The 57671-nt window shown below is 42.9% G+C and carries 56 protein-coding genes and 4 tRNA genes (1 of these 60 running past the window's edge); 52 read left to right on the top strand and 8 right to left on the bottom strand.

From position 1 onward, the window contains the following. From ileS to GQS54_RS16720, 9 genes are all read left to right on the top strand, one after another. Positions 1-541: the 3' portion of an isoleucine--tRNA ligase gene (gene ileS / locus GQS54_RS16760; protein ID WP_166425095.1), read on the top strand. It extends 2288 nt beyond the left edge of the window; 541 of the gene's 2829 nt are visible here — the last part of the coding sequence; its start codon lies off the left edge, out of view; the stop codon is at positions 539-541. Continuing rightward, on the top strand, positions 534-1028 hold the full coding sequence (lspA, locus tag GQS54_RS16755) for a signal peptidase II (protein ID WP_166425094.1): 495 nt from the start codon (positions 534-536) through the stop codon (positions 1026-1028). The genes ileS and lspA overlap by 8 nt, the downstream gene beginning before the upstream one ends. Beyond that, positions 1021-1464, top strand: coding sequence for an FKBP-type peptidyl-prolyl cis-trans isomerase (gene fkpB / locus GQS54_RS16750; protein ID WP_166425093.1), 444 nt, complete (start codon positions 1021-1023; stop codon positions 1462-1464). The genes lspA and fkpB overlap by 8 nt, the downstream gene beginning before the upstream one ends. A 49-nt stretch (positions 1465-1513) precedes the next feature. After that, positions 1514-2458, top strand: a complete 945-nt coding sequence (gene ispH / locus GQS54_RS16745; RefSeq protein ID WP_166425092.1) for a 4-hydroxy-3-methylbut-2-enyl diphosphate reductase — start codon at positions 1514-1516, stop codon at positions 2456-2458. Positions 2459-2723: 265 nt separating this feature from the next. Further along, positions 2724-3305, top strand: coding sequence for a pilus assembly protein PilV (locus GQS54_RS16740; RefSeq protein ID WP_166425091.1), 582 nt, complete (start codon positions 2724-2726; stop codon positions 3303-3305). Then, positions 3302-4189, top strand: a complete 888-nt coding sequence (locus GQS54_RS16735) for a PilW family protein (RefSeq protein WP_346766586.1) — start codon at positions 3302-3304, stop codon at positions 4187-4189. Before GQS54_RS16740 ends, GQS54_RS16735 begins: the two co-directional genes overlap by 4 nt. 56 nt (positions 4190-4245) lie before the next feature. Next, the gene (locus GQS54_RS16730; protein WP_166425122.1) at positions 4246-4788 is read left to right on the top strand and encodes a PilX N-terminal domain-containing pilus assembly protein; all 543 of its coding nucleotides are present in this window, start codon (positions 4246-4248) and stop codon (positions 4786-4788) included. A 13-nt stretch (positions 4789-4801) separates the two neighbouring features. Beyond that, positions 4802-8878 carry a PilC/PilY family type IV pilus protein gene (locus GQS54_RS16725; protein ID WP_166425090.1) on the top strand — a complete coding sequence of 1359 codons (4077 nt, stop codon included), beginning with the start codon at positions 4802-4804 and terminating at the stop codon, positions 8876-8878. Beyond that, positions 8871-9353 carry a type IV pilin protein gene (locus GQS54_RS16720; RefSeq protein WP_166425089.1) on the top strand — a complete coding sequence of 161 codons (483 nt, stop codon included), beginning with the start codon at positions 8871-8873 and terminating at the stop codon, positions 9351-9353. The genes GQS54_RS16725 and GQS54_RS16720 overlap by 8 nt, the downstream gene beginning before the upstream one ends. A gap of 48 nt (positions 9354-9401) precedes the next feature. Here GQS54_RS16720 and GQS54_RS16715 read toward each other — a convergent pair whose 3' ends face one another. Both GQS54_RS16715 and GQS54_RS16710 read right to left on the bottom strand, forming a co-directional pair. Continuing rightward, complete coding sequence (locus tag GQS54_RS16715; protein WP_240919982.1) at positions 9402-9950, bottom strand: GspH/FimT family pseudopilin; 549 nt, start codon at positions 9948-9950, stop codon at positions 9402-9404. Between the two features lie 157 nt (positions 9951-10107). Continuing rightward, positions 10108-10500: a type IV pilin protein gene (locus tag GQS54_RS16710; protein ID WP_166425087.1), complete on the bottom strand. Its 393-nt coding sequence runs from the start codon at positions 10498-10500 to the stop codon at positions 10108-10110. Between the two features lie 226 nt (positions 10501-10726). Here GQS54_RS16710 and GQS54_RS16705 point away from each other — a divergent pair, with 226 nt between their 5' ends. From GQS54_RS16705 to glnB, 6 genes are all read left to right on the top strand, one after another. Further along, positions 10727-11245: a GspH/FimT family pseudopilin gene (locus tag GQS54_RS16705; protein WP_166425086.1), complete on the top strand. Its 519-nt coding sequence runs from the start codon at positions 10727-10729 to the stop codon at positions 11243-11245. After that, positions 11203-11871, top strand: a complete 669-nt coding sequence (locus GQS54_RS16700) for a prepilin cleavage protein (RefSeq protein ID WP_240919981.1) — start codon at positions 11203-11205, stop codon at positions 11869-11871. The genes GQS54_RS16705 and GQS54_RS16700 overlap by 43 nt, the downstream gene beginning before the upstream one ends. Further along, positions 11861-12976 carry a hypothetical protein gene (locus GQS54_RS16695; protein ID WP_240919980.1) on the top strand — a complete coding sequence of 372 codons (1116 nt, stop codon included), beginning with the start codon at positions 11861-11863 and terminating at the stop codon, positions 12974-12976. The genes GQS54_RS16700 and GQS54_RS16695 overlap by 11 nt, the downstream gene beginning before the upstream one ends. After that, the gene (locus GQS54_RS16690) at positions 12976-14640 is read left to right on the top strand and encodes a prepilin-type N-terminal cleavage/methylation domain-containing protein (protein ID WP_166425085.1); all 1665 of its coding nucleotides are present in this window, start codon (positions 12976-12978) and stop codon (positions 14638-14640) included. The genes GQS54_RS16695 and GQS54_RS16690 overlap by 1 nt, the downstream gene beginning before the upstream one ends. A gap of 77 nt (positions 14641-14717) precedes the next feature. Then, the gene (gene nadE / locus GQS54_RS16685) at positions 14718-15548 is read left to right on the top strand and encodes an ammonia-dependent NAD(+) synthetase (protein ID WP_166425084.1); all 831 of its coding nucleotides are present in this window, start codon (positions 14718-14720) and stop codon (positions 15546-15548) included. Positions 15549-15572: 24 nt separating this feature from the next. Further along, positions 15573-15911 (top strand): nitrogen regulatory protein P-II, encoded by a 339-nt coding sequence (gene glnB, locus GQS54_RS16680; protein WP_166425083.1) that lies wholly within the window; start codon positions 15573-15575, stop codon positions 15909-15911. 102 nt (positions 15912-16013) lie between these two features. On the opposite strand, the gene GQS54_RS16675 is transcribed toward glnB, so the two are convergent. Further along, on the bottom strand, positions 16014-16499 hold the full coding sequence (locus GQS54_RS16675) for a peptidylprolyl isomerase (protein ID WP_166425082.1): 486 nt from the start codon (positions 16497-16499) through the stop codon (positions 16014-16016). 67 nt (positions 16500-16566) lie between these two features. Continuing rightward, positions 16567-17526: a tRNA-modifying protein YgfZ gene (ygfZ, locus tag GQS54_RS16670; protein ID WP_166425081.1), complete on the bottom strand. Its 960-nt coding sequence runs from the start codon at positions 17524-17526 to the stop codon at positions 16567-16569. A gap of 168 nt (positions 17527-17694) precedes the next feature. Between ygfZ and GQS54_RS16665 the strand changes: the two genes are divergently transcribed. The 3 genes from GQS54_RS16665 (at position 17695) to GQS54_RS16655 (ending at position 19434) form a co-directional block, all read left to right on the top strand. Continuing rightward, the gene (locus tag GQS54_RS16665; RefSeq protein ID WP_166425080.1) at positions 17695-17946 is read left to right on the top strand and encodes a succinate dehydrogenase assembly factor 2; all 252 of its coding nucleotides are present in this window, start codon (positions 17695-17697) and stop codon (positions 17944-17946) included. Then, the gene (locus tag GQS54_RS16660) at positions 17933-18388 is read left to right on the top strand and encodes a protein YgfX (protein WP_346766585.1); all 456 of its coding nucleotides are present in this window, start codon (positions 17933-17935) and stop codon (positions 18386-18388) included. The genes GQS54_RS16665 and GQS54_RS16660 overlap by 14 nt, the downstream gene beginning before the upstream one ends. 80 nt (positions 18389-18468) lie before the next feature. Then, on the top strand, positions 18469-19434 hold the full coding sequence (locus tag GQS54_RS16655) for a MaoC/PaaZ C-terminal domain-containing protein (protein ID WP_166425079.1): 966 nt from the start codon (positions 18469-18471) through the stop codon (positions 19432-19434). Here the strand turns inward: GQS54_RS16655 and nadB are convergent. Then, entirely contained in the window at positions 19427-21031 is a 1605-nt protein-coding gene (nadB, locus tag GQS54_RS16650; RefSeq protein ID WP_166425078.1) for an L-aspartate oxidase, read from the bottom strand. The genes GQS54_RS16655 and nadB overlap by 8 nt on opposite strands. A 226-nt stretch (positions 21032-21257) precedes the next feature. Here nadB and rpoE point away from each other — a divergent pair, with 226 nt between their 5' ends. From rpoE to GQS54_RS16600, 10 genes are all read left to right on the top strand, one after another. Further along, positions 21258-21836: an RNA polymerase sigma factor RpoE gene (rpoE, locus tag GQS54_RS16645; protein WP_158770846.1), complete on the top strand. Its 579-nt coding sequence runs from the start codon at positions 21258-21260 to the stop codon at positions 21834-21836. A gap of 126 nt (positions 21837-21962) precedes the next feature. Then, complete coding sequence (locus GQS54_RS16640) at positions 21963-22559, top strand: RseA family anti-sigma factor (protein WP_166425077.1); 597 nt, start codon at positions 21963-21965, stop codon at positions 22557-22559. Continuing rightward, positions 22513-23640: a MucB/RseB C-terminal domain-containing protein gene (locus GQS54_RS16635; RefSeq protein WP_205967804.1), complete on the top strand. Its 1128-nt coding sequence runs from the start codon at positions 22513-22515 to the stop codon at positions 23638-23640. The genes GQS54_RS16640 and GQS54_RS16635 overlap by 47 nt, the downstream gene beginning before the upstream one ends. 1 nt (position 23641) lies before the next feature. Then, complete coding sequence (locus tag GQS54_RS16630) at positions 23642-24139, top strand: SoxR reducing system RseC family protein (protein WP_166425076.1); 498 nt, start codon at positions 23642-23644, stop codon at positions 24137-24139. 189 nt (positions 24140-24328) lie between these two features. After that, positions 24329-26125 carry a translation elongation factor 4 gene (gene lepA, locus GQS54_RS16625; RefSeq protein WP_166425075.1) on the top strand — a complete coding sequence of 599 codons (1797 nt, stop codon included), beginning with the start codon at positions 24329-24331 and terminating at the stop codon, positions 26123-26125. Continuing rightward, positions 26126-27031 carry a signal peptidase I gene (gene lepB, locus GQS54_RS16620; protein WP_166425074.1) on the top strand — a complete coding sequence of 302 codons (906 nt, stop codon included), beginning with the start codon at positions 26126-26128 and terminating at the stop codon, positions 27029-27031. Continuing rightward, positions 27032-27715, top strand: coding sequence for a ribonuclease III (gene rnc, locus GQS54_RS16615; RefSeq protein WP_166425073.1), 684 nt, complete (start codon positions 27032-27034; stop codon positions 27713-27715). It begins immediately after the preceding gene. Beyond that, positions 27708-28610: a GTPase Era gene (era, locus tag GQS54_RS16610; protein WP_166425072.1), complete on the top strand. Its 903-nt coding sequence runs from the start codon at positions 27708-27710 to the stop codon at positions 28608-28610. The genes rnc and era overlap by 8 nt, the downstream gene beginning before the upstream one ends. Before the next feature lie 65 nt (positions 28611-28675). Beyond that, positions 28676-29317, top strand: coding sequence for a pyridoxamine 5'-phosphate oxidase (gene pdxH, locus GQS54_RS16605; protein WP_166425071.1), 642 nt, complete (start codon positions 28676-28678; stop codon positions 29315-29317). A gap of 12 nt (positions 29318-29329) precedes the next feature. Further along, positions 29330-30112, top strand: a complete 783-nt coding sequence (locus tag GQS54_RS16600; protein ID WP_166425070.1) for a TatD family hydrolase — start codon at positions 29330-29332, stop codon at positions 30110-30112. Here the strand turns inward: GQS54_RS16600 and GQS54_RS16595 are convergent. Then, complete coding sequence (locus tag GQS54_RS16595) at positions 30109-30753, bottom strand: AhpA/YtjB family protein (protein WP_240919978.1); 645 nt, start codon at positions 30751-30753, stop codon at positions 30109-30111. The two genes, GQS54_RS16600 and GQS54_RS16595, sit on opposite strands and share 4 nt — an antisense overlap. Positions 30754-30984: 231 nt before the next feature. On the opposite strand from GQS54_RS16595, the gene GQS54_RS16590 reads away from it, so the two are divergent. The 4 genes from GQS54_RS16590 to GQS54_RS16575 are packed head-to-tail and all read left to right on the top strand — an operon-like array spanning position 30985 to position 35562. Then, a complete protein-coding gene (locus GQS54_RS16590; protein WP_166425068.1) occupies positions 30985-31905 on the top strand; it encodes an ABC transporter ATP-binding protein in 921 nt (306 codons plus the stop codon). Between the two features lie 2 nt (positions 31906-31907). After that, positions 31908-32642, top strand: coding sequence for an ABC transporter permease (locus tag GQS54_RS16585; RefSeq protein ID WP_166425067.1), 735 nt, complete (start codon positions 31908-31910; stop codon positions 32640-32642). A gap of 2 nt (positions 32643-32644) precedes the next feature. Next, a complete protein-coding gene (locus tag GQS54_RS16580) occupies positions 32645-34525 on the top strand; it encodes a Gldg family protein (RefSeq protein WP_166425066.1) in 1881 nt (626 codons plus the stop codon). Continuing rightward, a complete protein-coding gene (locus GQS54_RS16575) occupies positions 34522-35562 on the top strand; it encodes a DUF4340 domain-containing protein (RefSeq protein WP_166425065.1) in 1041 nt (346 codons plus the stop codon). The genes GQS54_RS16580 and GQS54_RS16575 overlap by 4 nt, the downstream gene beginning before the upstream one ends. Positions 35563-35574: 12 nt before the next feature. Here the strand turns inward: GQS54_RS16575 and GQS54_RS16570 are convergent, their stop codons facing one another. Next, on the bottom strand, positions 35575-36138 hold the full coding sequence (locus tag GQS54_RS16570; RefSeq protein WP_166425064.1) for a DUF1415 domain-containing protein: 564 nt from the start codon (positions 36136-36138) through the stop codon (positions 35575-35577). 16 nt (positions 36139-36154) lie between these two features. Continuing rightward, the gene (gene folD, locus GQS54_RS16565; RefSeq protein WP_166425063.1) at positions 36155-37012 is read right to left on the bottom strand and encodes a bifunctional methylenetetrahydrofolate dehydrogenase/methenyltetrahydrofolate cyclohydrolase FolD; all 858 of its coding nucleotides are present in this window, start codon (positions 37010-37012) and stop codon (positions 36155-36157) included. 167 nt (positions 37013-37179) lie between these two features. Between folD and GQS54_RS16560 the strand changes: the two genes are divergently transcribed. The 20 genes from GQS54_RS16560 (at position 37180) to der (ending at position 57539) form a co-directional block, all read left to right on the top strand. Further along, positions 37180-37809: a GNAT family N-acetyltransferase gene (locus GQS54_RS16560; protein WP_166425062.1), complete on the top strand. Its 630-nt coding sequence runs from the start codon at positions 37180-37182 to the stop codon at positions 37807-37809. 246 nt (positions 37810-38055) lie between these two features. Beyond that, a tRNA-Pro gene (locus GQS54_RS16555) sits at positions 38056-38132 on the top strand. Positions 38133-38160: 28 nt separating this feature from the next. Next, positions 38161-38237, top strand: a tRNA-Arg gene (locus tag GQS54_RS16550). 28 nt (positions 38238-38265) lie between these two features. Beyond that, positions 38266-38341 (top strand) — tRNA-His (locus GQS54_RS16545). A gap of 3 nt (positions 38342-38344) precedes the next feature. Beyond that, positions 38345-38429 (top strand) — tRNA-Leu (locus GQS54_RS16540). Between the two features lie 290 nt (positions 38430-38719). Next, positions 38720-40030: a trigger factor gene (tig, locus tag GQS54_RS16535; RefSeq protein WP_166425061.1), complete on the top strand. Its 1311-nt coding sequence runs from the start codon at positions 38720-38722 to the stop codon at positions 40028-40030. Between the two features lie 86 nt (positions 40031-40116). Next, positions 40117-40755, top strand: coding sequence for an ATP-dependent Clp endopeptidase proteolytic subunit ClpP (clpP, locus tag GQS54_RS16530; RefSeq protein ID WP_166425060.1), 639 nt, complete (start codon positions 40117-40119; stop codon positions 40753-40755). An 87-nt stretch (positions 40756-40842) separates the two neighbouring features. Next, on the top strand, positions 40843-42120 hold the full coding sequence (gene clpX, locus GQS54_RS16525) for an ATP-dependent protease ATP-binding subunit ClpX (protein WP_158770828.1): 1278 nt from the start codon (positions 40843-40845) through the stop codon (positions 42118-42120). 242 nt (positions 42121-42362) lie between these two features. Next, complete coding sequence (gene lon, locus GQS54_RS16520) at positions 42363-44729, top strand: endopeptidase La (RefSeq protein ID WP_166425059.1); 2367 nt, start codon at positions 42363-42365, stop codon at positions 44727-44729. A gap of 238 nt (positions 44730-44967) precedes the next feature. Then, positions 44968-45240: a nucleoid-associated protein HU-beta gene (gene hupB, locus GQS54_RS16515; protein ID WP_006993116.1), complete on the top strand. Its 273-nt coding sequence runs from the start codon at positions 44968-44970 to the stop codon at positions 45238-45240. Between the two features lie 154 nt (positions 45241-45394). Next, positions 45395-47278: a SurA N-terminal domain-containing protein gene (locus GQS54_RS16510; protein ID WP_166425058.1), complete on the top strand. Its 1884-nt coding sequence runs from the start codon at positions 45395-45397 to the stop codon at positions 47276-47278. A gap of 442 nt (positions 47279-47720) precedes the next feature. After that, complete coding sequence (gene ndk, locus GQS54_RS16505) at positions 47721-48152, top strand: nucleoside-diphosphate kinase (RefSeq protein ID WP_158770825.1); 432 nt, start codon at positions 47721-47723, stop codon at positions 48150-48152. 129 nt (positions 48153-48281) lie between these two features. Beyond that, positions 48282-49424 carry a bifunctional tRNA (adenosine(37)-C2)-methyltransferase TrmG/ribosomal RNA large subunit methyltransferase RlmN gene (locus GQS54_RS16500; RefSeq protein WP_166425057.1) on the top strand — a complete coding sequence of 381 codons (1143 nt, stop codon included), beginning with the start codon at positions 48282-48284 and terminating at the stop codon, positions 49422-49424. Then, on the top strand, positions 49421-50437 hold the full coding sequence (pilW, locus tag GQS54_RS16495) for a type IV pilus biogenesis/stability protein PilW (protein WP_240919977.1): 1017 nt from the start codon (positions 49421-49423) through the stop codon (positions 50435-50437). The genes GQS54_RS16500 and pilW overlap by 4 nt, the downstream gene beginning before the upstream one ends. 33 nt (positions 50438-50470) lie before the next feature. Next, entirely contained in the window at positions 50471-51481 is a 1011-nt protein-coding gene (locus GQS54_RS16490) for a RodZ domain-containing protein (protein ID WP_166425056.1), read from the top strand. A gap of 78 nt (positions 51482-51559) precedes the next feature. Continuing rightward, a complete protein-coding gene (gene ispG, locus GQS54_RS16485; RefSeq protein WP_166425055.1) occupies positions 51560-52678 on the top strand; it encodes a flavodoxin-dependent (E)-4-hydroxy-3-methylbut-2-enyl-diphosphate synthase in 1119 nt (372 codons plus the stop codon). Positions 52679-52791: 113 nt separating this feature from the next. Further along, on the top strand, positions 52792-54072 hold the full coding sequence (gene hisS / locus GQS54_RS16480; RefSeq protein WP_166425054.1) for a histidine--tRNA ligase: 1281 nt from the start codon (positions 52792-52794) through the stop codon (positions 54070-54072). A gap of 68 nt (positions 54073-54140) precedes the next feature. After that, positions 54141-54764 carry a tetratricopeptide repeat protein gene (locus tag GQS54_RS16475; RefSeq protein ID WP_166425053.1) on the top strand — a complete coding sequence of 208 codons (624 nt, stop codon included), beginning with the start codon at positions 54141-54143 and terminating at the stop codon, positions 54762-54764. Between the two features lie 10 nt (positions 54765-54774). Continuing rightward, positions 54775-56004 carry an outer membrane protein assembly factor BamB gene (bamB, locus tag GQS54_RS16470; RefSeq protein WP_166425052.1) on the top strand — a complete coding sequence of 410 codons (1230 nt, stop codon included), beginning with the start codon at positions 54775-54777 and terminating at the stop codon, positions 56002-56004. A gap of 86 nt (positions 56005-56090) precedes the next feature. Next, the gene (der, locus tag GQS54_RS16465) at positions 56091-57539 is read left to right on the top strand and encodes a ribosome biogenesis GTPase Der (RefSeq protein ID WP_166425051.1); all 1449 of its coding nucleotides are present in this window, start codon (positions 56091-56093) and stop codon (positions 57537-57539) included. Positions 57540-57671 lie beyond the last annotated feature (132 nt).

Here is a 57671-nt window from a genome sequence, read left to right as displayed (position 1 = left end):
CCTCGTTCGCTGGATGGCGCCTATAACGAGTTTTACTGCTCAAGAGATTTGGCAGGAAATGCCATGGCAAGAAGATGAATTCGTGTTCACTGGTTCATGGTATACAGGGCTAAGCGCTCAGGCTGATACCACTGAGTTTAGTGATGCCTTCTGGCAGCAAGTTTTAGCGGTTAAAGACGAAGTTAACCGTACTATAGAGCTAGCGCGTAAAGAGGGAACGATAGGTGGTTCTTTAGAAGCTGAAGTCAAAATTTATGCGACGGCAGAACTGGCTAACTTACTGGCCAAATTAAAAGATGAAGCGCGATTTGTTTTTATTACCTCGTCAGCTTCAGTTGAGCAAGTCGATAGCAAACCTGCGGATGCAACAGAAACCGAAGTACCTGGTTTATGGTTGCATATTAGCGCCTCAGAGGGCAAAAAATGTGCTCGTTGTTGGCATCATCGTGAAGATGTTGGTTCTGATGAAACCCACCCTGAGTTATGCAAACGCTGCGTGACCAATGTCGATGGTGAAGGTGAAACGCGCGCTTATGCTTAATCTATTTAAACAAAGTGGCCTGCGCTTTATATGGTTATCGGTGGTGGTATTTATCATCGATCAGGTAACCAAACATTGGATTGTGGCGAATTTAGAGCCTTATCAGGCAATCCAGTACACTTCGTTCTTTAATTTGACTCACGTTTATAACTACGGAGCGGCGTTTAGCTTTCTAAGTGACGCTGGTGGTTGGCAGCGATGGTTATTTACAGGTATCGCGATTGCCGTGTGCGGGTTAGTGACATGGTGGTTGAAAGAAACTACGCGTCAGCAAGTATTATTGCCCGTCGCTTTTTGTTTGATCATCGGCGGTGCGCTTGGTAATGTTTTTGATCGTTTGTTACATGGTTTCGTCATTGATTTCTTGGTTCTTTACTACGAAGACTGGTATTGGCCTGCGTTTAATGTCGCTGATAGTGCGATATGTTTAGGCGCAATGTTATTAGTGGTAGATATGTTCAAAAATAAGGGTAACGAAAATGAGTGATTCATCTGTGGTCATAACAGACAACAGTGAAGTGGTACTACACTTTGATTTGAAATTGTCAGATGGTTCTGCTGCCGATAGTACGCGGGTAAACAATAAACCTGCTAAGTTAGTTATTGGTGACGGTAATTTAACGGCAGGTTTTGAGGGCTGTTTATTGGGGCTGGTCGCCGGAGACAAGAAAACATTTACACTTGAACCTGAGGACGCTTTTGGTTTTCCTAATCCGGATAATATCTATCATTTAGATCGCACTAAATTCGATGGCGATACGCCAGCAGAAGAGGGAATGATCATGACCTTTTCTCAACCAGATGGTAGTGAGTTGCCTGGTATTATTCGTTCGGTAGCAGGGGCTTCAGTTACGGTTGATTTTAATCATCCGCTGGCTGGGCAAACCATTACCTTTGACGTGGAAATTATTTCGGTCGCTTGATTACCTAAAACACGTTGATCTTTGACCATAGTAAAAACTAGGAAACATTATGCAAATTCATTTGGCTAACCCTCGAGGCTTTTGTGCTGGCGTTGACCGAGCCATCACTATTGTTGAGCGAGCTCTGGAAATTTTTTCACCGCCCATTTTTGTGCGTCATGAAGTGGTACACAATAAATTTGTAGTTGATGGTCTTAAAGAGCGCGGCGCTGTATTTGTTGATGAGTTAAATGAGGTGCCCGACGATAGCATAGTGATTTTCTCTGCTCATGGTGTATCTCAAGCGGTACGTAATGAAGCTAGCGCACGTGGTTTAAAGGTGTTTGATGCCACTTGCCCATTAGTCACCAAAGTACATATGGAAGTTATGCGTGCTAGTTCAAAGGGGACGGAATGCGTGCTGATTGGTCACCAAGGTCACCCTGAAGTCGAGGGTACGATGGGCCAATATGACAATCCTAATGGCGGAATTTATCTTGTTGAATCAGTAGATGATGTTGCAAGTTTGGTGGTGAAAAACGCCACAGCCTTATATTACTGCAGCCAGACGACCTTGTCGGTGGATGACACTGCCGATGTTATTGATGCACTGAGGGCTAAATTTCCGGCTATTCAAGGCCCGCGTAAAGATGATATCTGTTATGCCACACAAAACCGTCAAGATTCGGTTCGCGAGCTTGCAGCTGATTGCGATGTGCTGCTAGTGGTTGGGGCACAAAATAGTTCAAACTCAAACCGATTACGTGAGCTAGCGCAGAAAATTGGTGCTAAAGCTCACCTAATTGCCGATGCTGATTGTATTCAAAAAGAATGGTTGAACGAGGCGAAGAATATTGGTGTGACTGCAGGAGCATCTGCACCTGAAGTGTTGGTGCAAGGTGTGGTTGAACGCTTGAAGCTTTGGGGAGCAACAGATGCTCATGAGCGCGCAGGACGTCCAGAAAATATTGAGTTTGCGGTCCCTAAAGAGCTACGGGTAAAACAAGTTAGCTAACCTCGTAAATTATGCACGCTAATGAAGAGAGTCTAATTCTTCGTTAGCGTCGTTATGTCTCAGTCATTCACATCTCTCATTTTAGTATCACGTTAGCCCCGTGCATTTATACCTTTAGCCTAAAGTCGATAACCAAAGTTGCGTATTAGTGCGCTAAGCTTCAGCATGACCAATACGCCAGTGGCGAGCTGCTATCGAATCTGACATCCTGCATTTTAATTTGAGACCGACATTGCCTTCATTGCAGCATATGCAAGGTGTGGGTATGGTCGAGATTTTAGTGACACTCTTTATCTTATCTGTAGGTTTGTTGGGCGTCGCGTCCCTGCAGTTTGTTAGTGCGTTTTCTAATGCCGATGCACTGCATCGTAGCCAAGCGGTACAAGTTGTTCAGCAATTCAGTGAGCGCTTGCGCGCCGTTGCCGCTCCCTCTCTAAATGGGACAGGCTTAGTGGTAGATAATCAATATTTTATCGATGACGTTTACAATTTTGCCACCTTGACTTGTGATTCGGGAGCGTTACCGCATGCGTGTTTTTGCCTAGCAATGCCTGCCAGCATTCCAAATTGCCAACAAAATCAATGTACGGCAACACAGTTTGCACTATTTGATGGCTACGAAGTATCTTGCGCAGTAACTTCTGCAGCGCCCAATCTATCGATCTCATTAACCTGCGATGACAATAACTTACTTGATGGGGACAGCTGCAGCGCAGGTTCTAGACAGCAAATTATGGTGGCTTGGCCAGTTGTAAATTGGCAAAACCAACAGCGAGTCCTTAATACTGAATGCAACGCCAACAAAGATACTCCACATGATTGCGTGACACTGGACTTAACCTTGTGATCGTGACTCATGCGTCTAGCCAATCACAGTGCCAATATCAGTCTGGCTTTACGTTAATTGAGTTGATGATCGCATTAGCGTTAGGGCTAGTGATATCTGGTGCCGTTATCCAGGTGATGGTCAGCTCACGGGTTACTCAAGGAATAAATCAAGCCGTCACATCGGTACAAGAGAACGGTCGTTTCGCTATTAGTCGACTGCGCCAAGATACATTGATGACTGGACGTTATGATTTACTTGAGCCTAAGCTAAATACCGCCGTTGATGTGGTTGAAGAGGCTAGCTTTGTACGAAATCATCCTATCGTATTAGCCGGCGATTTTATCTCTATGCCTGAATTGGGCACATCCCAAGGTATTGCAGGCGCTAATGATTCTCTTGTTGTGGGTTTGCAAGCGAGTGCTGATTGTCGCGGCAATCATTTAGGCTACGCCCAAGGGGATGAGTTTTACGTGGTGAATCATTATTTTGTGCAAAATAATGCACTACGTTGTCGAGGCTTTGATGGGCGTGTACTAAGGGGTAAATTACCGAGCAACGATCTTATCGATAATAACGCTGAGATTATTCTGGATGATGTTTATAGCTTCCAGGCATTGTACGGCATCACAAGTCCTTTATTAGCGAACAACTCAGGCAGACCAGTACGCTATGTTCGAGCTGATGAGTTGGGCGTATTTTTAACCAACGGCAGTCAAGTGGTTGCACTTCGATTTGCATTACTATTACGCGGAGATGGTCAAGTAAAGTTGACCACGAATCGCGCACATAGATTATTAAATGAAGCAGCTGTCACCCCCATTGGTAACGGATTGTTTAAATCGTTTGAAACCACAATAACCTTGCGCAATATGAAAAACACTATGCGAAATAGAAAGTTATGAGCAAGGTGTATTTTAATAAAAATCCTGCGGGGCTAACCAAGCAAGGCGGGTTGGTCATGGTTTTTGCCCTTTTAGTACTTGTTAGCTTGACGGTGCTAGGGATTGCATCTGTATCAAGTGGACTATTACAAAATAAGATGGCGGTTTCATTACAAACTCAAACACTCGCCTTTGACGCCGCAGAAGCGGCAATAGCAGGAGTCGTTTTTGAATCAGAAGATAGTACAGTGATAAGCGATATCGCCATGACTGATCCTTTGTCACAGGCCCGTCAAAAGGCAGCATTAGATATTCAGAATCAAACCCTGCGATGCCAAGACGATGAAAGTTGGACTAACAGACGCGTTACGAGTAGCGGTCTTATACCAGGTACGCAGCATCAAGCTGAGGGGCATTACGATACGAGTCCGCCGATTGATAGTTGGTCTCGCACAGCTTATGTTCGAGAGCAGGCGTGTTTAGGCTCAAGTAACGTGATCAGTGGTAGTCACATTACTTGCCATATTTTTATCGTTAAAGGGTGCGGCCAGATGCAAGGTAGTCGCGCTATTGTGGCGAATAGTCTTACAGCCGCCGTACTTGCACCAGCATCACAATAATAGGAGGGGCGAGATGAAATTTAAGCTGTTATTCCTACTATTTTGCTTAAGTTTACCTTTGCGGGTATTGGCAGATGATTTAGAAATTTACTTCGGCGCCAGTACTGAACAAGTAAAATACGATCCTAACGTACTGTTTATTATGGATACATCCGGGAGTATGACCGCTACTGATGATACCAACGAATCACGTATGCTGCGGGTACAAAATGCCTTAAAAGAAACCTTGCGGTCAGTAACAAACGTCAATGCGGGCTTGATGCGTTTTTCAGACTATGGCGGCCCGATATTATATCCAGTGCGCCCTATCGATGACACTGTTTCACCGGAACTTATTACGCCCATTGTGCAAGGCTCCGATGACGCGGTCGAGCGTTCTGGCTCGGTGAGCGTGTCAGAAAGTATGTTGCCCTTGTCATTAGGTAGCGAACAAATTTATATGGGGTTGCGGTATCAAGCTTTGCATATTCCCCAGGGGGCTACTGTGACTAGCGCGTACCTACGGTTTAGTTCGCTGGGTTATGATGCGTCAGCCACACGTATTCAGATAGGGGCTGAACGGACTCCGGATGCGACAACCTTCAATAACACTCAGCAGAATATTAGTCATCGTGTTACTACTTCTAACCAGGTTATATGGGAGCAAGATAATGATTGGCCATCGGTTGGTGATACGGTTGCCTCTACTGATATAAGCTCGGTCATTCAAGAGGTGGTTGACCAAGCCGATTGGTGTGGGGGGAATGATCTCAACATTATATTGACGACACAAGGCTTGAGTACGCAAAGTAATCGAGTCGCAGACAGTTTTGAGCAAGGGGGGGGATTATCGCCCCAGTTAATTGTGGTCTATGACGAAACAACTGCCACTGGGTGTATTACTGGTGATTTAACATATCAAATTGATAGTCAGTCTAATAATGCCGAAGAACGTGAAAATGGTTATCAGTCCACAGGAAGCGAACTGTCGTTCTATCCCAACAGTAACGATTATGTGGGCTTACGATTTCGCAATATTGCCTTGCCTCAAGGCGCAGTAGTCAGTAACGCTTATCTCGAATTTACCGCCTATCAAAACAGTGAAAATAATAATGCCGCAATGACCATTCAAGCGGCGAATGAGGCAGATCCTAGTAGTTTCAGAAATTATCCCCGCTATTTGCTAAAAAACAAATCTAAGACCGCGGCTATAACTTGGAGTGGAATACCGCGCTGGTATCGAAATCGAAATTACCAAAGTCCGTCGGTGGCGAACATCGTAAATCAACTGGTTAATCGGGGGGATTGGCAGTCAGGTAATGACATGATGTTTATTTTGTCAGACTTCAGTCAATATCGCGGCACTTATACGTACTCAGAACGACCATCTGGTGCTGTAAAGTTGGTGGTTGAATTTCAAGGCCAAGCGACACCGGGTCAAACCTCTACCGTGCGCGAACATCTTGTTAGCAAAGTAGATGAATTAAGTGCAAGTGGTTACACGCCTATTGTTGATACATTATATGAAGGGGTGTTGTATTACGGTGGTTTGGGCGTTGATTATGGTTTAACCCGTGGTAATAGTTCTGTTTCCAATACCGTGCGCCGTAATACTCGGGTTAGCCATCGTTTGTCATACGTAGGGCAAGACGTCTCTTTGCCTTCAGGTTGTGAGGAAGACAATTTAAACTCTTCAAATTGTATCACGCAACAAATTCCGCAAGGGGCGAGTTATATATCACCTGTTACTGACCGCCAATGTCAGGTCAATAACCACATCGTTTTGCTCTCTGATGGTGAAGCCAATAATAACCACAGTGTTGATCAAATCGAGACTCTGTTAAATACAACCTGCACAGGAAGTGGTGGCGAAAAATGCGGATTGAGTCTTGTCAGAAATGTAGCTGATTCTGAAGAGTCAGCGATTGGCAGCCGGATTATTACGCATACGATTGGCTTTGCCGCAAATGTTCAAGCGAATAGCTTTTTAAATCAAATGGCGTTGCAAGGCGGCGGAGGATTCTACCAAGCGGATGACAGCAACGAATTACTCGGTGCATTTCAGTCTATTTTGAAAACGGTGAAAGACGTTAACGCTACATTTGTTTCCCCCGGCGTGGCCGTGAATCAATTAAACCGATTGACGCATAAAGATGAACTGTATTTTGCATTGTTCAAACCTTCTGAAGGGAGTAACTGGCCCGGCAACCTGAAAAAATATAAGATTGATGGAGACACTATTCTTGATAAGAATGGCCTTTCTGCAATAGATGATGGTAATGGTTTTTTCTCAGAGCAGGCACATAGTTATTGGTCTGTACTGACCGATGGTAATGATGTGCGTCAGGGCGGGTCAGCGAGCAAAATGAGTCTGTCGCGTAACGTGTTTACTTTTACTACTTCAGGGGCAATAGCAAATACCGACAACCGAGTTCATGAAAATAACAGTAATATCACTGCTCAAGCCTTAGGCATTGATATGCTTGACGATGTCAGTACGGTGCGTAGTAATCTTCTTAAATGGGTCAGAGGTGTAGATTTAAAAGATGACGATGGTGATGGCGATACCGCCGATGTGCGCTTGCAAATGGGGGACCCTATTCATTCCCAGCCAGTGATCGTTAATTATTCTGCATCGGATAGCGCTGTTTTTGTGGCGACAAACCAAGGTTTTTTACATTCATTTGATGCGCAAACCGGCAGTGAAAATTTTGCCGTCATTCCTCAAGCGCTACTGACTAATTTACATGAGTTCTATCGAGAGAACACCACGTCAAACCATATTTATGGTTTAGATGGTGATTTGGTTCTACGTTATTTTGATGAAAAAATCTACCTGTATGTAGGCATGAGAAGAGGTGGCAGAAATTACTACATATTTGATATTACGAGTAAAACAAACCCAATCTTGGTGGATCAAATTATTGGTGGCAGCAGCGGATTTGAAAAGCTTGGTCAGTCTTGGTCTAGACCGACAGTGACTAAAATAAAACTCGGAGAAATAGTACGCAACGTGCTGATTTTCGGTGGGGGTTATGATGTTGAACAAGATAATAAAATCGCGCGCAGCGCAGACAATGTAGGTAATGCTGTTTTCATCGTAGACGCGGATAACGGTGACTTAATATGGTCAGCTAGCAATAGCGAGGCAGATTTGCTGTTAAGTAATATGCAATACAGTATCCCTGCGCGTATTTCGGTGATAGACAGAGATAACGACGGGTTGGCCGATCATATGTATGTGGGGGATCTTGGCGGCCAACTGTTTCGACTTGATATACATAACGGCGCGGAACGAAGTGAGCTGGTTAGCGGAGGATTACTTGCCGATTTTGGCGGCGACCTAGCACAAGACAATCGTCGCTTTTATTACGCGCCCGATGTTGCGCAGATAAGCAATACGGAGAACAACTTTTATGCGGTGGCAATAGGTTCTGGATATCGAGCACACCCTTTGAATTCGCAGATCCAAGACAGTTTTTTTATGCTTAAAGACTTCGGTATTTTTACGGTTGATGAACAGGGGGAATATGTTTTACCTGAAAGTGCCTTTACGCGAAGCAGTTTGTACGATGCTAGCGATCATTTACTTACGTCAACTGATGAGACAGTGAAAGCAGCCCAAGCAGAACTTTTTGCCAGTCAAGCCGGATGGTTGGTGGATCTTGGCAGTGGTGGAGAGAAGGTCTTGGCATCTCCTTTAATATTGAATTATCAGGTGTTTTTTACCACATATCTACCTGCAACCGCCAACGACAGTCTGTGCGCACCGCCAAGTGGTAATAGCCGAGCGTACTTAGTGACATTGGTTAATGGTAATGCGGTGGTTGATTCAAATAATGATGATCAAACGACCCATCAAGATCGATATGCAGACCTGAAGCAAACAGGTATCGCCCCAGATACTAAGATCTTGATTGAAGATATTCTGCAACCAGTTGTGTGCTTAGGTACAGAATGTGCGTCGGCTGTAATCAAAGTGGACGAGCAGGGAAATGAAATGGCGTGTACATCAGCGCTGGGGTGCCTTGCACAAAATATTTACGGCCGTTTTGAGCGGATCCAAAAAAGTACTTGGAAAACTGAAACTGAAAGGCAAGAAGATGAATAAGAGACATTTCAAACATCAGTTTGAGCCGCGTACCTGTAGCGGTTTTTCGTTAATGGAGCTGATGATTGCCGTCGCTATAGTCGGGATCGTTAGCATGATCGCGTATCCAAGTTACCAGAGCTATTTAGTAGACAGCAAGCGCAGTGTTGCGCAATCTGATCTAATGGCCTTTGCAGCGCAGTTTGAACGGCATAAATTGGCCAACTTTAGCTACGCTGGGGCGGGTATCAATGCTAATGATACTGGTTCGCCTGCTGTATTCGCTAACCATTCACCATCGAGTGAGCCAGCCGGCAGCAAAGCATATAACCTGACGATTGATTCACTCTCTTTAGGAGGGACAGCTTATCGAATCAAAGCACAGCCTGTGCTCGAAAGTCAGGGCGCTCTCTATTACTACAGTGACGGACGTAAGGCGTGGGATCAAAATGCTGATGGCAGTCTATCCCCAGGTGAGTTCTGTTGGCGCTGCTGAGCATTGCGACTACTTTACAACGACTTTGATTTAATGTGACTACAACTCCTAAGAGCAGCTCAGCGCATCGCCATTTCTATCTTCGTGAAAGCTATTGTTATCAATGTCTTGGCTGATTTTGACTCGACCTTGCAGGCTAATTATCAAAGCTCGGTACGAAGATGCCTCATTACCGCAGAACAAAATGTCAGCATTGTTATTGGCGCCTCCATTGGCTAAAAAACGAATTGAAACCTGCGGACCCTGTACGTCATGGCTACTTTTTTCTATACCGATTGACGCCAGCAGTGGCTCGTCGGCATTGCGTTGCTGATCTCCATTAATATCGACAAATACTATTTTTGCCTGATTCCAATCATTAGAACATGCTAAATAATCAGAACTGGCACAAAAGGTTGTTTCACTTTGATTATCAATCGCATAACTACGAGCAAATTGCGCTAAAGCACTGATCTGATTCATTTGCGCAGCGATCGCATTTTGTGAAATAGTTGCTTGGATACTAGGGGCCACACTTGCGGCTAGGGCAATAGCAATACTGAGGCTGACCATTAATTCAATAAGCGTCACGCCCTGTTGAGTAAATTCTTGTTTCATTTTGTACCGATTAGCATTTTTCATCTTGCTAGTTTATCGCTGAAATAGCTCACATAACGTATGTGCTAATCGCCTAAGGTATGAATCAGATGAGTGTTAAGGGCATTCTTCCTCCTTAAAACGTTATATTTCTTTCGTTAAGTGCGCCTAAGGTTATTTATCGAGGCCAACAACCTTGCGGTTGTTGAGCCATCGATTGGTCGAGACTCAGTTCAGTGCAGCCGCTATCACCTTCTTGGCGACCTGTCGCTTGAGCTTGCAGTGTGAAAGTCGTGGCTGAAATATCTGACACGCTGTAATCATAAAAATTACTTACTGGTGCAGGCAGGACTGCGTTACTGGCATAGGTGCTATGTGATAAGCGGTAGCGTTCTTGCTGTATTTGCCATTTTAACAAAGCGGTTTGCGCGTCAAAACGATGACTATGAGTGATATGACGTTGGTAGCTTGGCAAGGCGACTAATAACAACATTCCTGCAATGGCGATCACTATCATAAGCTCTAATAATGAAAATCCATGAGGACGATATAAAATGTAGGGTGGTTGCATGACCTCTCCTTTTGAACGCGTTCTCTTCACTGAGAGTTTGTATTATGTGTAATAATTTTCTCAAACTTGACTATATTTATAAACGTAAACACTATTTTCCGCCACGCAAAATGCAGTCATAGCATTATGTAATCATCGATATAAGCATACGTTGAATACATTGCACTTCGCTTAAATTCTCGCGTAACTCTTTATCTTTTAACAAATTTTAAGCACATGGATTGTCATGAAACTTTATCAGGGAATGTCATTGTTAGAGCTGATGGTGGTTATATCCATTAGCATGATCCTTATGGCAACCGGTGTGCCTTCAATGCTAGGTTCAAAGCAACAGTTACATCTAAAGCAGGCTGCTCAAGCTAGCTATTTTTTATTACAACATGCTCGCGCAAGTGCGATTGCCTCAGGACAAAATATGTTCGTGAGTATTAATAGCTCACAATCCTGGTGCTTAGGAATAAATACATCTGCGCCTTGTGACTGTCAAATCGAAGACAGCTGTACATTATTCGGTGTGGGAGCTCGCATCCAACACACAGATTTCTCGGTCGTTAGACTATCTCAATTACGTTTCGGTGAAAATGAGAGCGCTGTATTTGACGGAGCACGAGGCCTAGCTATGGGAAATTCTGGATCGCTCGTATTTACTAGTGGCGTGGACGAACTCAAGTTGATTGTCAGCAACATGGGAAGAGTGCGTTTATGTGTTCAAGCTGGCGAAATGCAGGCGTATGCGCAATGTTGAAAATGCGCATAAACCAGCTAGGTAGTTCGTTACTAGAACTAATGATTGCGATGTCGTTGGGTGTATCTGCATTAACGGCATTTTCAGCGTTTATTGGCTTTGGGCTAGGTATGGACGCAAATTTATTAACGTCTTCCCGGCTAAATGAAGAATTTACTGTGGTTAGCCATCTTATGGCCCGTGATATTGCTAGAGCAGGCTATAACGGCCATGCGTCATTGCAGATTACAGCTCCTGTAGCTGCAGCACATCCCTTTGCTAACTCTCTTCTTGTGGGAAGGTATTCTGATGAAATAGCGCAAAGTTGTATTCTATTTGCCTACGATCGTAACGCAAATGGTGTACTTGATACCCAAAATAGCAACGAAAATTACGGTTACCGTTTACGTGATAAAGCAATAGAGATGCGTATGGCTGGTGCGGGATGTGATGAAGGGGGATGGCATGATTTAACGGACCCGAATGTGGTGGAAGTCACCCGCCTATATTTTACTATAAACCCGTTAGCACTTGGCGAGCGCGTGTTAACGCAAATTGAAATAAATATTATCGCCAACTTAAAGAATCAACCTGAGGTTTCACGCCAGAGCACGCTAAAGTTTACGGTAAATAACCATGCACAATAGAATTGTCAAGCAACAAGGGGCAATTATGCTCGTAACCGTATCCCTGTTATTAATTATTGCCAGTCTTGCAACCGTTCACACTGGACGCGTTAAATCTCTCGAACACAAAATTTTACTCAACAGTCAGAATCAGGCATTAGCAGGTGCAGCGGCAGAGGGTGGGTTGGCTCACGGTATAAGCCGCATGCGAGCTGAACCAAATTGGCAAGGGCAAGTGCACACGGTTATGTTGAATGGCAATAGCCGAGCGGTAGTACACGCTGATTTTGAGCAAGTACAACGCAATGGGGTTAATGTAAGTTGGGCTGAAATTCAATCGATGGGTTTCTCCTCTGATGAACTAGGCAGCCAAAGCGTGAGAGAGCAAGTACTGCGCTTCCCATTGCTGAATATTGTTCCAAAGGCACCTCTGATTAGTTCTGTACCGCTATCGTCCGCTGTGACATTTTTATTAGGAGCGAATCCTAATGGAGGAGGTAACGGTGTACCTGTTTCTCTTTGGGCTGATGAGGATATTGCCCCGTTAGGATTAAACAGTCGCACATGTGCACTGCAGTCTTTTGATGAAAATCGATGTGCGAGAGATGTGTATTCCAATCGTTCCAACGCTGGTGATGACGTTTTACAAAACCATGAACAGTTTCCCGTCGATGTGCTTGATTACTTTTTCCATATCCGCGAATTTGATTGGCGCCTTCTAAAAAGCGAGGCTTCAATTATTGAACAAGACTGCGGCGCAGCAACGCTCGGCGCCAATCGAGTCATTTGGATTGAAGGGGAGTGTGCATTGGAGGTCAATCAACGTATTGGGAGCGAGAGTACGCCTGTTATTTTAATTTTAGTTGATTCCGCATTATTAATGCCTAGCGACAGTCACATCTTTGGCGTCGTAATACAACTAAGCACGACTTTTCCTTCTGTACCTAAGCGTATTGCGATGGCTGTTAATTCACAGCTAACTGGCTCGTTGATCTTACTTTCGCCAATAAATGAGTCAGTGAGTCAATTTGCTATTCGCTATAACAAGTCTGTATTAGATAAGCTGCAGCAAGACGCAGATATGCAACGACTGAGTCGAGTCAGTGGTAGTTGGCGAGATTTTTGATGAAAGCTCAGTCAGGATTCAGTTTACTAGAGGTCTTAATTGCAACCGCTATTATGTTGTTTGGCATAGTAGGATATGTGCGCCTTCAATCACATTATATCAAACTGGATCATACCCTTAACCTACGACAGCAGGCGCTTTCATTAGCTGCTAGCAAGCTGGATGATTTGCAAAGTTTTAGTATGCTGCAGCCCAGTATGGGGCAAACCAGTTACCAAAATATTAGTTCTGATACAGGAGGCGAAATAGCTGCAGGCGAAGTGTTATTAAAATTGTGGCAATCAGAGTCTCAAATGACACCATTTGATTTACATTGGCGCGTAAAGAATATGTATTTTGTCGACACCGATAACGATGACGTCGCTGATAGTTGGTTACCGGATGATGATGTCAACTTGCCAGCAACATTGCCGGTTATCGCCCCTAAAAAAGCGTTGCAAATTGTTGTAAGTTGGCGAGACCAATTCGATGAGTTGCTTAACGTTACGTTAAATAGTGAGTTAACGCCGGTGCCTTTTACCCGCAGCGCACAAGTGCGAAATACAGTTTTGGGCAATGTTTTACCTTTGCGGGTTATGCGTCAGCTTCCTATAGATAACTTAAGCCCAATGCACAGATTAAGCCTGACTCAAGCTGTGCAAGGGATAGCGCCCTCAATTGAGGTTTTGGACAGCAATAAAGTAGTCGAAATATCGCAAACAAAGTTAAAGCCAGTATTACCTGAATACGAAGCAGAACATATAGAAATGCAGCAGATGATAAGTTGCGACTGCCGCTTAGCTGAAAATGGTCGAGGAAAGACGCCATCGATTACAAGGATAGAAGGCTCAACGTTAGTGACCCAATTGGGGCAAGATATCGTAAAAGCGCGAGGAATAGCCGCAGATGACCAACATACGCGTTGTGAACAGTGCTGTAACGATCATCATGATACAAGTGATATGGTCGATACCCAAAATTACTATCGTTTAGAAGATGGTTTAAGGCATCGGCATTATAATAGATTGGGGGATAATAGTTTTCAAGAAGCCCAATTTAGGGGTGATGCGTATCAGGAGGTATGTCGTTTTAAGCGGATAGACGGCTTTTACCATCTTGTGCCCGACTGGGAGCTTTTAGCCATAACCGAGTTCGATGTTCGTCATCTAAGCCTTGAAAATAATCGAAATGCCTACACTGATTTTATTAGACAAAGATTAAAAGCACATATTCAAAACAGTACCGCAACAGCAGGACTGGATGGCCGAGATATTAATTTACCTCTAGGGCGTTTTCAATTAGCCGCTTACGCTCTGTATGTGGAACGGCTGTATCATGAGGACAAAGCTTATCTAAATGAACTTATGGTCGATGGAGATGAACGTTGGTTAGCACTAACACCATTTTATGATATTAACGTAACGTTATTGGCGAATTGGCATTCAAGTGATGACCAAATTGTAAATATCCTTCAACAGGCGATACAAACGGTTGAGAATGTTGACCAAGATTATTATGCTAGCTACCAAAGAGGGCTTATAGAGACGTTAATAGCAGGTCGAAGTAGGGTACATGCTTTAATGAGTAGTTCAAATAGCGGCTTAGTAGGACATCATCCATTATCGCCGTTTGAGGCCTTGTATGTTTTAGAAGGCAGTGGCATTGAGATCGATGTTCAACCTTGAGTCGTTCTGGCTATATCGGAATTGGTTTACTAATTAGTCATCATTAATATCAAGTTTATCAGCAGAGCGAGAAAAAAATGCACAAGCAAGCGGTTATTGACGAGATGCGTGTGAAACCGCAAATAGATGTTGAGTTTGAAATAGCGAGACGAGTGGACTTTATTAAGAGCCATTTGATTGCTTCAGGATTGAAAACATTAGTGCTTGGGATCAGTGGGGGGATAGATTCATGCACGCTTGGTAGGTTGGCGCAGATTGCAGTTAATCAATTGAACACGCAGCCGAATAAGGAATATCAATTTGTGGCAGTGCGTTTGCCCTATAACGTACAGGCAGATGAAGTAGATGCTCAATTGTCGATTGATTTTATTCAACCTACCCAGTCACTTTCGGTAAATATTCAACCTGGGGCCGATGCAATTGATCATCAAACCACTCAAGCGTTACAGGCTGCTGGATTGCTGCCCACGAATGACAATAAGTGTGATTTTGTCAAAGGTAATGTTAAAGCAAGAACACGAATGATTGTTCAATATGAAATCGCGGGTATGTTAGACGGTTTAGTGCTGGGCACGGATCATTCTGCGGAAAATATTACTGGTTTTTATACTAAGTACGGAGATGGAGCTTGCGATTTAGCGCCGCTTTTTGGACTGAATAAACGTCAAGTTCGACAAGTTGCTAGCTATCTTGGTGCGCCTGACAATGTGGTAAATAAACCGCCTACTGCTGATTTAGAAAGTTTGAGTCCACAGAAATCGGACGAGCAAGCGCTCGGGATGAGTTATGATGATATCGACGATTTTCTCGAAGGAAAGCCGGTGTCACAACAAGTAACGGAGCGCCTATTGGAAATTTACAAAAAGACGCAACATAAACGTATACCCATTCCAACAATATATGATTAAGCACACCATCTGGAGAATAATAAAGTGAAGAAAATCGAAGCGATTATAAAGCCGTTTAAAATGGATGATGTGCGTGAAGCACTTGCAGAAGTGGGTGTTAGTGGTATGACGGTAACCGAAGTAAAAGGCTTCGGGCGTCAAAAGGGCCATACCGAGTTATACCGTGGGGCTGAATATAACGTAGACTTCCTGCCTAAAATGAAGCTCGAAGTCGTGCTACCGGATAACCAAGTAGAGTTAGCAATTGAAGCGATTATGAAAACCGCCCAAACTGGGAAAATCGGTGATGGGAAGATTTTTGTCTACGAAGTTGAACGAGTTATTCGTATTCGAACAGGTGAGGAAAACGAGGACGCAGTTTAACGCTCTGAAATAATAATAAAAAAACGAGGCCATTTGACCTCGTTTTTTTATGGATGGGTAATAAATACGTTATTCTTATTTAAGTCATTTGGCCCAAAAGTGTTAATGGGTGTGACCACATCCTTCGCCTGAGTGAGGGTGACCGTGGGATATTTCTTCTTCTGTCGCTTCACGTACTTCTAATATTTCTACATCAAATGTTAATGTCAAACCTGATAAAGGGTGGTTACCATCAACCACAACGATCTCATCATCAACGTCTAGAATCATTACCGACTGCTCACCTTCATCAGTAGTTGCTCTAAAAGTCATGCCAGGCTCAATTTCCATACCTTCGAACATTGAGCGTGGTACCTCTTGTACCAATGTATCAAGGCGCTCTCCATATGCTTGCTCTGGTTCAACATCGATAATAAATTTCTCACCAACCTGTTTGCCTTCCAAGTGATCTTCTAATCCTTGGATTAGGTAGTGACTACCTTGCAAAAATACCATCGGCTCAGCTTCTTTTGACGAGTCAATTTGTGTGCCGTCAGGGGCACTTACGGTGAAATGCATGGTAACGACTGTATTGGTGGTTATATTCATAAGGTATCCATAATGATTGGTGGCGAGTACATGAAATACTCGCCGATTAAAATTTAGTATTGGCGCATTATTCTAATGAATATGGCAGTGATTGCACGGTAAAAACAGTTTCCGGTTGTTCTTTCAAGCGCATTGATGAGCCAATTTCTGTGTCGTTTGCCACTACCGCTAGTAACCACGTTTCTTTACTTAAGGTCGCTGCACGCAAAACAGTACCGCCCCTTCGCCAATTTTCGCCAGCAGGTGCTTCAAGGATCTCGCCAGGGGTAACATCCATACCGTGAGGTGCTTTAAGTATAAAAGCTGCACGCTTGTTCTTTCCCAAAAACTTAGTCCGTGCGACAACTTCTTGCCCCATGTAGCAACCTTTACTGAAGTTAATGCCATCAATCGCTTGAAGGTTCATCATCTGTGGCACAAATTCATTGCTGGTAGTGGTATTGAGTTGCGCTATCCCAGCTTGAATATCGAGTAATTCCCATAACACATTGCTTGATAAAGGTAAGTTTGGGTGCGCAGTGAGTTTCTCTTTCCCCTTTGCCGTTAGAACTAGCATAAACCTTGGCCCAGGGGAACTTAACGCCATGACCACACCGTTCTCATTACTAAACGTTTGTAGGTGTTCAAATGGTACATCGGCAAACAATTCACTGATAAGGGTTTCTAACTGGGGTCCTTGCCCACCAAAACATACCCACTGCTGAGTGTCTTGTGAAAAATCTACTTTAGCAAACACTCCGTATTTTTTAAGCTCAGGTAGTGATGTAGCAGCACTTTCTTTATTGCTGATTAACAACACTGAATCTTTATGTTCTAGGGCATAAAATATATTCCATGCTTTACCTTTGAAGTCACAGTGGCATCCTAGTAGGCCTTCGTGAGCAGTGAGCTTTGTCATATCAGCAGTCACTTGGCCTTGTAAGTACTTAATGCGCTCTTCGCCGGTTACGTTTAAGACGTTCAAGTCATCTAATCGGCAAATAAAATCAGCGGGGATATTATCCGCAGAATCGATAGGATTTATCACAAGTTCTCATCTCTTTTACAAAGCTTAATTGTTCAATAATATGTGGCTTAACTATTAATAAGCAAGGGTAATTATCAAGAAAACAATCGTACTATGCCCTCTACGTATAAGGTGTCTAGTGATAAATTTATGGTAAACTGATGATGAATTCTCATAATAGGACGATCCATGTTTACCAAACAAAGATATGCGCGCTTGAAATGGGCTTGTCGGCGCGGAATGTTAGAATTAGATGTTATCTTTATGCCATTCGTTGACGAAGGTTTTAATGACTTAACTGAAGCAGATAAAGTTATTTTTGAGAGTCTGCTAACCTCTGATGATCCAGACTTATACGCCTGGTTAATGGGGCATCAGCCCTGCGATAATGCTGATTATAAGCGCTTGATCGATCACATTCTTAGTCGTGTCAAAGTATAGAATTGAAATAAGCCCTTCGCGATTACAGAGCAAATTGTTCTGCGTTGCATATGGTGTCTTGGTTGCCAGTGTGTTCGTTTGGCAACCAAACGTTTTTGCCTATCAAAAATTTTTTCAAGGTATTACGATCCTGTTAATAACTATTTATTTTCTCAAGCTATGGCGCGAGCGAGAAAGTAAAGACATGATTGTGCAGGTTAGCTATTTAGGTGAATGGAATTATCTTGATCAGCGGCTTGACGCTAATTGGTCGATCGGTGAACAATCCAAAATGCTTAGTGGCTTGTTATTGATCCAGCTTATCCCTTTCTTGCAGAGCCATCAGTATAAGGCTGATTCATCGGCACGTTGGTGCTGGGTATTTCGAGATCGAGTCAGCGAACAAGATTATCGTCGCTTGTGCCGTTGTATTTTGGCCAGCCAGCAACGCAATAAAAATTAGAAACGAATGCAAAATTATAAATATCCAGTCATAAAGCACACGTTGCTTATGGTGCTAAATTGGCACATAGGTCGATTTTTATGACGTTATTGACCAAGTTGCCAAGCTCAGGACGTTTATTATTACAAGCTGCGTTCAAACGCGATGGTCGGGGACTTCTTGAGGCTAACATTGGCGCCCTTCCTACAACAATATTACGATACGCTGCGCCCCGCGTTGAAGAAAAAAAATTTAATCAGTTTCATCAAGTAACAAACTGGCAAGGGCAAGCCTTACACCCCTGTTACTTGCATGTAATGAGTTTTCCATTACACCTAATGCTAATGCTGCAAAAACAATTTCCTTTTGCTCTATTAGGAATCGTACATATAGCTAATGAAATTACGCAATATAGACCCCTATATGCCACTGATGCCTGTGTTTTTAGTTGTTATTTTAGGGATATAAAGTCTCACTCTAAAGGGATAGTGTTTTCAATCGTTACCGATATAAAGGTCAATGGTGAGCTGTGTTGGTCATCTGCGAGTACGAATTTATATCGTAGCGCTGCGTATTCGTATACTCAAGACAACAGCAGTGAAATAAAAAAGAGAAGTACTACGCATGATCAAGTGCAGATGGGGTTCAGTTTACAAAATGATTCATTAGGGCAACGAGTGCGTGACATAAAGCAAACTTGGGAATTAGGCACGGATTTAGGACGTCGGTATGCTCGGACCTCTGGGGACTATAATCCAATTCATTTATCCAAATTAAGTGCGCAATTATTTGGTTTTAAGCAGGCTATCGCCCATGGTATGTGGACAAAATCCCGTTGTATTTCTGCACTTGAGCAACTGACACCTGAGCTATTTACCAAAGGCTTCAGGACGCACGTACAGTTTATTAAACCGATATTACTACCAAATAGCGTGCGTTTTTCTGCATCACTGAGTGAAAACTTGGCGCTTGAAGAGAGAAGGGCAGATGAAGAAGCAGTTAATTTTTCTGTTGATAGCGAAAAAGGTGACACCCCCCACCTAAATGGGGAGTTGAAAGCTATTTAGTGATTTTCCCAGCAATAACGGATGGAGTCGGGTTCTCAACCAAGTCGGGATAATCTAGATTATAATGCAGGCCTCGACTCTCTTTACGTTGCTGGGCGCACTTAACGATCAGTTCTGCTACGGTTAACAAGTTTCGCAGTTCCAAAAGATTGTTACTGACTTTAAAATACGAGTAATACTCATCAACTTCTTGCTTTAATAATTCAATACGGTGTTGAGCCCGAGCCAAACGTTTGTTGGTGCGCACAATCCCGACATAATCCCACATGAAAAGGCGTAACTCATGCCAATTATGTTGGATAATTACTTCTTCATCTGAATCTCCGACTTGAGATTCATCCCAAGGCTGAATTTCTTCACTCGAGTCTTTTTCAGCAAGACGTTGAATAATATTTTCAGCTGCCGAATGAGCAAATACAATGCATTCAAGCAGCGAGTTGCTGGCCATGCGGTTTGCACCATGTAGGCCGGTGTAAGCAACCTCGCCCAACGCGTATAAATTGTTTAGATCGGTTTTTGCGTTAAAATCAGTGACTACACCACCACAGCTATAATGCGCTGCGGGCACAACTGGAATTGGTTGACGTGTAATGTCTATACCCAAAGCACGACATTTACGATAGATATTAGGAAAATGCTTTTTAATGAAGTCAGCAGGTTTGTGGCTGATGTCTAAATACATACAGTCGGCGCCAAGGCGTTTCATCTCGAAGTCGATGGCCCGAGCAACAATATCTCTGGGGGCCAAATCACCACGTTCATCAAACTTTTGCATAAAAGGGGTGCCATCGGCATGGCATAAAAATGCGCCTTCGCCTCGCAGCGCCTCACTTATAAGGAAATTACGCGCTTCAGGGTGAAACAAACACGTTGGATGAAATTGATTAAATTCCATATTTGCCACGCTGCAACCTGCGCGCCACGCCATTGCGATACCATCGCCACTGGATACATCGGGATTTGATGTGTACTGATAGACTTTACTCGCACCGCCAGTCGCTAAAGCCGTAAATTTACTGCGTATAACCTCGACATGTTCTTGTTTACGATTCCACACATAAGCGCCTAGCAATTGATTAGGTGACGCTTTACTTTTAATTAGATCGACTGCGTTATAACGCTCAAAAATGTGAATATTTGGGTGTTGCTTTACGGCTTCAATAAGTGTTACCTGAACGGCTTCACCCGTCGCATCGGCAGCGTGCAATATGCGCCTGTGACTGTGGCCACCTTCTCTGGTTAAGTGATAGCGCTGCTCACCGCCAGCACTATCGGCCATTTGATCGAACGGCATGCCGAAGTCTATCAGCCATTGCATGCAAGCTTTAGCGCGAGAAGCAGTAAAGTGTACAACTTGCTCATCACATAAACCTGCGCCAGCCATAAGCGTATCTTTAACGTGGGATTCAATCGAGTCGTCTTCATCAAAAACGGCCGCTATACCACCTTGCGCGTAACGGGTTGATCCTTCGGCTAAACTACTTTTACTTAATACGATAATCTGGCAATGCTCGGCAAGTTTCAACGCTAGGCTAAGGCCCGCAGCGCCGCTGCCTATAATTAGTACGTCACAACGATGTTCAACAGTGGAGTGCATAGGGTAAACTACACCAATAATGCTAATAGAGTGCAGCAATACTAATTAATGTTGTAAGAAATACAATGATATTAATGGCAAGATGCACCGCTTAGCGGTATTTAGGGAAATATTTCGAATTTATTTTGAAAAAAATTCTTACAAAACGAACTTATTGCAAATGGCATGGTCAATTATAGTGCTTGCATGAGCCAGAATAGTATTTGTATCAGGAGTATTGGCTCGAATGAGCGAGCAGTTAACAGATCAGCAAATTGTTGAAAAAGTGCAACGCGGAGATAAAGACGCATTTGGTTTGTTGGTCGTTAAGTACCAACACAAAGTGGCTTATTTAGTATCACGATATGTGAAGAATTCCGGTGACGTTGCTGACGTAGCACAAGAAGCATTTATTAAAGCTTACCGTGCATTACCTAATTTTAGGGGCGATAGTGCTTTTTACACATGGTTATATCGTATAGCCGTAAATAGCGCTAAAAACTATTTAGTCTCGCAAGGCAGAAAGCCCCCAGCGAGCGACGTAGATGCAGAAGATGCGGATTTTTATGATGGCAGTGATGCCCTGAAAGAAAATAATTCGCCAGAAAAGAATTTAATGTCGGTTCAAATGGAAAAATTACTGTTTGATACGATGGATAAGTTACCCGAAGATTTACGTATGGCAATTAGCCTACGAGAGTTAGAAGGGTTAAGTTACGAAGAAATTGCCAACGTGATGGATTGTCCAGTTGGGACTGTTCGTTCACGTATATTCAGAGCTCGAGAAGCATTGGATAAGGTCATTCAGCCTTTGTTGCAACGCTAGCAAAGGCTATAGCGGTAACGCATCGTCAAAATTTTAACGATGACGTTGCAGTTACCACAGTAATTTGAGATAGATTTTTATTTCAAGTGACAGTTTATTTAAGCGTATATTCAGGAAGCTTGTTATATGACGCAAAAGATTGAAAATTTATCTGCTCTAGTTGATGGTGAACTACACGATGAACAGCTATTAGATGCAATAAAGAGTGATGCTGAACTGGCTGACAAATGGCAAAGTTATCACCTGATCCGTGATGGGCTTCGCAAAGAGATGGCAGCGCAAATTAACTTCGATATTGCTGCAAACGTAGCTGCGGCATTAGTGTCTGAACCAGCGATTCTCGCTCCGAAAAAATCATGGCGCGATCTACCATTGATTAGTTCTGTGGTACCCTTTGCCAAGCAAGGTGGGCAAATGGCTGTTGCGGCTTCAGTAGCGGTGGCGATGATCATTGGTGTGCAGCAATTTAATCAACCTGAAGTTGAGCAACCGTTTAATTCAGCTCCAGCGTTATTAGGTATACAAGGTGGGTTATCACCCGTTAGCTTAGAGCAAACGCGTACACTACCAAGAGCTGATGCATCTGAACAACGTAGAGTCATTAACGCCTATTTAAACGACCATAAGCAGCAATTACGTTTTAAAGCCGCACCGGATGAATCTGAAGTAGAGTTATATGACACTGAACAGTCAAGCAACGTTGAAAACATACCGCAAAGATAGATCCTCTAAATTCATTAGGCAGATTTCGCTTGTCTGCCTAACGTTTTTATCCTTCTCTAGTATTGGGCAATCTGACGATATCGCTCAAGCTGATATAAACGCTCAAGCTGATAATGATGTCCACGAGAGTATTTCTGTTAGTACACCGCCGGATTCATATACTCAGCAGATTAAAGCTTTTCCTTCCGACAGTGCTCACGGTTGGCTTGAAAAAATGGCTTATGCGCACCGCAATTTAAATTACAGTATTTCATTTGTATTACTTAAACCCGGCGTGGACTCTCAACCATACCTATGGCGTCATGGCGTCAGTGAGCAGGGTGTCAAAATGGAACAGCTTAACTTGCTTAACGGGCCGGGTAGAGAAGTGGTACGTATTGGCAATAAAGTCAGCTACTTTGAACCTAACGTTCCTCCCTATAGTTTGCAATCGAACGTTATTAATGGTCCTTTTCCCAGCGAGTTTTTTCAACAGCCTGATGAAATCAAAGCAAGTTATGATTTTGTCATGGTAGGGCGCAGCCGCGTATCAGGTAGAGCGGCGCAACAAATTCGCGTTGTTAGCAAAGACAAATCACGTTTTGGTATGAATGTTTGGCTTGATCAAGAAACAGGTTTAATGCTTAAAATGAACCTTGTGGATTTGAATGGACAGTTACTCGAACAAATTCAGGTGACCGCGTGTCATGTGACAGAACAACCAGATGATTTTTTTGAGAAAATTGAACCTGCGATGTTACCTGAAGTGCTAGAACTAAGGCCTCAAGCGCATACTAAAGCTATATGGGATATCGCATACATGCCAGTGGGTATGGTTGAAGTTAAACGTGATATTCATCGTCTGCCCATTACTGGCTTATCGGTTGAGTACGTTATGCTAAGTGATGGTTTAGTTGATGTGTCTATCTATATGCGAGAAAGCCAAAACGACGGTATTAATCAAGATATCCTTTTACGTCATGAGTCTGACACCTTGTTAACCCTTAATAAGGGTAAACTCAATGTCACCGTGGTGGGTAAGCTTCCTCCTGAAACAGCCAATCATATAGCAAATTCAATTCACCTAGCGACAACACCTTAGTATGATTGAAGAAGTAGGGACAGTTGTTGAAGTTCGAAATAACCAAGGCCAGCAATACATTAAAATTGCCACGCAAGTGAAGTCTACTTGTGGCAGCTGTCACGCCAAAGATAATTGCGGTACGGGGGTCATTGCTCGCGCGCTTGCAAATAAACGAGATGCGTTGTGGTTACCTTGCCAAGAAAGTGTATCTATTGGTCAGGACGTAAAGCTAGGTATTCCTGAAGCCATGTTATTGAGTGCTTCACTACTTGTTTATATGTTGCCGCTTTTAACTATGATAACAGCGGCTGTGGTAAGTTCTTTATTACTCGCCAATTTTTCAATTCACAGTGAAGGTTGGGTTATATTGTGTTCACTCTTGGCGGCGATAGCTAGCTTCTTAGGTGTAAAACGTTATATCGCTCAACATAGTAAAAGTCGATTCGAGCCTCACTTATTAGCCGTTTTACCTACCTTGAAAACTCAGGTAGATTGCATTGATGTGACGAACATCTAGGGTTAAATCATATTTCGTGCATTAATTATGCATATCTTCTGAGTTCTTTATCGCAAATTGGCTGATAAAATTGTAAAATCCGCGTCTAATTAATTTTATTTGTTCCCCTAATTTCCTTGAGCACATATCTGCTGCTTGCAAAATTACGCTTAGGGCAGGCAAAACGTACTAGGTACATTTCAAAAGTCTATGCAACACAAGCACATACGTAACTTCTCTATCATCGCCCACATTGACCACGGTAAATCGACACTTTCAGATCGGTTAATCCAACACTGTGGTGGTTTAACAGAACGAGAAATGTCAGCTCAGGTTCTCGATTCAATGGATATTGAACGCGAGCGCGGCATTACTATCAAAGCGCAGAGTGTGACGCTCAATTATAAAGCAAAAGACGGTGAGACCTATCAACTTAACTTTATCGATACGCCTGGGCATGTGGACTTTTCTTATGAAGTATCTCGTTCATTAGCTGCTTGCGAAGGCGCACTTTTGGTAGTTGATGCAGGCCAAGGCGTTGAAGCTCAGACCTTAGCAAACTGCTATACAGCCATAGATTTAAATATGGAGGTGGTGCCGATTTTGAATAAAATCGATTTACCTCAAGCTGAACCAGACCGTGTAGCTGAAGAAATCGAAGATATAGTCGGGATTGACGCTCTAGACGCAGTGCGTTGTTCCGCAAAAACGGGTGTGGGTATCGAAGATGTACTTGAAGTCATCGTACGCCAAATTCCGCCTCCTGAAGGTGACATCGATGCGCCACTCAAAGCTCTAATTGTTGATTCGTGGTTTGATAACTATCAAGGTGTTGTGTCGTTGGTGCGTATTGTTCAAGGTGAACTGCGTAAAAACGACAAGATTAAAATTATGTCGACGGGTGTAGTTCATCAAGCTGACAAAGTGGGGATTTTCACTCCCAAAGCAACAGACACAGGGTGTTTACGTGCCGGTGAAGTTGGCTTTATTGTTGCGGGTATTAAGGAAATTCACGGCGCGCCAGTAGGTGATACTATTACGCTAGCGCGCAATCCAGCGGATAAAGCCTTACCTGGCTTCAAGAAAGTTCAACCACAGGTTTACGCGGGGCTTTTCCCTATCAGTTCGGATGACTACGAAGATTTTCGTGATGCACTCGCTAAACTTAGTTTAAATGATGCGTCGTTGTTCTATGAACCAGAAAGTTCTTCTGCACTTGGTTTTGGTTTCCGTATTGGATTCTTAGGCATGTTGCATATGGAAATTATTCAAGAACGGTTAGAGCGCGAATACGATTTAGACCTGATTACCACCGCACCCACCGTGGTATACGAAGTGATCACCACTGACGGAGAAACTTTGTATGTGGATAATCCATCTAAATTGCCTGCGGTAAATGCAATTGAAGAAATTCATGAGCCTATCGTAGAAGCGCATATTCTTGTGCCACAAGAATATCTAGGCAGTGTTATTACCTTATGTGTCGACAAGCGTGGCGTACAGACAAGTATGACTTACCACGGTAAGCAAGTAGCGGTGACCTATGAATTGCCTATGGCTGAAGTAGTTATGGACTTTTTCGATAGGTTGAAATCAACAAGCCGTGGTTTTGCATCACTTGATTACAATTTCAAACACTTCCAAACAGCAGAAATGTCTAGACTCGATATTCTGATCAACGGTGAACGTGTGGATGCACTTGCGATGATTACCCACAAAGACAACGCACAATCTCGTGGTCGAGAGTTAGTAGAAAAGTTACGTGAGTTAATTCCTCGACAAATGTTCGATATCGCTATTCAAGCTGCTATCGGTAACCAAATAGTGGCCCGAAGCACGATTAAGCAATTGCGTAAAAACGTGATAGCTAAGTGTTATGGCGGTGATGTAAGTCGTAAGAAGAAGCTTCTCCAAAAGCAAAAAGATGGTAAGAAGCGCATGAAGTCAGTCGGTAACGTTGAGCTTCCTCAAGAAGCGTTCCTTGCATTACTCAAGGTAGGTAAGTAAATGGCAAACTATTTTTCATTGTTCTTAGTGGTTCTGACAGTTGCGTCAGGACTTATTTGGTTAGCTGACTCGCTAATGTTTGCTCCAAAACGAAAAGAGCGAACAGTGGTTGCCGAAGATGGCTCCAATGTAACAGGTGACCCACAAGAACAGACGTTGCCATGGTTAGTGGATACCGCGCAGCAAATATTTCCCGTTATTGCATTCGTTTTAGTCTTGCGCTCATTCTTATACGAACCTTTTCAAATTCCTTCAGGCTCAATGATGCCTACTCTTTTGGTTGGAGATTTTATCTTAGTTGAAAAGTATGCATATGGTGTAAAAGACCCCGTTTTTAGAAGTAAATTTTGGGATACTGGTGTGCCAGAACGTGGCGATGTCGCGGTTTTTAAATACCCTAAAAATCCTAGCCAAGATTATATTAAGCGTGTTATTGGCCTGCCGGGTGATACCGTTATATATCGTAACAAGCAATTATTTATTAAGCCTGCTTGTGATACCAGTCAAAACTGTCCGGCTATCGAACCGGTAGAACTTAACTTTATCGACCGCGGCGAAGCGTACCAAAACTTTGTTCCTCTTGAGAAGTATCAGGAGAAACTAGGGGAGGTTACCCATAACATTTTCCGCTTACCGAATAATTTAAATCGCACGCAAGATTACTATCAACAGCCCGGTACACAAGCCGACGAGTGGATCGTGCCTGAAGGTCAGTACTTTATGATGGGCGATAACCGAGATAACAGTTTAGATGGTCGTTTTTGGGGTTTTGTACCTGACGATAATTTGGTCGGTAAGGCTGTGGCTATTTGGATCAGCTTCGAATTTGATCGTGCCCCCAGCAGTTGGGTACCAGGCTGGATCCCAACTGATGTTCGGTTTAATCGAGTCGGTAGCATTATTTAGATGCAGTTGATTGATCCTTACAAGCCCTTATATACCAAACTTGGCTACACCTTTGCCGATAGGCAAAACTTAACGATTGCGCTTACGCACAGAAGTGTGGGTTCAAACCATAATGAGCGTCTCGAATTTTTAGGGGATGCTGTGCTCGGTTTAGTTATCGCAAAAGCACTTTTTGAACGATTCCCTAAGCAGCCGGAAGGCAATTTAACGCGTATGCGCTCAAGTTTGGTTAAGGGCGACACCCTTGCTGAAGTGGCAAGAGAGTTTGCGTTAGGTGATTTATTGCTACTCGGTCCGGGTGAGCTTAAAAGTGGTGGTCATCGACGGGATTCGATTCTTGCTGATGCTGTTGAAGCTATTATCGGCGCAATTTATCAGGAAGTCGGTATGCAAGGCTGTGAACCACTTATTTTAGCGTGGTTTGCGAAACGTATTAATGCGTTAAACCCTGATGAGACCCCTAAAGACCATAAAACGCGTCTTCAAGAATATTTACAAGGTCGACAACTTCCCTTACCGGATTATGAAGTGACCGACATTAGCGGCAAGTCCCACGATCAGACCTTTACTGTGCAATGTACAGTTGCGGGGCTTAATAAGCCCGTTGTCGGCCGTGGAAAAAGTAGACGCCGAGCTGAACAGCTCACGGCAAAGCAAGCACTCGAGAATTTAAAAAATGTCTGATATCACTTATTGTGGAATGATTGCCATCGTTGGCCGTCCTAATGTAGGGAAATCCACCCTACTCAATGCGCTACTTGGGCAAAAAGTGAGTATCACCTCGCGTAAACCGCAAACCACTCGTCATCGCATTATGGGTATCGACACCCACGAAAATCGTCAAGCAGTATACGTTGATACCCCAGGTTTACACATTGAAGAAAAACGCGCTATTAACCGTTTCATGAATCGCGCTGCTTCTAGCTCGATTGCTGATGTTGGCTTGGTTTTATTTGTCGTTGAAGGTACCCGTTGGACCGATGACGACCAAATGGTGTTAACGAAAATCAAGCAGAGTAACGTTGACTGCTGGTTGATTGTGAACAAGTCAGACAATGTGAAAGATAAAGAAATCTTGTTGCCCCATTTAAAGTGGCTAGGTGAGCAACATGCATTTAATAAAATAATGCCTATCTCTGCAAAAAATGGCAAAAACGTTACCCAATTACGGGATATGGTGAATGAAGTCTTACCAGAGAGTGAGTTCTACTTTCCAGAAGATTATATTACCGATCGTTCTAGCCGTTTTATGGCTGCCGAAATTATTCGCGAAAAATTAATGCGCTTTACCGGTGATGAGTTGCCATATTCCGTGACTGTTGAAATCGAACAATTTATGTTGGCAGATAACGGTGTGTATCGCATCAATGGCTTAATTTTAGTGGAGCGCGATAGCCAAAAAAGTATGGTGATAGGCAAGGGGGGGCAACGCCTGAAGACTATTGGTGCTGAAGCGCGAAAAGATATGGAACATTTGTTTGATACTAAGGTCTTTTTAGAGCTATGGGTTAAGGTTAAATCTGGCTGGGCTGACGATGAACGTGCATTGCGCAGTTTAGGATACGGTCAAGACACCTAATTTAAACGGAAATTGCTTGCGTCGTCATATTGATCAATCGTTATCTGTTTTTGAAGGAGTAAATTATGCAGCCTTTGAGTCAAATCAGGCGTGAGTATAGCCAAGGTCGTCTTACTGAAGATACCTTATTGCAAGACCCTTTTGCACAGTTTGCTTTATGGATGGACGACGCTGTTAAAGCTGATTTACCTGATCCTACTGCTATGGTTATCGCGACTGTTGATAGTCGCGGACATCCGTCTCAGCGTATCGTGCTTTTAAAAGGGGTAGTAGATAACTGCTTCGTCTTTTATACCAACCTTGGTAGCCGTAAGGGGCGAGAATTAGCAGAAAACCCAAATATATCGTTGCATTTCCCTTGGCATCCTCTTGAAAGACAAGTTTTGGTGCGAGGTTATGCTTCATTGATAAGCAGAGAAGATGTGCAGCGTTATTTTTCGTCAAGGCCACTGTCAAGCCAGTTAGCAGCATGGACCTCAAAACAGAGCGAGCCTATAGAAAGTCGTGATGCTTTACTGGCACGATTTGAAGCAACCAAAATGAAATTTGCGGATAATGATATTCCTGCGCCAGAGTTTTGGGGAGGCTTTAAAGTAGAACCGCAGAATATTGAGTTTTGGCAAGGGGGCGAGCATCGCCTGCATGACCGTTTTGCTTTTAGTCGTAACGAAAGCAAAGATTGGTCTATCCAACGATTAATGCCTTAGTCGCTCTACATTGTGATTGATAGCCACTGCCACTTAGATTTTTCCGCCTTTGATTGTGACCGAGCAGAGGTACTAGCTAAGTGTGAAGAGCTTGGGGTAAGGCAGATAGTGATCCCCGGCACCCAAGCTAACACGTGGAAACGTTTAATTGCATTATGCGGCCAATATAAACAACTAAAATTTGCCTTAGGTATTCACCCGTATTTTCTGCAAGACTTCAATGACTCTCACTTATGTCTACTTGACGAGAACTTAAGAGACCAGCATGGTGTCGTTGTGGCGGTAGGAGAAATAGGCTTGGATTACAGCCTAACAATCTGTGCTGATATTCAAGAGTTCGCCTTTCGCGAGCAACTAGTCATCGCTCAAAAGCATCAACTCCCAGTGATTATTCATCACCGACGCTCCCACAATGCGTTAATTCGCATGTTAAAGCAGCAAAAATTTAGTAACGCAGGCATTGTTCATGCCTTCTCCGGCAGCTTATATGAAGCTGAGACTTATATTGGGCTAGGTTTTAAGTTAGGGGTTGGCGGCACGATTACTTATCCTCGTGCACAAAAGACACGCAAAGTGCTAAGCCAAGTTCCACTTTCGAGCTTAGTATTGGAAACCGATGCCCCAGACATGCCAATTATCAACAAGCAAGGTGAGCGCAACACCCCAAGTTATTTGCCGTTAATTTTGCAAGAATTGCAGTTGCTTCGCCCTGAATGTGCCGAAGAAATACAGCTGGCCTGTTTGCGGAACACGTTAGACATACTACCAAATATATTAAGTTCGAGGGGTCGTTAACGTTTGGCCGTTTCATTCTTTTGCGCGTTGATAGGTTTGTCACGCGAGTGTATGTAGTGGCGATAGCGTATTTTGTAGAAAATTCTAGTCAACAATAAAGCGGCTAATGCTGCTAATAATGCCAATACTTGGGTTTGTTTACGTAATTGAGCTTGATAAGCGCTGTGCAGGGCCATAACACTCTTCTCATTGAGTAATAGACGCACATAGCCGTATATTTGATTATTAACTCGAATATCTTGCACGAACACCAGTGGAACTGGATGCTGGGCGTTATGATATTGTTCGACAATCGTCGCCAACGTGCCCTGTTGATCCAGTTGTTGACCGTACTGATCATAAACAGCCGCGCCTTCAACATGCGGATCATTAAGCATTATATCGAGGACTTGGGTAATACGTAGTTCATCTTTATCTATTATGGGTTGCGCGAGAATTTTACTGGCAATTAAGCTAAGACTATTGCCCAATTGAGCACTTTGTTTGTTTCGCCAATTCTTTGCTGTATCGTTATCCACAAACCAAAGGTTCACAAACAACAACACCATTACAATCACGATGATGAGGTTTAAAATACGTTTAAATATTGAGTAGCGACTATGTATATGTAAGTCGACTGTATGTAATAGGGATTTTGCCATGCTCATAGCGCAAGACAATAAGGTAACAGGGCAGTTTTGCCAAGAAATTTCGTTCAGCTATAAGCAAAAAGCGTATGTTCTGGCAAAATAGTCCTATACCTTAATTGATGTAAGTAAGGTTATGCTTATATATACAGCATTGATTGCTATTTCACTTGCGCTAAGGCGTTGAAACCGACCCTATAACGCTATATCTTTAGCACGCGATCTTTCTGTCATAATAGGAACACTATGATATCTGTTAAAAACCTGTCGAAATTGTTTGGCCATTTCTCCGCTGTCGAAGATTTGAGCTTCGATATCAAGCCGGGCGACATTGTCGGTTTTTTAGGCCCAAATGGTGCCGGTAAATCTACCACGATGAAAATGCTAACCGGTTTTTTACAGCCCACTAGTGGCACGATTGATATTTTTGATTTATCAATGGCACGCCATGCTAAAACTATTCAGCAGCGCATTGGCTATTTACCTGAAGGCGCCCCAGCTTACGGTGATATGACAACCTATCAATTTCTTAAATTCATCGCTGAAGTTAGAGGGTTTAAAGGCAAAGAAAAAGAACGTCGTATAAACGAAGTAGTAGAGAAAATTGAACTTCAAGAAGTGATGAATCGACCTATCGAGAATCTATCGAAAGGATTTAAACGACGTGTTGGTCTTGCGCAAGCTTTGATCCACGATCCTGATATCCTAATCCTCGATGAACCAACCGATGGTTTAGATCCTAATCAAAAACACCAAGTGCGTGAGTTGATAACACAATTAGCAAAAGACAAAATTGTTATTATTTCTACGCATATATTGGAAGAAGTCACTGCTGTATGTAATCGAGTCATGATCATAGCTAAGGGCAAATTACTTTTTAATGATACCCCTTTAAGTTTACAAAAACGATCTCGGTACTATCAGGCTGTTACCATTCATCTTAGCTACCTTGCTGATATTTCTGGTTTAGCTGAGTTAGAAGGCGTCGCGGAAATGGAGGTGGAGCAAAAAACGGGGCACGTTACCTTATTTCCAGAGCCCGGAAAACATATATTGCATGAAGTCACTGCCCATGTGCAGCGTGCAAAATTACCAGTCGATACTTTGTTTATTGAACAAGGGCGTTTAGATCAAGTCTTCAGAGAATTAACAACAGAGGTAGCATAGCTGTGGCACACATATTTATCTTGTTTAAGCGCGAGTTTGCAGGTTACTTTGCCTCACCTGTGGCGTACGTATTTATCGGCATTTTTCTTGTTCTTTCCGCGGTATTCGCATTTTTTATTGGAGGATTTTTCGAACGAGGGCAAGCAGATCTGCTGGCATTCTTTAATTTTCACCCTTGGCTGTATTTATTTTTGGTTCCAGCGATTGCCATGCGCAGCTGGGCAGAGGAAAGAAAAAGCGGCAATATCGAATTACTAATGACTCTTCCTGTTAGTACATGGCAAGCGACGTTAGGTAAATTTCTTGCTGCATGGAGTGTATTAGGTTTGGCATTGTTGTTGACGTTTCCTATTTGGCTGACAGTGAATTATCTGGGTAAACCAGATAATGGAATTATTGTTGCTGCATATTTAGGTAGTTGGCTGATGGCCGGTGCTTTTCTCGCGATCGGGATGTGCATGTCTGCGTTATCAAAGAATCAAATTATCGCGTTTATTCTTGCGATTGTAGTGTGCTTTCTTTTTGTGGTCAGTGGCAGCTCAATCGTGCTGGACTCATTCAAAGGTTGGGCTCCTTCATTATTACTCGATACGGTAGCATCCTTTAGTTTTCTGACGCATTTTGAAGCAATGGCTAAAGGCGTAATAGCGTTAAATGACGTCGGATATTTTATCTTAGTCACCATGGCTTGGTTATATGCGGGTTTACTCATTATTGAACAAAAGAAGGCTGATTAACCATGAGTAATAGATTAACAACCTGGTTAAGTATGCTGTTTATTGGCATATTATTTTGTGCATTAGTCCTACTCAATAATCAATTGCTTAGTAACTATCGCGTCGATTTAACGGAAGATAATGTGTATTCGCTTTCCCAGGGTAGCCAACAAATATTGACTGAAATTGATGAACCACTGAATTTGTATTTTTTCTTTTCTGACAAAGCATCAAAGAATATGATCACGTTGCGTAATTACGCAATGCGCGTTCAAAGTCTGCTTGAAGAATACGCTGGCAGGTCAAACGGCAAAATTAAATTGCATATTCTAGACCCCGAGGCCTTTTCGGAAAAAGAAGACAGGGCGGATCAATTCGGTTTAACCGCAGCTAACATTGGCACCGCAGGTGAAGCCGTTTACTTAGGACTCGGCGCTACTAATGCGCTGGATGATCAGCAAGTTATTGCTTTTTTCGATCCACAGCAAGAGCGCTTTTTAGAGTATGAAATCAGTAAACTGATTTACCAACTGGTTAACCCTAAACAAGTAAAAGTCACTTTGCTGACTGATTTACCGGTAGGGGGTGGACAAAATCCGATGACTGGTGGGTTCGATCAACCTTGGACGTTCTATACTCAATTACAGCAACTTTACGTGGTCGAGAAAATTGGCAGTGATGCGTCAGAATTACCTAAAGGGACAGATGTATTAATAGTTGCCCACCCTAAGACCCTAAGTGATGAATTATTGTACGCCATTGATCAATACACCATGGATGGCGGTCGGGCATTGATTTTTATTGATCCTCACAATGAGTCAGATCAGATGAGTATGTTGACGGGGGCATCTATGGGCGCTAATGGCTCAAATTTATCCCGTTTGTTTGATACTTGGGGCGTAAATTTCAATGAGCAACAAGTATTGTTAGATGCGTTGGCTGGATTAGATGTAAGAACACAAACAGGGGATGTGACGCGGCATTTTGGTTTTGTGGGTTACGGTGCTAATGAATTAAATGATAAAGATGTGACGACCTCCAGTTTGGATTTAATTAATGGCGCCTCTTTTGGTGTCTTTAGTAAAGAACGCAACTCTTCATTAAGCTGGTCTACGCTACTTCACTCCACGAAAAATTCTGACCTTATCGATAGTGCGCTATATGCGCAAACACGTGATCCACAGGCATTGAGTCAGGAATATGAAAGTGATAACAAGGAATATATTTTAGCGACTAGATTGACTGGCAGCGTTAAGTCAGCTTTTGAGTATGCGCCAGAAGGAATTGACGAACAGGAGCACTTGAGACAGACACGAGATTTTAATGTGATCTTAGTAGGTGACACCGATTTACTATCAGATCGTTTCTGGGTTCAACAATCATCGTTTTTTGGCGAGACAATTACGACACCTTTTGCGAATAATGGCGACTTTGTAACGAATGTTGTTGAAAACCTTGCTGGTAGCAATGCGCTGATCAGCATCCGCAGTAGAGGGACCTTTGCTCGTCCATTTGATAAGGTCGATCAGTTAAAGCTCGTTGCAGAGCAAAAATTCCGAGACCAGGAAAAAATATTACAACAACAACTTGATGAAACTGAATCGCAATTAGCGCAGCTACAAGAGCAACAAGGCGAAGGCGGCGCGTTGGTTATTTCTGCTCAACAACAACAAGCAATTGATGATTTTATGAAGCAAAAAATTGAGATCCGTAAATCTTTGCGAGATGTTCGTCATCAACTTGATAAAGACATAGAGAAATTAGGGAACCTGATTAAGTTTGGCAATATTGTTGTCGCGCCTTTGATTTTGGTCTTATTCCTTATGTTAGGCCGTCGCTTACTTCGTAGCCGCTATAAGCCAACTGTGCATGCACCCGTAAACCCCAAGGAGGGACAATCATGAGTCGTTCATTACTAATACTGGTGATAGCAGCGATACTAGCCTGTGGCGCAGGATATTGGCTATTGCAGGAAACGGGACCTTCTCAAAATGAATCACAGTTGGCGTTACCCTCGTTGGCTGAACACGCGACAGATGTTGACAGAATAACGTTGACCAATGCTAACGGGATTCTACTTAACGCCCGGCGAGAGAATGATCGTTGGCAAACAGATGTTTATACCGACAGTAGTGAATTGGTAGGGCGTTTTCCTGTTGACCACGAAAAATTAGCTTCCTTGCTTCAAGCGCTCGCGCAAGCTGAATTAGTCGAGCCTAAAACGTTAAAAGAAAGTAATTATCACCACTTAGGTTTACAGGATATTTCAGCTAACGATAGTTTGGCTACGTTAGTGACATTAGCGAGCAAAGGTAAAACTTGGCAAGTCTTAGTGGGAAATAACGCTACAATCGGTAATGATCGTTATCTGCGCATTCCTAATCAAGCACAAGCGTGGTTGAGCAATAGTGCGATTAATCTGCCGCTGACGAATAGTGAGTGGTTACAACAACCTATTTTGCCGTTTGATGAATCTGATTTTTCTAGTATCGCGCGAGCAGATGGTGCGTCTTGGCAAATACTTAGAGCGAGCGCGGACGAATCTTTTGTTCTTAAAGACCAGCTTCCAACGCAAGCCCTTAAATACGGTGGAGTATTGGATGCGGTTGCACTGAATTTAGCGGGGATCCACTTTGAACAGCTATTACCCACGACGTCTCTCGACTGGGAAAGTTTAACACCTATGGTGACACTTGACGTTAATACCGCTTACGGTCATGCATTTCGTGTCGAGATTGCGCAGCAGCAAGATAGCGCCTTTTTACGCATCGCCAATGCAACGCCCAGTGATTATTGGGCTGATTGGATTTATCAAATTCCAAAATTTAATGCTGAGCAACTTAATAAAAATATTGATGATTTCTTAGCGATTGAAGCGCAAAAAGAAGCCAAGGAACCAATCCCATCATACCCAATTGACGAAGGCGAGTCCCCTCAATAGCGAGGATTAACATTAGATTTTTGCGCTTCTTAATTTGTGCATAGTACGCAGCCAATAGGCTTGGCCTAATTGCTCGGCCTTGGTGATATTACGCTGGGGAATATTTTCAGGATCGGGATAGGTACGAAGGACTCTGTCTAGGCTACTTTCTCGTAATATATGTAAAATTGGCAATGGCGATCTGTTTGTATAATTCGACAGATCGTCATGTGAATCACCTTCAAAGCAATAATCAGGATGAAAACTAGCTAACTGAAATTTGCCACCGTAACCGCCTCTATCAATCAATGCTTGGGCCATTGAGACTAAATCAAGATATTCATCAAAATCACTAAACCCATGATTGAAAATAAGTAAGCTGGTCTCAATCTGATTATTCTGCTCTAGGTTTTGTAATTCAATTAAAAATTGATTGGTCGCGTCATCTAAGGTTATGCCCTCACAAACAGCATAGGTGATACTGTCTCGTTCGAATTCGCGTTTTGCAAAAGGGCAAAAATTGTGTCCGATGATAATGTCACTCAGCCATGTGCGGATGGACTGAATGACATCATTATGTCGAGTAGATATTTTCACAATAAATTGGCAAGCCTTAACGGGAGTGATACTTGACGTAAGCTTCTAGGGTATTTTCAATTAGGCTGGCTACTGTCATGGGGCCTACGCCTCCTGGGACTGGGGTTATCCAACCGGCGCGCTGTTCTGCCGTGGCATAATCTACATCGCCCACTAATTTTCCGTCTGTTTGACGGTTAATGCCTACATCGATCACAATCGCTCCAGGTTTGATCCATTCTCCTGGAATAAATGCGGAGATTCCTACCGCGACAACAAGTAGGTCTGCTCGCCTTACATGAGACTCTAAATCTTTAGTGAATTTATGACAGCTAGTGACGGTACAACCCGCCAGTAGTAATTCCATAAACATCGGACGTCCAACGATATTGGAAGCCCCGACTATGACCGCATCTAAGCCTTTGATAGGGCGTTTAGTCGATTCTATTAATGTCATTATCCCTTTCGGTGTACAAGGGCGCAGAGCAGGTATCCGTTGCGCTAAACGGCCGATGTTATAAGGATGAAAACCATCAACATCTTTATGCGGCAAAATACGTTCTAATACCTGTTCACTGTCTAAACCTGCGGGCAAGGGTAATTGCACCAGAATACCGTCAATTGTTTGATCCGCATTGAGCTTATCGATTAGCTCCAGTAAGTCTCGCTCTGACGTTGTAGAAGGCAAGTCATAGGATTTTGATACAAAACCCACTTCTTCACAGGCTTTACGTTTATTGGCCACATAAACGTGCGAAGCTGCATCACTGCCTACCAAAATTACCGCTAAGCCAGGGGGCCGTTTGCCCGAGGAAACAATAGATTCAACATGTGAAGCAACGTGCTGACGCACTTGTTGGGCGATTAATTTACCATCGATTTTTTGAGCAGGCATATAAACAATTAACTGAAGGAATAGGGAAGTCTATTGTCACATATCGCGCCAGTTTCAACAATCCACCCTCGGTTTATTTGTAAATAGTATCGAATCTTCTTGCCCTGATGATGCAACTAAACAAATATACGCTTCTATAGTTTGTATCCCATATTGAGGTGTGTAGTTTGGAATTATCCCCTGTTGAAATATTTGGTTATTGTGCATCTGCAGTAATAGCCTATTCGTTAACGCGTAGCTCTATCGTTAGATTGCGTTGGTTTAATTTAGCCGGCGCTTCGTCTTTTTGTTTGTACGGTATTATTATTCAAGCCTATCCCGTCGCCATACTAAATGGCTTTGTCACTCTAACGAATTTGTTTTTCCTACGTAGATTGCTTTTTGATGTTGAGCGCAATTTTTCTGTATTGGCAGTTAGTCGCCCTTCGAATTACGTAGATTTCTTTTTGGAATATCATCAACACGAGATTAAACATTTATTTCCCCGTTTTATGAAAGTGTCGGCGGACACGACGCGAGAATATTTCTTTTTAACTGAACGCACGGAAGTTGTTGGGATGTTATCTGGTTATCCGCAACCCAATGGGGACTTTCTAGTTGATTTTGATTTTGTTATACCGGCCTACCGTGATTGTCATCTTGGTCAATATGTCCTTGGCAAGGGGCAACAACTGTCAAAACAGTTTGGTTTTCAAAATATAATTGCATTAGCGGACAGTTATGAGCACGAAAATTATCTTCACCGCATTGGATTTAGCCCCAAAAAGAATGGTCGATGGACTTTCGATGGGGAATAATTGCGTTATTTAATTATTTGTCGCTCATGATTAGCTAAATGATGACAGCATCTGTGAAGGTATTTATTTAAGAAACAATAAACAAAATGTATGTTTTGTGCACATTTTGTTGCTTTCCTATTCAAATTGCTAAAAAAAACAGCAGTCAGTCATTTTCTTTTAAAAAAGTGTTTGACGGCAGAAATACATCTGTTTACTATGCGCTCCCCGTTGAGAGACAGAGAATAACTCTTCGGGTTGTTAAGTCGGTGAGTAGCGCAGCTTGGTAGCGCACTTGGTTTGGGTCCAAGGGGTCGCAGGTTCGAATCCTGTCTCACCGACCATTTCTCTAAATTGTAAAAGATTCGTAGAGCGCCCGTAGCTCAGCTGGATAGAGCACCCGCCTTCTAAGCGGGTGGTCGCAGGTTCGAGTCCTGCCGGGCGCACCATGTGAACCTGGCAACAATTATCGCTTTGGTGGGCGTAGCTCAGTTGGTAGAGTCCCGGATTGTGATTCCGGTTGTCGTGGGTTCGAGCCCCATCGTCCACCCCACTTGCGGAAGTGGTGAAATTGGTATACACGCTGGATTTAGGTTCCAGTGCCTCACGGCGTGAGAGTTCAAGTCTCTCCTTCCGCACCATCTTTTTTGTTACATCCTCTAGTAATATCTTTTCTTAACTCCATCATAAGTAATCCTTTTAGCTTGTTTAAAGCAAACTATTTCGCATTTCAGCTCGACTTAAAGTCGCTGTGTAGCTATACTGCTGCGTCTTTTTTATCCGGCTAGACGTGATAGGCGAGCGAACAAAAAAGTTTAACTCGTGAATAGGGCAGGGTGGATTAAGTTTACCTTAGTCATATCCCACAGATAAAAAAACCCATCAAATATTTTTATAAATGCGCAGTCGAGCGCAAAGTTGAGGTAGAAGAATGCAAGTTTCCGTTGAGACGACTCAAGGTTTAGAACGCCGTCTTACCATCACTGTTCCTGCTGAATTGATTGATTCAGAGGTTAAGTCTCGCTTACAACAGTTAGGTAAGACCCAACGTATTAATGGTTTTCGTCCAGGCAAAGTACCCGTTAGCGTAATTAAGAAACGTTATGGTCAAGCCGTGCGTCAAGAAATTGCTGGCGAAGCTATGCAGCGCAACTTCTATGAAGCTATTGTGCAAGAAAAAATCACCCCAGCAGGCATGCCTAACTTCGAAATGAAAACTGACGTGGACGGACAAGATTTAGAGTTCGTTGCGGCGTTTGAAGTGTATCCTGAAGTTGAAGTGAAAGATGTTGAAAAAATTGAAGTAGAGAAGCCAGTGGTAGAAATTACCGATGCTGATCTCGAAACTATGATGGAAACATTACGCAAGCAGCACGCTACGTGGAAAGAAGTTAAACGTAAGTCGAAGAAAGACGACCGTGTAACAGTTGATTTCATAGGTACTATCGACGGTGAAGAGTTTGAAGGCGGAAAAGCTGAAAACTTTGAGCTAGAAATGGGTAAAGATCGCATGATCCCAGGCTTTGAAAAGCCAATCGTTGGTGCCAAAGCCGGTGATGAAGTGGTTGCTGATGTAACGTTCCCAGAAGATTACCATGCTGAAGCCCTTAAGGGTAAAGCTGCTCAATTTAAAATTACCGTCAATAAAGTCGAAGGGTTAGACCTTCCAACCGTTGACGAAGAGTTTGCTAAATTGTTCGGTGTTGACGATGGCAATGTTGAGTCACTTCAAGCTGAAGTGCGTAAGAATATGCAACGTGAGCTTGAGCAAACGTTGAAAGCTAATGTGAAAGAGCAAGTGATTGAAGGTTTGTTAGCAAACAACGTAATCGACTTGCCTAAAGCATTAGTTGATCAAGAAATTAACGCCCTTCGTGAGCAAGCGAAGCAACGTTTCAGTCAGCAACAAGGCGGCAATGTTGATAATCTTCCTGAGTTACCAGCTGACTTGTTCCAAGAGAATGCACGTAAGCGTGTCTCTATTGGTTTGTTGCTTGGTGAAGTGATTAAGACTGAAGCGTTAAAAGTTGATACCGCTAAGGTTGATGCATTGATCGAAACAGCTGCGTCTGCGTATGAAGATCCTCAAGAAGTGATTGAGTACTACAAAACTAACGACGAGTTAATGCAGCAAATGCAGAACGTCGCGTTAGAAGAGCAAGCTGTTGAAGTACTTCTAAGCAAAGCAAATGTGAAAGAAGTAAACAAAGCTTTTGATGAGATAATGAATAAACAGGCGTAAATTGCCTTTTGTTAATTGACTTATCTAGTCTGCAACTGCTTAAATGCTCGGTAAATACCGAGCATTTTTATTTGTGAAGAAAATATATGATGAATACACCGTTTGATCCTACAAATGCATTAGTACCTATGGTGGTTGAACAAACTGCTAAAGGTGAGCGCTCTTATGATATTTATTCACGCTTACTGAAAGAGAACGTCATTTTCATGGTTGGCCAAGTTGAAGACCACATGGCCAACCTTATTGTTGCCCAGATGTTATTTTTAGAAGCTGAGAATCCAGAAAAGGATATTTTCCTTTACATCAATTCTCCTGGCGGCTCCGTAACAGCTGGCATGGCTATTTATGATACCATGAACTTTATTAAACCTGATGTTAGCACTGTGTGCATTGGCCAGGCCGCAAGTATGGGCGCATTTTTGTTGTCTGGCGGGACTAAAGGTAAACGTTACTGTCTACCTAATGCACGCGTCATGATTCACCAGCCATTGGGCGGGTTTCAAGGCCAAGCGTCAGATTTTGAAATACATGCAAAAGAAATTCTGTCCATTAAAGAGAAGATGAATCGTTTAATGGCGGCTCACACCGGACAAGATTACGAAAAAGTGTCACGAGACACTGACAGAGACAATTTCTTGGGTGCTCAAGAGTCCGTAGACTATGGTTTAGTTGATCAAGTGTTAACGAGCCGTCCGGACGCTAGCAATAGTGCTACGAAGAAGTAACCAGTTATTGTTGATTTTGTTTAGTGCGTTTGTGCTTTGAATTGGCATCAAAGCGCACTAAGTCAACCAAAAGAGAAGAGATAATAGATGAGTGATAAGCAAAGCGGAGATGGCGATAACAAGCTACTTTATTGTTCTTTCTGTGGAAAAAGCCAGCATGAAGTAAGAAAGCTTATTGCCGGTCCATCAGTTTTTGTATGCGATGAATGCGTCGAATTATGTAATGACATTATTCGCGAAGAAATTAAAGAAATCGCACCTAAACAGAAACAAGATGAACTTCCCACGCCGAAAGAAATTCACAGTCATCTCGATGATTATGTCATTGGTCAAGAACACGCCAAAAAGGTGCTATCTGTAGCGGTGTATAACCACTACAAGCGCCTACGCAATGGTGATGTTCATGATGGCGTGGAACTTGGCAAAAGTAACATCTTGCTTATGGGCCCTACTGGTAGTGGTAAAACGCTGCTGGCAGAAACCTTGGCGCGTTTACTCGATGTTCCGTTTACCATGGCTGATGCTACGACGCTTACCGAAGCGGGTTATGTAGGAGAAGATGTCGAGAATATCATCCAAAAGCTATTGCAGAAATGCGATTACGATGTCGAAAAAGCTCAGCGCGGTATCGTTTATATAGATGAGATTGATAAAATTTCTCGTAAGTCAGACAACCCTTCTATTACCCGTGATGTTTCCGGTGAAGGTGTTCAACAAGCGCTGCTTAAACTGATTGAAGGTACGGTTGCATCGGTCCCACCTCAGGGCGGTCGTAAGCATCCTCAACAAGAATTTTTGCAGGTCGATACATCCAAAATTCTATTTATTTGTGGTGGTGCGTTTGCAGGACTTGATAAAGTCATTGATCAACGTGCGCATACAGGAACGGGTATCGGTTTTGGTACGGCGATTAAAGATGTCAACAATAAAGCCAAAGAAGGTGATTTGTTGAAAATGGTCGAGCCTGAAGATTTGGTTAAATATGGTTTGATTCCAGAATTTATTGGGCGTTTACCTGTTTTGACTAGTTTAGAAGAGTTGAGTGAAGACGCGCTGATCCAAATTTTGCGTGAACCGAAAAACTCCTTAACGAAGCAATATGCTGCATTGTTTGCTCTTGAAGGTACAGAATTGGAATTCAGAGAAGACGCCCTGCAAGCTATTGCTAAAAAGGCTATGTCTCGTAAGACTGGTGCACGCGGACTACGCTCAATCGTTGAAGCTGTTTTACTCGATACTATGTACGAGCTGCCGTCGATGTCTAATGTCAGTAAAGTGGTGGTTGATGAAACGGTTATCCGTGGAGAGTCAAAACCTATCTTGATATACGATAGCGCTGCGGATAAGAAGTCTATCTCCGAATAGAACATTATTTAAAATTGAAAAGGCTCTTAGGAGCCTTTTTTTATAAGACTTTTTTGAGTTTTACTTTCGATTAAGCATAAAGTTTTAGGTTGTATGGGAATATTGGCTTCTTTAGCGATCCAATTTGTGTTTTATTAAGGGTTTCAAGGGATTGTTTGCGTTTTTCGTTTGAACTTTTTGTGCAAAGCCCCATATACAATTTCATTGCGCCATTTTTCCTTTTTTATTACACGAGACACAATATGACCAAAGAGAATGTTGATTACACAGAAATGCCTGTCTTGGCATTACGTGATGTGGTGGTTTATCCACACATGGTTATTCCCTTATTTGTCGGTCGCGAGAAGTCGATACGTTGTTTAGAAGCAGCGATGGACAAAGACAAACAGATTTTTTTAGTAGCCCAAAAAGATGCCAGCACAGATGAGCCGCAGCCTGACGATATATTTACCGTAGGGACCATCGCGACTATTTTGCAGTTATTAAAGTTGCCTGATGGCACGGTAAAAGTATTGGTAGAAGGGAATCAGCGTGCGCAGATTGCAGATTTTGTCAGTACTGATGATTTCTTCATTGCTAATATCGCCATCAAGGAAGACCTTGAGGTAGACGAAAGCGAGCAAGAAGTGATTATCCGCTCGGCAATTTCGCAGTTTGAAGGTTACGTTAAATTAAATAAAAAAATTCCTCCAGAGGTGCTTACCTCGTTGAGTGGTATCGAACAAGCAGCCCGACTAGCTGATACCATGGCAGCACATATGCCTCTTAAGTTAGCTGAAAAGCAGAAAGTATTGGAGATGGATCAAGTTAATGATCGTCTTGAATACTTAATGGCGCTGATGGAAAGCGAAATCGATTTGCTTCAGGTGGAAAAGAAGATCCGCACCCGAGTTAAGAAGCAAATGGAAAAGAGCCAGCGCGAGTATTATTTGAATGAGCAAATGAAGGCTATTCAAAAAGAGCTTGGTGAACTAGATGAAGCGCCTGACGAATTTGAAGCATTAAGCAAAAAAATCGAAGATGCTAAAATGCCTGAAGAAGCTAAGAAAAAAGCAACGACAGAGCTAAGCAAACTGAAAATGATGTCTCCAATGTCTGCTGAGGCGACAGTTGTACGCAGTTACATTGATTGGCTGACCAATGTTCCTTGGACTAAGCGCAGTGCCGTGAAGAAAGATTTGGCAGCAGCAGATAAGTTACTTGATACAGAACATTATGGTTTAGAGAAAGTTAAAGAACGTATTATTGAATATTTAGCGGTTCAACAACGTGTTAAAAAGCTTAAAGGGCCTATTTTATGCTTAGTGGGTCCTCCTGGAGTAGGTAAGACCTCTCTTGGACAGTCAATTGCTAAAGCAACAGGCCGAAAGTATGTGCGCATGGCGTTGGGCGGCGTTCGTGATGAAGCTGAAATTCGAGGGCACAGACGCACCTACATTGGTTCTATGCCGGGCAAGTTGATTCAGAAAATGGCTAAAGTTGGCGTGAAAAATCCGTTATTTTTGCTTGATGAAATCGACAAGATGTCATCCGATATGCGCGGCGATCCTTCATCAGCTTTACTGGAAGTACTGGATCCTGAACAAAACGGTACTTTTAGTGATCATTACCTAGAAGTTGATTACGATCTTTCCGATGTAATGTTTGTGGCAACGTCAAACAGTATGGACATTCCAGGCCCTTTACTGGATCGAATGGAAGTGATCCGTCTATCCGGTTATACAGAAGATGAAAAACTGAATATAGCCATGCGCCATTTACTGGATAAGCAAATCGCTCGCAACGGGCTCAAGGCTAAAGAACTAGTTATTGAAGAATCAGCGATTATGGGGATTATCCGTCATTATACGCGAGAGGCTGGCGTGCGGAATTTAGAGCGTGAAATTTCTAAAATTTGTCGCAAAGCCGTTAAAAATATTCTGCTGAATAAAGACACTAAATGCGTAACTGTTAACCAAGACAACTTGGCCGACTACCTTGGTGTACAACGCTTTGACTACGGAAAAGCAGAAAATAATAATCAAATAGGTCAAGTCACAGGTCTCGCCTGGACTCAAGTCGGTGGTGAATTATTGACCATTGAAACTACATCAGTTGTAGGTAAAGGTAAAATGACATTCACTGGTTCCCTAGGTGATGTTATGCAAGAGTCGATTCAGACAGCTATGACAGTCGTGCGCAGTCGTGCAGAAAAACTGCGTATTAATAGTGATTTCCATGAAAAACGTGATATCCATGTTCACGTACCAGAAGGCGCTACGCCAAAGGATGGACCAAGTGCGGGTATAGCTATGTGTACAGCGCTTGTTTCGACACTTACCGGTAATCCTGTTCGTTGCGATGTCGCAATGACGGGCGAAATTACATTGCGTGGCGAAGTATTGGCAATTGGTGGATTAAAAGAGAAATTACTCGCTGCTCATCGAGGGGGAATAAAAACCGTTATCATTCCAAAAGAGAATGAACGCGATTTACAAGAGATACCAGATAATGTAAAACAAGACCTATCTATTCATCCTGTTAGATGGATAGACGAAGTTTTGGAGTTAGCATTGCAAGAAAATCCCGAGCGTTTTAGCCTTGAAAAGCCGAGCAAGGGTAAAAAATAGCCACTTAGGGCTAGTTTTTTCGTTTTTTTTGGAAATAAGGGCTTCAATCATCAAAAAGTTGTGGTAGCCTTTGTTCCAGTTTCGCTTTAGGCCTTGTCACAAAAGGGATTGCGGCGATATCTATAAAGTTAAAAATTTGTGAATTTATGCTTGAAGTTCAAATTTAAGCTTGGTATAACATTTTCCGCATTCTTGTTTGCGGATAATTAATATAATAACAATTGAAGGGGATCATATTGTGAATAAGTCTCAACTTATCGACCAAATCGCTGCAAGTGCAGATATTTCTAAAGCAGCTTCAGGACGTGCACTAGATGCATTGACTGACGCAATCACTGCAGCACTTAAAGAAGGTGATCAAGTTGCTCTTGTAGGTTTCGGTACATTCTCTGTACGTGAGCGTGCTGCTCGTAGTGGTCGTAATCCACAGACTGGCGAAACTATCCAAATTTCTGCTGCTAAGGTTCCGTCGTTTAAAGCTGGTAAAGCGCTTAAAGACGCTTGTAACTAAGCAAAGTTTTTCAGTTAAAAAGGCGATGATTTATCATCGCCTTTTGTTTATCTGCTGTTAATTAATGATTACGTTTAATATATAATCCTGCCTCCTTAATATTTAGTAAAAATTCAGCTTATCTCAAGCAACTCACTTGGAGTTAAAAACGAACATGTTGGAAAGAATCAGAGAGGGAACCCAAGGCAAGTGGGCCATGGCTATCCTAGGGTTGGTGATTTTAAGTTTTATGTTTGCCGGTGTAGGCAGTTATATCAACTCATCTGCCGAAACTGCGGCAGCTAAAGTCAACGACGACACAATTTCACAAGCGGATCTTGAACGCGCTTATCAAAATGAACGCGGACGTATGGAATCTCAATACGGCGACGCATTCGCGGCATTGACTGCCGATAGCGCTTACTTACAACAATTTAGACAAGGCATATTAGATCGTTTGATCGGAGAAAAATTGCTTGAACAAGCCGCAGTTGACCTAGGTCTTCGCGTTAGTGATGCGCAAATCAAACAAGCTATAGTCGCCATGCCAGAATTTCAGTTTGATGGTAAGTTCGATAACGAAAGATATACTGCTGTTCTACGTCAAGCTGGATTTCAACCAAACGAATTCCGTGATTATATGCGCGTAGATATGACTCGCCGTCAACTTTCAAACGCTTTATTAGGTTCTGAATTTACCTTAGTCGCTGAATCAAAGCAGGCATACAAACTGCAACAACAAACACGTGATGCGCGCTATTTAACCATACCAGCAAAGCCGTTTGGCGAAGAAATTACGATATCTCCTGAGGACATCGAAAATTATTACCAAGCTAACATTACTCAATTTGATACCCAGCAGAAAGTCAGTCTTGCTTATGTAGAACTGTCGGTAGACGATTTGTTGGCAGATATAGTGGTTTCAGATGATGAAGCTGAGCAATACTATGAACAGAATATCCAAGATTTTAGAACACAAGAAGAGCGCAGAGCATCGCATATCCTTGTTGAATTTGGTGATGATGAGCAACAAGCTGCCGATTTAGCCGAAGATATCTTAGCGAAAGTGAATGATGGTGGCGATTTTGCTGAATTAGCAAAAGAATATTCAAGTGATACTTTTAGTGCCGAGAACGGCGGCGACCTAGATTGGTTCAGCCTTGGAATGATGGATCCTGCTTTCGAAGAGGCTGCATTTGGCTTGACTAACGTTGGTGATGTATCAACCGTTGTTAAAAGTGAGTTTGGTTTTCATATTATCAAACTAACCGATATCAAACCTGAGCAAACGAGTCCTTATGCTGATGTGAAAGAAGACGTACTTGCTAAAATAAAAACAGAAAAGGCCGAAGAAGACTTTTATGCTAAGCAACAACGTATGGCTGAAGTCGCATTTGAAGTGCCTGATAGCTTAGATGAAGTTGCCGGTATTGCTGATTTAGACGTACAAACCACAGTTTTATTTAGTCAAGAAAATGTACCACAAGAGGTTAATTTTCCGGACGTTGTAGCTCAAGCCTTTTCTGATGAGTTGATTAATGATCAAGTGAACAGTGATGTTATTGAGTTAGGTGACAATCACATCATGTTTGTCCGTGTGGCCGATTACGAAGCTCAGCGCACCAAAGCGCTTGATGAAGTGACTGCTCAAATTACTGATCTTCTATTAGCTGAAAAAGCGCAACAAGCAGCCAGAACATGGGCGGATTCGCTGTTAGCTGATGTGCAGTCTGAGCAAGATATTAGCGAGAAGCTGAAATCTAAAGGTATTGAATGGCAAGAGCAAGACGCGATAGCCAGAAACGGTTCATCCGCAGCACCCAGTATCGTTGATGCATTATTTAAATTGACGACTAATAAAGATTCTAACGCTCAGGTTGTGGACTTGTTTAATGGTGATGTTGGACTTGTACAATTAATTAAGGTTAATCAAGGCGCAGATATTCCAAGCACTGATGTGGCAGCATTGCAAAATAGATTATCTACTATGCGTGCTCAATTTACATATGGTGAGTTTATTAACGCTCTTCGTGATCAAGCTGACGTCGAAATTTATTAGGTGGTTAGTTAGTGAGAAAAAAGGAGCTGACGCTCCTTTTTTTGTATTTGTTATATCAATTTCAGGTGGCGGTAAGCCATAGCATCAGGGTATAAAATACTGCGATGATGGCAGAGAATGCCAAAATATAGATAAAACCTTGTTTACCTTGGCTGATGTTAAACCCCCTTAGCCTGAGATAGGTAAACCATAGTAAACACAAAATTAACGGTAACAGAAAAAGTAGCCTTAACACCGTCTCTCCTTATTGTTTATTTTTGTTGATGCATCATAACCAGTTTGTAGCATCTAATAAACGCCAATTTTCTGTGTTCATCAATGATGTATACCTGTGTTTGCTAAGTGCGCTACATTAATTTTCCGATTTGTTGGGCTTTTGCTTAGGAAACGCATATAATCCGCGCGAATTTTTAATCATCTATTTTGTTATCGGAGACCAATCATGGCCTTAGAACGTACTTTTTCAATTATTAAACCTGACGCAGTTGCAAAAAATGTAATCGGCGCAATTTACAACCGTTTCGAAAGCGCAGGTCTACGTATCGTTGCTTCTAAAATGCTTCACCTTAGCAAAGAGCAAGCAGAAGGCTTCTATGCTGAGCATAGCGAACGTCCTTTTTTCGGTGCTTTAGTTGAATTTATGACATCTGGTCCAGTTATGGTTCAGGTTTTAGAAGGCGAAAACGCTGTTCTTAAAAATCGTGAAATCATGGGCGCAACTAACCCAGCTGACGCGCTTGCTGGTACTTTACGTGCTGACTATGCTGCTTCAATTGATGAAAATGCTTGTCACGGTTCAGATGCTCCTGAATCAGCAGCACGTGAAATTGCATACTTCTTCTCAGACGAAGAAATTTGCCCACGTACACGTTAATTTTTAACGTTTGTATTTAAGGGAGCTTAGGCTCCCTTTTGCGATCTAAATGCTATGTAACGCCAACAAAATGGCAGTTTTAGTATAAAAAATGTACACTAGTTTCTTTTAAATGAGGTATCCCGTTCCATGTCAGAAGTGATGTCAGCAAAACCGACTAAAATCAATTTACTTAACTTCAACCGTGCAGGTTTGAGAGAGTATTTTAGTTCGATTGGCGAAAAGCCATTTCGTGCCGACCAAATGATGAAATGGATTTATCAACTAGGGATCTCTGATTTTGATCAAATGACTAATTTGAACAAGGCATTGCGAGAAAAACTTACTGCGCAGTGTGAGATAAAAGCACCTGAAATCGCCTATCAACAAGATGCATCTGACGGAACAATTAAATTTGCCCTTCGTTTAGAAGGCGGTCAAGAAGTCGAAACCGTATGGATCCCCGATGGCGATCGCGCAACTCTTTGCGTTTCTTCTCAAGTTGGCTGTGCATTAGAGTGCACTTTTTGTTCTACCGCCCAACAGGGATTTAATCGTAATCTAAGTGTATCTGAAATAATAGGTCAGGTATGGCGTGTAGCCACCACTATTGGCTTGTCAAACGACAGCGCTAAACGCCCGATTAGTAACGTGGTTATGATGGGCATGGGCGAACCGCTATTGAATCTTAAAAATGTGGTACCGGCTATGGATCTTATGCTTGATGATCTAGCCTTTGGTTTATCAAAGCGCCGAGTGACCTTGAGCACATCAGGTGTCGTGCCTGCTCTTGATATGTTAGGTGACCAGATTGATGTAGCATTGGCTATTTCATTACACGCCCCAGACGATGAGCTGCGTGATGTACTTGTGCCAGTTAATAAAAAGTATCCCATTGAAGTATTTTTAGCCAGCGTGCGTCGCTATCTTGCTAAATCTCACGCTAATCAAGGTAAAGTAACCGTTGAATATGTGATGTTAAACGGTATTAACGATAGTACTGACCAAGCACATGCGCTTGCTAAAGTACTTGCTGATACACCGTGTAAGTTAAACCTTATTCCATTTAACCCTTATCCAGGTTCGCCTTACACGCGTTCGAGTAATTCACGAATTGATCGTTTTGCCAAAGTGCTTTCTAGTTATGGTTTAATGGTCGTAGTGCGTAAGACGCGTGGTGATGATATAGACGCCGCCTGTGGCCAATTAGTTGGCGATGTAGTGGATAGAACGAAACGTTTGTTGAAAAAACAGCTGAAGGGTGAAGAAATTTCGGTGAAAGTGGAGCATTGAGTATTATCTGCTTTATTCCTATGAAATTTTTCCGCTTACTTAGCCTACTTATGGTATTGGGTCTTTGTGCGTGCGTCAGCCAAGGTAATTATTCAAGTACCGATGATTTTGATAAACAACGTGCTGCTAAAACTCGGTTATCGTTGGGGTTAACCTATTTAAAAAATGGTAACTATAGCCAAGCGAAGTTCAATCTTGATAAAGCGATTGAGTTTGATCCCCAACTTGCTGACGTTCATTACGGGTTGGCGTACTATTACCAGAAAGTAGAAGAGTACGATTCTGCATCTCAGGCCTATCTGAAAGCTATAAAAATTGCCCCAGAAAATGCTGACATCGCTAATAGCTATGGTGCCTTTCTGTGTGAAAGAGGCGACTATGAACAAGCTAAGGTTTATTTTTTCAAAGCGTTAAATAGTGATGTCTATAATTCATCTGCTGAAACCTATGAGAATTTGGCGCTATGTAGTCAAAGTCAAAATGCGCTTGACGACGCAATTGGTTTTACGCAAGACGCCTTGAATCACCAGCCAGGACGAGCAAAGAGTTTATTCTTACTTACGCAGTTACAATTGCAAGCCCATCGGTTTGCAGCTGCTCGTGACAGTTTAAGACGTTATGAGCGCGTTGCATCAGTATCAGCTGACAGTCTATGGTTAGCTGTACAAATAGAGCAGGGAGCCGGGGCCCCGAAGCGTGCGAGCGATTATGCTAATATGCTGGTCAGCTTGTACCCTGATTTTCAGCCTGCATATAATTATTTGAATGGTACCAGCATTATCAGCGACGCGTTTGAAGCAACGAGACAAGCACCTCTTGTTCAGCCCAAACCTGAAGTATCACCAAAAAAATTAGCACAGAATCAATACCATGTTGTTGCATCGAAAGAGAATCTTTATCGCCTTTCACTGCAATATAACGTTAAGATGAGTCAACTCATGGAATGGAATAATATTTCTGATCCAGCATCGATATATATCGGACAAAAATTAATTATTGTTGAACCCAAATAATCGTCCCAGTAAATTAAGAGTAGCGTTAGTTAAATGAGTGAAGAAGTGCAACACGTAGAAGAAACTCAGGTTAATGGCCCAGGCCCAGTATTAAAAGCTGCGCGCTTAGAAAAGGGCTTTTCGGTTGAGTATATTGCCAGTCAAATCCATTTGAAGTCCGGCTTAATCACAGCCTTGGAAGAAGACAAGTACGACCCAAGTATTTCAATGACCTTTATAAAAGGTTATCTAAAATTATATGCGCGTCAGGTTGGTGTATCTGAGGCACAAGTGCTTGATGGTCTCGATAATTTGAATATGCACAAGAAAGAGCCCGCGAAACTACAAAGTTTCTCTCGTCGCGTTGCGCATCAAGCTAACGACGACAAACTCATGATGGTGACTTATCTCATATTAGCGGTCGTGGTGGCATTGGTTGTCGTGTGGTGGTTTCAACAAAGTGATAACGATAAAGTTGATACGCTTGAGGCTCCAACCGTTCAAACTAAGGCCGTAGATTCAGATAACGCGACTAACTCACAAGCGCTAAATAAAGACGCAGTTGTTGATACGACAGGCTCTAATCAAGTGAATGAACCAACAGAAGGTTCTGCAAATAGCACGCTGCAAACCTCTATCAAAAACACTATTGAAGCCAATGGCCCAGAAACTGTCAATGGTAGCACTGCTCTAGTTGAGCCAAGTTTACAGAGTAAAGTACCGGCAGATAATGCTCAAAAGGTTGAAAATATCATTGCTGCCCAGACTCAAGTTCAAACAACACAAAGTGCAGATATTGAAAATATCGCCCATGACGGCCTTGTTGATATCGTCTTTCAGTTTGCTGATGATTGTTGGGTCAGTGTTGTGGATGCGACGGGAGAAACAATCGCTGTCGGTGTCAAAGTGTCAGGACGAGTGATGAATGTATCCGGTAAGCCGCCCTTCGAAGTTATATTAGGCGCTCCCAGTGAGGTCAGTATCCGTTATGCTGGCGAGGACATCGATATGTCTTTCTTGACACCTAATAGCACAGCAAAATTTACCTTACCTTTGTCACTATAATCTGTTTAATTAATCGATGATAAACCGTTACGATTTATCATCGATTAAATACGTTATCAAATTGAGTTAGGAAACAGCATGTTTGCAGAGTCACCGATTAAACGCCGAGTATCAACCAGAATCAATGTGGGTAAGGTTCCTATTGGTGATGGAGCGCCCATAGCAGTGCAGTCGATGACCAACACCCCCACGACTGACGTAGATGCGACCGTTGCGCAGATTAAACGTATTGTCGCTGTAGGCGGCGAAATTGTTCGTGTATCAGTACCGACTATGGATGCAGCAGAAGCGTTTAAGCTCATCAAGCAACAAGTTGATGTACCGTTAATTGCCGATATCCATTTCGACTACCGTATTGCCTTAAAAGTGGCTGAATATGGGGTAGATTGCCTGCGTATTAATCCAGGTAACATCGGCAGCATGGACCGTGTTCGTTCGGTCGTTGATTGTGCGCGTGATTATGGTATTCCTATACGTATAGGTGTAAATGGTGGTTCATTAGAAAAAGACATTCAAGAAAAGTATGGCGAGCCGACACCAGAAGCGCTTGTTGAGTCCGCTATGCGTCATGTCGATATTTTAGATAAGTTGAATTTTGATCAATTTAAAGTCAGCGTAAAGGCCTCTGATGTATTTTTAGCCGTGGGCGCTTACCGAGCGTTAGCGCAAAAGATTGATCAACCCCTGCATTTGGGTATTACCGAAGCTGGTGGCTTTAGAGCCGGTGCGGTCAAAAGTGCTGTGGGTTTAGGTATGCTGCTTGCTGAGGGGATTGGCGACACTATTCGTATTTCATTAGCCGCTGATCCCGTGGAAGAGATCAAAGTCGGCTTCGATATTCTGAAGTCTTTACGTATCCGCTCACGAGGCATCAATTTTATTGCCTGTCCAAGTTGTTCTCGTCAGGAATTTGATGTAATCAGTACCGTCAATGCATTAGAGACGCGTTTAGAGGACTTATTAACCCCAATGGACGTCTCCATTATTGGCTGTGTTGTAAATGGTCCTGGTGAAGCTGAAGTTTCAGATTTGGGCTTAACAGGGGCACGAAACATGAGTGGTTACTACGTTGATGGCAAGCGTCAAAAAGAACGTTTATCGAATGACGACTTAGTTGACCAACTAGAAAAACGCATACGTGCCAAGGCTGCACTGCTTGATAGCAGCAAGAAAATAGACGTAAAAAACCTCGGTTAAAGGCTGACCTAAGTAAAAAAGTGCGATAAAGCCGCGTCTTCGTTTACGTTTACCGACATCGCCCCTATAATACGGGGCTTTTTAATACTATCTAGTCAAAGAGAATTTCTTTAGTGTCTAAACAAATACAGGCAATACGAGGCATGAATGATTGCCTTCCTGAGCAGTCAGGCTTATGGCAATGGGCAGAGAAAGCAATCCGTGAAGTCGTTGCCAGTTACGGTTATCAAGAGATCCGCACACCCATTGTTGAAAGTACTGATCTTTTTAAACGCTCTATTGGCGAAGTAACCGATATAGTTGAAAAGGAAATGTACACGTTTGCTGATCGTAATGAGGAAAGTTTAACCTTACGTCCAGAAGGCACCGCTAGTGTGGTGCGTGCGGGCAACGAACATGGCTTACTTTACCATCAACAGCAGCGTCTATGGTACCTAGGACCCATGTTTCGTTATGAGCGTCCACAAAAAGGGCGTTATCGTCAGTTTCATCAGTTCGGTGTGGAAGTGTTCGGTTTAGCCGGACCTGATATCGATGCTGAAGTTATTGCGCTGAGCGGACGTTTATGGAAAAAATTTGGAATTGCCGATCAGGTCACATTAGAGCTCAACTCATTGGGCTCTAATGAAGCGCGTGAAACATATCGCCAAGCATTGGTCGAGTACCTTGAGTTAAGAAAAGATCAATTGGACGAAGACTGCCTTCGTCGCTTGGAAAGTAACCCGCTTCGGGTATTGGATAGCAAGAACCCCCAGGTTCAAGCTGCTATTAGTGACGCTCCAAGTTTAATTGATTACTTAGATGCTGAATCTAAAGAACATTTTCAATCATTGTGTGAACGTTTAGACGCCTTAGGTATCCAATACCGAGTTAATCCTCGATTGGTACGTGGGTTAGATTATTATAATCGTACTGTTTTCGAATGGGTAACTGACAGTTTAGGAGCCCAAGGAACGGTTTGTGCTGGCGGTCGCTATGACGGACTCGTAGAACAGTTGGGAGGTAAGCCCACTCAAGGAGTTGGTTTTGCTATCGGTATGGAACGCCTCGTATTGATGCTTCAGGCATGCGGTGCCCAAGAGTTTGTTGCCGACCCGGTTGACGTCTACGTCACGGCGATGGGGGATGAAGTTGAACTTTATGCACTTCAGATTGCAGAAAGTTTGCGTGATGTCATGCCAACCCTTAGAGTACAAACCCATTTTGGTGGCGGTAACTTTAAGAAACAAATGAAGCGCGCAGATAAAAGTGCTGCCCGTGTTGCGTTGGTGCTAGGAGAGACCGAGCAACAAGAAGCGTTAGTTAGTATTAAGTTTTTACGTGAAGATAAGCCACAAATACAGGTTGCTCGCTCAGCGTTAGTATCGACTTTAGCCGAGCTCTTTTCACTTTAATATTTGTTTGAACAGATAATTAGTCACTGCTTGATATAAAGACAGTGCTGCAGTCAGAGGAAGTTGCGATGGAACATTACGAAACAGAAGAACAACAAGTTGAAGCGATAAAACGATTTTGGAAAGAGAACGGCACAGCGATTATTGTTGGCGCGGTACTCGGTTTAGGTGGCTTGTGGGGATGGCGTTATTATAACGATGAACAAATCGCTTCCAAAGAACAAGCATCAGCAGCGTTTGAAGCTCAGACCGCATCTTTACAAGCAAAAGATGCAAGCTTTGGTGACGCCAAGCAGTACATCGATCAAAACAGTGACAGTGGTTATGCGCTATTAATGGCTTTTCAACTTGCTCAGCAAGCCATTGATCGTAAAGACTTAAACGAAGCAGAAAAGCAATTATCTTTTGCCGCTAATAATAGTGATAGTGAAGCAGTCAATGGACTTGCGAATTTACGTTTAGCGCGCGTGCAATTAGCACTAGAACAGCCAGAGAAAGCACTTGCCAGTATTGAAAAGGTGACTGCCATTGCGTTTAGTGCGCAGCAGCAAGAAATTAAAGGTGATATTTACGTTAAGCAGGAAATGTTTGATAAAGCACGTAGCGCTTATAGCGCAGCACTTGCAGCTAACAGTGCCAACAATATCGTAAAAATGAAGCTCGATAACTTGGCTCTTGCGGCCAATGGGTAAGGATCGAAACGTGAAGAAAGCATTACTGCCGTTGCTACTTGTCAGCACCTTTGGTTTATCAGCCTGTAGCACTATTTCAGGTTGGTTTACCGATGACGAAGAATTAGAAATTCGTATTCTCAAGCCAATTGACGTTGAGTTTACCCCCACCACGGTATGGGATACCGAATTAGGTGATGGTATAGACCATTACTTCTCTCGCTTAAAACCTGCGGTCGCTTACGACATGGTGTTTGCTGCTAACCGTCAAGGGAAAGTAGCCGCCTATAGTAAAGAAACAGGCAAAGAAATCTGGCATAAAAATTATGCAGTCTTTAACCACGAAGGGTTTACTTCAAGTATTACTAACTTATGGTCAAATGGCGTTTCTGCTAAAATAGCAGGTGGTTTAGCGGTTGCTTACGAAACACTGTTTTTTGGCACAGAGAACGGCGATGTGACTGCACTTGATGTTCATACTGGTGAACAAAAGTGGTCAGTAAAAGTTAAAGGTGAAGTGCTTGCATCGCCCGCAATTGATGAGAGCGTAGTCGTTATAAATACTGGCTCAGGTTTAATGTTCGGCTTAGATGCAGAATCAGGTGAGCAAATTTGGTCTTATGAGTCAGATGTTCCACCATTATCGCTCCGTGGTATAGCAGCACCTGTTGCTGCAAATGGTGGGGCGATTGTTGGTACTGCGTCTGGTAAATTAGCCGTTAATATTTTAGCGACAGGCCAAACCGCTTGGGAACAACCTATTGGTTCTGCAACGGGCGCAACTGAGCTTGACCGCATCGTCGATATCGATAGTAAACCGTTGGTTTCAGGTGGCGTCATTTATGTGATTTCTTTCGATGGCAGTTTGGCATCGGTCGAACTTCGAAGTGGTCGTGTCATTTGGAAGCGTGAATACAAGTCATATCGTCGTTTAACCCAAGCTGGGAATACCTTGTTTGTTGTTGATGCAAGCAGTAACGTGTATGCGCTCGATGCACGAAATGGTATCGAGTTGTGGAGTCAAGGCGCTTTGAAGCAGCGTTCATTAACGGCCGCCGAACCTGTTGGGGATTACCTCGTAGCAGGTGATAAGTGGGGTTTCTTACATTTCTTCAACCAAACTGACGGTAAGATTGTCGCTCGGGTTGATGTGGGTGGCGATGACGAAGATGAGAGTATTTACAGTGCGCCAGTGGTTGATGGCAAGATGCTGTATACTCAAACTCGTGATGGTAAGTTAGTGGCGATCCAAGTTCCCTAACAGACCTTTAGTTGGCTTACGCCACTGTTATATTATTATCGGCTCAGGCTACTCCTGAGCCGTTTGCGTTTTAAGGATTGAGAAATATGTTACCCGTTGTTGCCTTAGTTGGCCGCCCTAATGTGGGTAAATCCACGTTGTTTAATCGCCTAACGCGTACTCGAGATGCGTTAGTTGCGGATTTCCCTGGATTAACCCGTGACCGTAAATACGGTCAGGCTAATTATGAAGGACTACAGTTTATTGTGGTTGATACTGGCGGCATCAGTGGTGACGAACAAGGTATCGATGTAGCAATGGCTCAGCAATCACTTATGGCGATTGATGAAGCCGATGTTGTCATGTTTTTAGTTGATGCTCGCGCTGGCTTGACGGCAGCCGACCAAGGTATTGCTGAGCATTTACGTAAACAGAACAAATCAGTTTATGTTGTGGCCAATAAAGTAGATGGAATCGATGGTGACAGTGAAAGCGCTGATTTCTTTGCTCTAGGTTTAGGAGATGTTAGTCAAATTGCAGCTGCCCATGGTCGAGGTGTAACACAATTACTGACACTGACCTTGATGCCTCTCTCGGAACAGTTTCCGGATATGCAAGTGCCAGAAGATGATGGCGTCGTTGAAGAGATTGATGCGGAAAAACAACTTGAAAAATTGCTCGCATCACCTATCAAACTTGCCATAGTCGGTAAGCCAAACGTAGGTAAATCTACACTGACTAACCGCATTCTCGGTGAAGAGCGGGTCGTGGTGTATGACGAACCTGGAACAACCCGAGATAGCATATTTATTCCCATGGAGCGCGATGGCAGAGAATATGTTCTTATCGATACTGCAGGTGTACGTAGGCGCCGAAATATATCTGAAGCCGTTGAAAAATTCTCTATTGTTAAAACGTTGCAGGCTATCGAAGAGGCGAACGTTGTATTGTTGGTTATTGATGCGCAAGAAGGTGTGACTGATCAAGATCTTAGTTTATTAGGATTTGTACTCAATTCAGGCCGTTCACTTGTTGTCGCGATAAATAAATGGGACGGTTTAGCCAAAGACGTGAAAGAGGAAATCAAGCGTGAACTAGATAGACGTTTAGGTTTTATCGACTTTGCTCGTTTGCATTTTATATCAGCCTTGCACGGTACCAACGTCGGGCACTTGTTTGAGTCGGTTCAAGAAGCATACAACAGTGCGACTAAGCGTATTAATACCTCGATGCTAACGCGTATTATGGACATGGCCCAAGCTGACCATCAGCCGCCAGTTGTACGTGGTCGCCGGGTTAAAATGAAATACGCTCATGCGGGCGGATATAACCCACCCATCATTGTGATCCACGGTAATCAAGTGAAAGACCTGCCTGATTCTTATAAACGTTACATGATGAATTACTTCCGTAAGTCATTGAAGGTGATGGGCACGCCGATAAAAATTGAGTTTCGTGAAGGAGCCAATCCGTTCGAGAGTAATAAGAATATTATGAATGATTCACAGCGTCGTAAACGTAAATTACTCATGCGTATGCACAAGAACAACAAATAGTTTAAGAATTCGTCATACAAGACCCATTCAATGAAGATAAAAAAGCCCTTTAATTATGAAGTGACCCCCAATAGTTGGACATTCCAATTACTGGGGGTCTTTTTATGTCCAAACATCATAGAGTATTTAAGT

Origin of the sequence: Paraglaciecola sp. 20A4, from assembly GCF_011378905.1 — a bacterium.
In the GTDB taxonomy this organism is placed as follows: Bacteria; Pseudomonadota; Gammaproteobacteria; order Enterobacterales; family Alteromonadaceae; genus Paraglaciecola.
This window is presented reverse-complemented; position numbering and strand designations above follow the sequence as displayed.

Coding starts and splice junctions, on each gene's coding strand:
- GQS54_RS16580 (WP_166425066.1), top strand. CDS start 32,645: ATGAGTAATAGATTAACAACCTGGTTAAGTATGCTGTTTATTGGCATA.
- GQS54_RS16730 (WP_166425122.1), top strand. CDS start 4,246: ATGGTTTTTGCCCTTTTAGTACTTGTTAGCTTGACGGTGCTAGGGATT.
- der (WP_166425051.1), top strand. CDS start 56,091: ATGTTACCCGTTGTTGCCTTAGTTGGCCGCCCTAATGTGGGTAAATCC.
- GQS54_RS16635 (WP_205967804.1), top strand. CDS start 22,513: ATGACACTGAACAGTCAAGCAACGTTGAAAACATACCGCAAAGATAGA.
- lepA (WP_166425075.1), top strand. CDS start 24,329: ATGCAACACAAGCACATACGTAACTTCTCTATCATCGCCCACATTGAC.
- GQS54_RS16590 (WP_166425068.1), top strand. CDS start 30,985: ATGATATCTGTTAAAAACCTGTCGAAATTGTTTGGCCATTTCTCCGCT.
- lspA (WP_166425094.1), top strand. CDS start 534: ATGCTTAATCTATTTAAACAAAGTGGCCTGCGCTTTATATGGTTATCG.
- GQS54_RS16510 (WP_166425058.1), top strand. CDS start 45,395: ATGTTGGAAAGAATCAGAGAGGGAACCCAAGGCAAGTGGGCCATGGCT.
- rnc (WP_166425073.1), top strand. CDS start 27,032: ATGCAGTTGATTGATCCTTACAAGCCCTTATATACCAAACTTGGCTAC.
- GQS54_RS16715 (WP_240919982.1), bottom strand. CDS start 9,950: ATGAAACAAGAATTTACTCAACAGGGCGTGACGCTTATTGAATTAATG.
- ndk (WP_158770825.1), top strand. CDS start 47,721: ATGGCCTTAGAACGTACTTTTTCAATTATTAAACCTGACGCAGTTGCA.
- GQS54_RS16640 (WP_166425077.1), top strand. CDS start 21,963: ATGACGCAAAAGATTGAAAATTTATCTGCTCTAGTTGATGGTGAACTA.
- GQS54_RS16500 (WP_166425057.1), top strand. CDS start 48,282: ATGTCAGAAGTGATGTCAGCAAAACCGACTAAAATCAATTTACTTAAC.
- rpoE (WP_158770846.1), top strand. CDS start 21,258: ATGAGCGAGCAGTTAACAGATCAGCAAATTGTTGAAAAAGTGCAACGC.
- GQS54_RS16695 (WP_240919980.1), top strand. CDS start 11,861: ATGCACAATAGAATTGTCAAGCAACAAGGGGCAATTATGCTCGTAACC.
- era (WP_166425072.1), top strand. CDS start 27,708: ATGTCTGATATCACTTATTGTGGAATGATTGCCATCGTTGGCCGTCCT.
- GQS54_RS16720 (WP_166425089.1), top strand. CDS start 8,871: ATGAATAAGAGACATTTCAAACATCAGTTTGAGCCGCGTACCTGTAGC.
- GQS54_RS16700 (WP_240919981.1), top strand. CDS start 11,203: ATGTGTTCAAGCTGGCGAAATGCAGGCGTATGCGCAATGTTGAAAATG.
- GQS54_RS16490 (WP_166425056.1), top strand. CDS start 50,471: ATGAGTGAAGAAGTGCAACACGTAGAAGAAACTCAGGTTAATGGCCCA.
- ispG (WP_166425055.1), top strand. CDS start 51,560: ATGTTTGCAGAGTCACCGATTAAACGCCGAGTATCAACCAGAATCAAT.
- GQS54_RS16655 (WP_166425079.1), top strand. CDS start 18,469: ATGACGTTATTGACCAAGTTGCCAAGCTCAGGACGTTTATTATTACAA.
- GQS54_RS16475 (WP_166425053.1), top strand. CDS start 54,141: ATGGAACATTACGAAACAGAAGAACAACAAGTTGAAGCGATAAAACGA.
- clpX (WP_158770828.1), top strand. CDS start 40,843: ATGAGTGATAAGCAAAGCGGAGATGGCGATAACAAGCTACTTTATTGT.
- lon (WP_166425059.1), top strand. CDS start 42,363: ATGACCAAAGAGAATGTTGATTACACAGAAATGCCTGTCTTGGCATTA.
- nadB (WP_166425078.1), bottom strand. CDS start 21,031: ATGCACTCCACTGTTGAACATCGTTGTGACGTACTAATTATAGGCAGC.
- GQS54_RS16675 (WP_166425082.1), bottom strand. CDS start 16,499: ATGAATATAACCACCAATACAGTCGTTACCATGCATTTCACCGTAAGT.
- GQS54_RS16690 (WP_166425085.1), top strand. CDS start 12,976: ATGAAAGCTCAGTCAGGATTCAGTTTACTAGAGGTCTTAATTGCAACC.
- GQS54_RS16725 (WP_166425090.1), top strand. CDS start 4,802: ATGAAATTTAAGCTGTTATTCCTACTATTTTGCTTAAGTTTACCTTTG.
- pdxH (WP_166425071.1), top strand. CDS start 28,676: ATGCAGCCTTTGAGTCAAATCAGGCGTGAGTATAGCCAAGGTCGTCTT.
- lepB (WP_166425074.1), top strand. CDS start 26,126: ATGGCAAACTATTTTTCATTGTTCTTAGTGGTTCTGACAGTTGCGTCA.
- ispH (WP_166425092.1), top strand. CDS start 1,514: ATGCAAATTCATTTGGCTAACCCTCGAGGCTTTTGTGCTGGCGTTGAC.
- GQS54_RS16740 (WP_166425091.1), top strand. CDS start 2,724: ATGGTCGAGATTTTAGTGACACTCTTTATCTTATCTGTAGGTTTGTTG.
- folD (WP_166425063.1), bottom strand. CDS start 37,012: ATGCCTGCTCAAAAAATCGATGGTAAATTAATCGCCCAACAAGTGCGT.
- GQS54_RS16595 (WP_240919978.1), bottom strand. CDS start 30,753: ATGGCAAAATCCCTATTACATACAGTCGACTTACATATACATAGTCGC.
- fkpB (WP_166425093.1), top strand. CDS start 1,021: ATGAGTGATTCATCTGTGGTCATAACAGACAACAGTGAAGTGGTACTA.
- tig (WP_166425061.1), top strand. CDS start 38,720: ATGCAAGTTTCCGTTGAGACGACTCAAGGTTTAGAACGCCGTCTTACC.
- GQS54_RS16630 (WP_166425076.1), top strand. CDS start 23,642: ATGATTGAAGAAGTAGGGACAGTTGTTGAAGTTCGAAATAACCAAGGC.
- GQS54_RS16705 (WP_166425086.1), top strand. CDS start 10,727: ATGAAACTTTATCAGGGAATGTCATTGTTAGAGCTGATGGTGGTTATA.
- nadE (WP_166425084.1), top strand. CDS start 14,718: ATGCACAAGCAAGCGGTTATTGACGAGATGCGTGTGAAACCGCAAATA.
- GQS54_RS16665 (WP_166425080.1), top strand. CDS start 17,695: ATGTTTACCAAACAAAGATATGCGCGCTTGAAATGGGCTTGTCGGCGC.
- GQS54_RS16575 (WP_166425065.1), top strand. CDS start 34,522: ATGAGTCGTTCATTACTAATACTGGTGATAGCAGCGATACTAGCCTGT.
- GQS54_RS16710 (WP_166425087.1), bottom strand. CDS start 10,500: ATGCAACCACCCTACATTTTATATCGTCCTCATGGATTTTCATTATTA.
- clpP (WP_166425060.1), top strand. CDS start 40,117: ATGATGAATACACCGTTTGATCCTACAAATGCATTAGTACCTATGGTG.